Below are 41,128 nucleotides of genomic sequence, written 5' to 3' on the forward strand. Positions count from 1 at the left end.
GGGGTACAGCCAAGGTACGGCGGAAACCGGCAATAGGCGGTAACGCGCCTTGATGGGGTGAGCGCCAAGGTGCGGCCGTAAGGGGCGGTAACCTGCGCTCTGCTTATGGTTTCCGCTGTTCAGATGGCTTCGGCGGGCAGCTTGGCCAGGTGACGGTAGATGGTGGGCCGGGTGACGCCGAACTCGGCGGCGATCTGCTCGACGGTGTGTACCCGGCGTCCGTCGGGTCCGGTCTCCTCATACATCTGCTGGGCGATTTTTGCCTGACGCGGGGTCAGTTTGGGTTTCTGCCCGCCGGTGCGACCGCGGGCCCGGGCGGCGGCCAAGCCGTCGAGGGTGCGTTCGGACATCAGCGCGTGCTCGAACTCGGCTATCGAGCCGAGGATTTGGAAGAACATCCGGCCCATCGCGGTGGACGTGTCGATGTTCTGGTCGAGCACGACCAGGTCGACGTTGCGATCCTGCAACTGGGCGGACAGGTCGATGAGGTTCTCCAGCGAGCGGCCGAGCCGGTCCAGCTTGGTGACCACGAGTTGGTCGCCGGGTCGGTGGGCGACCAGCAGCGCCTTGTCGAGCTCGGGGCGGCGGGCGAGTTTGCCGGACGCCTTGTCGACGTAAATCTGTTCGCAGCCGGCCGCGGTGAGCGCGTCGTGTTGGGCGTTGGGGTTCTGGTCGCGGGTGGAGACCCGCCCGTAGCCGATCCGCATGACCCTGACTGTGACGCGAACCTCTGAAAGCGTTACGAAGGCGCGGACACGGGTTGTGTTACAAGGCCGGCCTGGGCGAACGTCCATGCCGCCAGGGTGTATCGCGAACGAACGTTAGCGTTCACCGTCAGGAGCGACTATGAAAGGCTGACATGTCCCGTCAGGTTTTTCTGTCAAGGTCTCCGTCATGGATCTTGATTTGGCAGGCAAGGTTGCTGTGGTAGCTGGGGCGACTCGCGGTGCGGGGCGCCAGATTGCCGTGCAGCTTGGTGCCCGCGGGGCGACGGTGTATGCCACCGGCCGCAGTACCCGCGCGCATCGATCGGAGATGGACCGGTCGGAGACGATCGAGGAGACTGCTGAGCTGGTGACTGCGGCCGGTGGTAGGGGGATCGCTGTCCAGATCGATCACCTCGTCGCGGAGCAGGTGCGTGCGCTGGTGGAGCGCGTCGATGCTGAGCAGGGGTGCCTGGACATCCTGGTCAACAACATCTGGGGTGCGGAGCTGTTGTTCAGCTGGGACCAGAAGCTGTGGGAACACCCCCTGGAAACCGGCCTGCACATCTTGCGGCTGGCGGTCGATACCCACGTCATCACCAGCCACTTCGCGCTGCCATTGCTGATCCGCCGACCGGGTGGCTTGGTAGTCGAGATGACCGACGGCACCGCGGAGTACAACCGTACGAACTACCGGGTGTCGTTCTTCTACGACCTGGCCAAGACCTCGGTGCTGCGCATGGCGTTCGCCCAGGCTCAGGAGCTGGCCTCGTTCGGTGCCACCGCGGTGGCCCTGACGCCGGGCTGGATGCGTTCGGAGATCATGCTGGAGCACTTCGGGGTCACCGAGGCCAACTGGTACGACGCCACGGCCACCGAACCTCACTTCGCGATTTCGGAGAGCCCCGCCTTCGTCGGCCGGGCGGTCGCCGCGCTCGCGGCCGACCCGGACATCGCCCGGTGGAACGGGCAGTCGCTGTCCAGCGGGCAGCTGGCTCAGGTCTACGGCTTCACTGATCTCGACGGTAGTCGCCCGGACTGCTGGCGGTACCTGGTCGAGGTCCAGGACGCCGGCAAGCCGGCGGACGTCACCGGCTACCGCTGATACAAGTCGGCCAGCCGCTGTGCCGCAACCCGCATCTGCTCGCGCAACGGCTGAGGCGCCAGCACCTCCACTTCCGGGCCCAGGCGTAGCAGCTGGTCGTAGGCGACCTCGGCGGACTCGACGGGCAGGCGAGTGACCACCCAGCCCTGTTCGTCGGGTCCGCCCGCCGCGGCGGTGGCCGCCTGCACCGCGGGCGGCTCGACGGCGAACCGTAACGCCCGCAGCCCGGCCTGACTCAGTCGTACCGTCACCTGCTCGGCGAGCATCCCGCGGACGAACTGCGCCGCCCGTTCAGCCCACACTGCCGGCAGGTCAAAAGACTCCTCGCGGACGAACCGCTGATCAGTGACCTCGACGCCTACGACTCGGTCGACGCGGTATACCCGCAGGTCCGCGCCGACCCGCGCGACGAGGTACCAGATCCCCGCCTTGAGGACCACGCCGTAGGGCTGCACGGTGCGCGTCACCTCGTCATGTCGATGGTAACGAAGGATCACCGTCAGGTCCTGCCACACCGCGCGGACCAAGACGCTCAGCGCAGGCGGCGGGTCGCTGTCGTGAAACCACCCCGGCACATCGAGGTGGAAGCGTTGCGCCGCCTGCGCCGCCGCATCACGCAACTCGGCTGGCAGCGCCGCGCTGACCTTGAGCTGGGCGGTGGCCAGCACATCGCCGAGTCCCATGTCTCGCGCCGGGCCGTACAGACCGAGCAGAAACAATGCCTCAGCCTCAGCCCGGCTGAGTCCGGTTAGCCGGGTGCGGTAGCCATCGACCAGTCGGTAGCCGCCGTGTCGTCCCTGTTCGGCGTAGACCGGCACCCCCGCAGCGGCCAATGCGATGATGTCGCGGTAGACAGTCCGTTCTGAGACGCCTACTTCACCCGCCAACTCCGCTGCGGTCATAGCTCCCCGCGCCTGCAGCAGCAGCACCATCGAGAACAGCCGGGACATACGCACATCCGCCATCTTGGCCGTACAAGCCAGCACCCGACACCTCGCCCACCCAGCACGCCCAGACTTGAGGGCGACGAGCCATCAGGGGACCAGTCCTCCCCGCCCGCGTCAGGATCACGCAGCGGCCGCCGGGCACCACCGAGCTCATTCGGCGACCGTCACCGGGCGGGTGACGGTACGGGCTCCGGGATGGTGAGGTCGATGTCGGGTAGGTGCGCGTCGTACTGCTCGGGGGTGATGGTGATCTCGTCGGTGGCGTAGACGCCGAACCGGTTGATCCGCATCGTCTGGTACGGCGACAGCACGGCCAGGTCCTCCGGCTTGATCTCCCAGCCCTCACCGGCGAGTTGCCGGAGCACGCTCATCATGTCCAGGGTGGTGTGAAAGATGACCGCGTTGGTCAGCAGGGTGGAGAACTTGATGTGTTTCTCCTGCTCGGCGGGGTCGTTGTCGCGGACGCGGCCCTCGTTGCCGAATCGGCACCAGGCGGAGAAGTTGTTGTAGGACTCGACCTTGTTGGTCGCCGCGGTGGTCCGCCGGCGTAGCTGCGGGTCCGACAGGTAGCGCAGTAGCTGGATCGTGCGGATGACCCGGCCGACCTCGCGGAAGGCCTTGTAGAAGTTGTTGCGCCGGGAGTAGGTCGACAGCCGGCGCAGCAACGTCACGGATGAGATCTTCCCGGCCGCGACGGAAAGCACGATCCGCATCAGGTCGTCGTAGTGGCGTTCGATCAGGTCCCAGTCGATGACGTTGCGGCCGGGCTCGCCGAACAGGGCCTCGATGTGCCGGAACCGGGTGGCCGCCGACGTGCGGTAGAAGTTGAGATCCTTCCAGTTACGCACCCGCGGCATCAGCTCGAACCCGCACAAATGCGCGAGCGCGTAGACGGGCAGCGCCTGGCCCTGGGTGTCGGCGTGGATCGTGCCCGGCCGCACCTTGGACTGCTGGTCGAGCAGGCCCTGGATGATGTGCACGGCCTCCCACACCCCGACCGGGATGAACTTGGAGAACAACGCGATGTAGGTGTCCGACACGTAGTGGTACGCGATCCCGCCGGTGCCGCCGTACCGGATCGACGTCTCCGCCAGGAGGTTGTCGATGAACGTGTCCACCTGGGTACCGTCCGCGGCGACCACCGATCCGTCGCCCCACACCTTGATTAGGTCCAGCTCGGTGAACGCATCGACGACGTCGGCGATGGCCTTGTTCAGCTTGCCGATCGTGACGTGCCGCGCCGACGTGGTGGCCAGCTCGTGGGCGCTGACCCCGGCGATGTGCCGGGCGGCCTGCGCCGGCCCCAGGTTCGTGCCGTACGTGAACGTGGTCAGGATGTAGCGCACGAACGGGTCTTTGAGCTTCGGATCCGAACCCGACACGGGCGAGAACCGGCGCCACCAGTCCAGCCAGTGCCCGGTGCGGGCCAGGATCCCCATCAGCGTGCGCTCCGGCATCCGGTCCCGCACGGCGAGCGCGATGGCCTGCGCCGACGGTGTGGGCGGCGCCGCTCGCAGCTGCTTGAGCGATGGACGGCCGAGCTCGTCGATGGTGAAGTCGGCCAGGTCCGGATACGCGCTGTCGGTTGCCCGGCACTGCGCGTCGAGGCGCTCGTGCAGGTCCGCGCGGAACCCGGCGGCTGTCGCCGGGATACCGACCTCGGCACAGAAGCCCGGCAGCATCGCGGCGACTTCGTCCGGGGACAGCAGCTGATCAGCCCAGTTCGCGTACGCCTGCGCGCCGGTCACAGCGATGTCGCCGGTCCGCAGTTCCTCGGCCAGATACGTCAGCACGCACGCCTCCAAGTGCCGGCGTACGAACATGCCGGGCCGGCTGCGGTCCCGGATCGACCTGTTCCAGTTCTCCGACGCGAACGACGTGTCAAACACGTGGATCCGCTGCTCACCCGTCTCTGGGTAGGTCACCGGCCGGCCCTGCTCGTCTAACACCGAGATCCGGTCAGGGATGTGATCGCGGGTCAGCATCGTGTGCTCACGCATGTAGTCCAGCAGCTGCAACACACTGCGGTCCGCGCTGGTCGCCTCCAAGTCCAGGACGCCCACCATGGCCAGCATCGACGACCGGTCCTTGCGGAAATGCCGGGCCACCAGCGGCACATGGTTGTCGCCGTGGGTCGCCCGGACCGCATCGATGCGGGCCAGCTCCTCCGGGAAACCGCCCGCGGCCTCGACTGTCTTGCGGGCCATCTCCAGCGCCGCGGCGTGCTGGGCCGCGGCCGGACCGTACGGGTCGAGGTGCTCCAGGACCTGCCGGTAGTTGACGATCAGCGCCTCGGTGACCTTCTGCTGCTTCTTCTTCAGCTCCTCCAGCTCCAGCCGGGCCCGCTTGGTCAGGGTGCCGACCCGCCGGCAGAACATCTCCGCTGTGTCGTCGCGGGCCCGCTGCTGCGCGGCGTAAACCATCGCCGCCAGGATCGCGATACGCTTCGCGTCCCCGTAGTCGCCCAGCACCGCGGCGTCACCGGCCTCACCCTCCCCGGCAAAGTCGGCGATCTTCGATCGCGCGATGCCCTCCCACCAGGACCGCGAGTCACCAAGACTGTCGGCCCAGCGCAGATGCTCGATCTGCAGCCGGTAGTTCGTCCACGACGGCCGCGGCGCGGTCCGCTTCAACCGGTTGTAGTCGCTCTTGCTCCCCGGACCACCCGCCGTAATCAGCATCCGATCCAACCCGGCCACACCTGCCGGACCGATGCGCTCGACGACCAGCGCGAAGATCGCCGAGTTGACCTCCTCGCGGATCGCCGAGGCCATCTCGTCCAACGTCGTGTAACCCGGCAGCTCGAACGAGCCCTCGACCAGCTTCTCCAACGCCACATTGATCAGGTCGGCCGGATCGTTCTTACGCCCGGCAGCCTCCCGGATCGCCGCGGCGGCCACCGCCCGGGCCGCCGGCATGTCCGACACGACTTCACTACGTCGGCGGATCAGCAGCCGATGATGGCCCCGGGTCCGCTCCGAGTCGTACACCGCGGCGACGTCCTTACCCAGGCCCAGATCCCGCCGGATGTGGGCCACCACCGCCTCCGGGACCTCATCCAGCCGCGGGAAGTACCCCATCCGGTTGAAGCACTTCAGCTGCACCATGAACGCCAGCAGATGACTGTCCGAGCGCACCAGCCCGCTCGTCCACGCGATCTCCTCCGGCTGCGGCGTGTAGAACACGTGCAATTCCCGGGCCGACAGAAACCGCTTGAACCGCGGATACGCGGTCCGCTCGATCGACGTCACGTCACAACCCCAGACCCGTAAAGATCAACCCGGACGGATCGGGAACGTACCAAAAGATCAACAAAGTCGAAGACCGGCATCGATCAGCTCCGAGATACCGGCCCTCACCAGCGCAAAGCCAAAGGACCGCTCACCCTATTGCCGGTTTCCGCCGTACCTTGGCTGCACCCCTACGAGGCGGACATCAGCTACGTGCGCACCCACCGCGACACCCTGCGTGCCGCGTTCGACGTGGACTGAAGTCTTGATGTCCATGAGAAAGCGGACTGGTAGCAGCAGACTGCCCGACCGCCGACTGTCCACCCGACCCGGTCGTTTCAGGGGCGGGGGTGAAGGCCGTTGAGGGCGGCGGTGACGACGCTGTCGGCGTATTCGCTGGTGAGGGGGCCGCTACGTTGTAGCCAGCGGTTGAGCACTGGCCCCCAGATGATGTCCACTGCCACGTCGAGATCGAGGTCCGCGGCGAGTTGGCCGGCCTGCTGGGCGCTGCGCAGCCGATGTCGTTTGGCGTGCCGCATTGGCGTGTCCAGGCGTTCGGCGTAGGCGGCGGCCAGTTCGGGATCGTGCGTGATCTCGGTGGCCAGCGCGCGCAGTGGCTGGTCGTAGCGCGGGTCGTTGAGCTCGGCGACAGTGGCGCGCAGGACCGCGGTCAGGTCTGCGTGCAGGTCGCCGGTGTCAGGAAGGAGCACCGGCTCACCCGCATCACCCTCATTGAGCATGAGGAATGCGTCGAAAATAACGACGCCCTTGGAGGGCCACCAGCGATAGATGGTCTGCTTTCCCACTCCGGCGCGCGCGGCGATGCCCTCAATGGTGAGTTTGGCGTAGCCGACCTCCTGTAGCAGGTCGAACGCGGCCGTGAGTATGGCCCGCCGGGAGCTCTCCCGCCGGCGGCTGGGGTTGGGTGCCATCCCATCATCATAGCTAGCGAGACGAATCGTTCCGTCTTGTTGCAGGGGAACGAGGGGCGTAAGGTCGCAATCGAGACGTTACGTCTCGTCTTGTAGGTCACCCGTTGAAGATAGGAGAACCCCATGCGCGACCTATCCGACACCGCTGCCCGCACCTGGTTCATCACCGGCGCCAGCCGTGGCCTGGGCCGCGCCTTCACCACAGCCGCGCTCGAACGAGGGGACCGGGTGGTCGCCGCCGCCCGGACCATCACCGCCGAAGACTTCGATGAACGTCACAGCGAACGGCTGCTTGCGCTGCCGCTCGATCTGACCGACCGGACGGCGGTCTTCGCCGCCGTCGCCACCGCGATCGAACACTCTGGGCACCTCGACATCGTCGTCAACAACGCCGGCACCCTGTCCCTGGGCATGATCGAAGAATTCACCGAGGAGCAGGCACGGGCTCAGTTCGAAGTGAACCTCTTCGGCGCGCTCTGGGTCTCCCAGGCCGTCCTGCCGCAGCTGCGCACCCAACGGGCCGGCCACATCGTGCAGATCTCCAGCATCGCCGCCCTCGGCGGCTTCCCCAGCACCGGTCTGTACAGCGCGAGTAAATTCGCGCTCGAAGGCATGAGCGAAGCCCTTGCGCTGGAGGCGGCTGCCTTCAACATCAAAGTCAGCATCGTGCAGCCCGGTGGCTACTGGACCAACCTTTACCAGGACATGACCACCACCACGTCGGTGGATGCCTACGATCCGCTCCGTGCCCAGGTGCAGGCGCAGTGGGCGCAGGGGTCGGTCGACAGCGAGCCCCGCCTCGCCGCCGAAGCCCTACTCACACTCGTCGACAACGACGAACCACCACTGCGGCTGCTGCTCGGCGGCACGGTCTACGATCTGGCCTTCGACCTCTCCCGCCGCCGGATGGACACCTGGGCCAGCTGGGAACAGGTCAGCCGGGCCGCCGAGCACGCCGTACCAGCACCCGAAAGCGTTCGATAGCGACCTTCCACACCTGCCCGGGGAGGCTAGCTGTCGTCCCGTACGTGCAGGACGATCGCCGACACGTCCTGGCCACCCTCAGTAAGGGCGGAAGCAACCAACCGGTCCACCGCCTGCTGCGCAGTTGCTGCGGTCGCCAGGGTCGCATGCAGGTGCTCAGGTGACACGAAGGAGCTGAGCCCGTCCGAACAGAGCAGGATCCGATCGCCGCAAGTCAGGGGCAACACGATGATGTCAGGTGACCGGCCATCCGGGTGGCCATCCAGGAAACGCGTCAGCTTGTCCGAAAGGTTGGGCACCTCGCCGGCGCCAGCGACCAGGTGCCGGTACAGGTGATCCTCAGTGATCTGGATGGTGCGACCCCGCTGCGGGCCCGTTGCCGGCAGGAGGTAGGCCCGAGAGTCACCGATATTGGCCAGGGCTGCCGCCGAACCGGCACTGAGCAACGCAACCAGAGTGGTACCCATACCCGCAAGGCCCGGTTCGGCGGCAACACGGTGCCGCACCGCCCTGTTCGCGGCCTGCACCGCCTCTCCCAACACCACCGGCAGCGCACCGGGCTCCACTTCCCGGTCGTATCGCCGCACTGCCTCGATCACAGTGGCACTGGCGACATCACCGGCACCATGGTTGCCGAGACCATCAGCGACCGCGAACAGACACCGCCCCACGTGAATGGCGTCCTCGTTACGTCGTCGACCGAGCCCCAGGTGACAGCTCCCCGCAACATCGATGCGCAGACTCACCGTTCCGGGTCATCCTCCGCGCGCACGTTGATCACTTCAGGCCACGGCTCCCGCGCTGACTCATCACGATGCAGGATGTGGATGGTCTCGACCCGGTCACTGGCGACAACGCACTCGGTCACCTCGACCGGCTCACCGTCGTCCCCAGAAGTACCCACCCGAATGATCTCCAACACCGGAAGGCTCACCGCGACCTCCAACAGGGCGGCCTCCCGCGTACTGGGCATCCGCGCGCGGTGGATCTCCATCCAGGTGATCGGCCAGTGACCTCCGACCTCCAGCCGGTGCTGCCAACCGCCCGGCCCGGCGGCAGGGGAGTCCAGCCCGGGCACGGCGGCTGCCCGCGGATGGATCCAGGAGGTACTGACCTGGACGGGCGACTCCCCCTCGGGACCACTGACCAGAAACCGGCGCAACACCCGGGTACCGGGCTCAACCTTGAGCAACTCGGCGATGCGCGGATCGTTGAGGGGTTCAACAGCAGCCACCGGCACGGTGTGCTGCCGCCACACCTCCTGACGGGTAGCCGGTGGGAAGGAGTAGCCGGTGGCAGCGGCATTCCGTTTCACCAGATCCCCCCGGGGCCGGCGTGGGCGGGCCGTTCCGTACCGCACGATGACCCCCGCTCCGGGACCCCCAAAACCTAGCCGTTGCCTACTTTCTTACACCCAGCGGCCGGCCGAGGTGACCGAACGCGGATTATCCGATGGCCTGACGGAACCGGTCAGCCAGGCTCGAAAGACGGTCGACCGGTTCGTTGGCGAACACGATCCGCAGGTAGCGCGCGCCGCTGGGTCCCCAGCCATCCATCGCCGTGGCCGCCACCTTCGCCCGGTCGAACAACAGCCCCGCCAGCTCGGCAGGCGTCAACCCCAGGGGCTGGGTATCCACGAGCAGCGACCATCCGCCGTGTGGCCGAACGATTGGATAGCCCGAGAGCTGCTGCAGGACCGTGTCGCAGCGCCGCTGCCAATGTTGGGTAGCGGCGGTGACATCAGCATCAGCATCGGGTGCGTCGAGCGCGGCGGCCACCGCCCCCTGAGCCAACCCAACCTGGCAGACCACATTGGTCAGACCAACCAGCTTGATGTCGGCAAGAATCGCGGCGGGTGCCACGACCCACCCGACCCGCCAGCCGATCAGCCGCAGTTCCTTCGACGCTGAACCGACAGTGATGGTGCGCCCGGCGAGGCCATCATGGGCTGCTGGATGGCTGGGGCGAAGGCCGTCGAAACGGATCCGCTCCATCGCCGCGTCATAGATCAGCCAAGCATTGTGCCGCGCGCAGGCAGCAGACAACGCAGACCAGTGCTCCGCGTTCAGGACCAGCCCGGAGGGCATGGCCGGGCCCATCATCAGCACCGCGGCGGTGTTGGGTCCAACAGCGCTGGCGAGATGTTCCGGATCGACCACCCAGCCCTCCGGCGTGGGCTTGGCGGGCACGAAACACGGCACCCCACCGGCGAGCCGGACCCGATTGACCAGGCCGGCGTAGATGAGGTCCACCAGCACCACCTCCTGACCCGGCTCCACGGTGGCCAGCAGCGTGTTCAGGATGCCGTTCAATCCACCGGCGACGCTGACGCACTCGGTGTCGGGGTCGTACCGTCGGCCAGCGATGCGCGACACGTGAGCCGCGGCGGCCGCGCGAAGGGAACGCTGCCCCTGGAAGGGCAGGTAGCTGTTGGCCGCGTCGTCGTCGATGGCGGCCCGGGTCGCGGTGACCGCCACGGCCGGTGGCTTCAGATCGGTGTCCAGATTCTCCAGACGAAGAAAGTCCGGGTCGGCTATCGCGTCCGCGGCGTCGCCGACCAGGTCAACGCCGATGCCAGGAATGTCGCGTAGGCGGCTGACGGTCATGTGACACTCCTCAACGTTCCACTCTGTTCGCTTCACTGGAACGAACGTAACACCAAAATGGTATGCATGGATCTGGCGCGAACGGTCGGCTCGAATGTGCACCGGCTACGAAGCACTGCTGGCATGTCCCTGGCCGACCTCGCCACAGCCGGCGACATCAGCAAGACCACCCTGCACAGCATCGAGCAGGGGCACGGCAACCCAACCCTCAGCACCCTGTGGGCCCTGGCCACGGCGCTGAGGGTGCCGCTCGGCGCACTACTGGAAACACCCACCCCCAACACCGACGTCGTACGCGCCGACGACCAGCAGCCACGCATCAGCGGAGACGCGGTCAGCGCCCGCCTCCTGCACCGCATCCAACTGCGCGGCACGGTGGAGGTCTACGACATCGAGGTGGCCCAGACCGCCCAACACTCACCCGCTCACCTGCCCGGCGTGCAGGAGTGCCTCATCCTCACTCACGGAAGCATCACCACCGGACCCGCCGACGCCACCGCCACCCTGGCCGAACACGACTCCATCCGGTTCGACGCCAACCGCCCACACCAGTACCAGGGCAATGGGCAGCGCAACCGCGCGATCCTACTCATGTTGCACCCCGAAACCTGACGGTCGCCGATCGCGTGAATGGCTGGTAGCAAACATCCCGCGAGTTCCCTCAAACACCCACGAAGCAATCACAGGGCCCAGAGTTCACTGTTTACTGAATACACAATACGATGTACTGTCTTGGCGGTGGAGACGCTGACGCACGGGCAAGTGCTCGCCCGCTTCGGCCATGCCCTGTCCGACCCGATTCGTGCCAGGCTCCTGCTGGCCCTGCGAGACGGACCCAGCTACCCAGCCAAACTCGCCGCCCTGCTGGGTACCACCCGGCAGAACCTGTCCAACCACCTGGCCTGCCTACGCGGCTGCGGCCTGGTCGTCGCCGCCCCCGAAGGTCGGCGCACCCGCTACGAGCTGTCCGATGCCCGGCTCGCACACGCCCTGGGCGACCTACTCGGCCTGGTCCTCGCCGTCGACCCGGCCGCCTGCCCCACCACCGACACCGACGGGTGCTGCTGATGGCCACACTCGCCCTGGGACTGTATGTGCTCGGACTACTACTGGCCTTCGGATGGCGCACCCTCGCCCAGTGGCGAGCCACCGGCGACACCGGACTGCGGCTGGACGCCGGACTAGCCGGATCAATCCGCTGGTGGGCCAAGCTAGCCTTCCTCGCCGCACTGCCGCTCGGCGCCGCCGGCCCCGCCGCCGCCCTGGCCGGCCTGCCGCCGATCACCACCCTCGACGCCGGCTGGCTACGCACCACCGGCGTGGTACTCGCCGTAACCGGGATCGCGGCCACGCTCGCGGCGCAACTGAACATGGGCACCTCCTGGCGTATCGGCGTCAACCCGGCCGAGCACACCGCCCTGATCACCGCCGGCGCATTCGCCGTGGCCCGCAACCCCGTCTTCACAGCGATGACCATCACCAGTCTCGGCCTCGCCGCGATGGTGCCCAACCTAATCTCCCTCACAGCGACCGTCGTGCTCATCGCGTCGGTCCAACTTCAGGTACGAGCGGTAGAAGAGCCCTACCTCATCCGTACCCACGGCCCGGCCTACACCACCTACGCCGCGCGAGTCGGACGCTTCCTCCCCGGCGTCGGCCGCAGCGCCAAAGCTAGATCAACCCCTTAGCGACGTAGCGCTCACAAGGCGCCATGGCCCATTGCTTTCGGGACAGACTGCCGGGAACCCGTCGAGTGAATACGCGATAGATCGTTCACCTGACCCTGCCAGTTGGGCGGGCCGATAGTGGACGTCCACGACGCGCCAATACCCAACGAGATCTCTCAATCATGTCACTACTTCGTAAGATGTGCATGAATCAATAAGAGTAGTGTCAGCGAGAGGATCGACAAGGGAGGTTGCAATGCGGCGGTACGCGACTGAACTCATCGGAACATACTTCCTGCTACTGACGATCGGCCTGACAGTCATCACGATGAACGCCCTGGCGCCAGTGGCAATAGGTGGAATTCTCATGGTCATGATTTACGCCGGAGGGCACATATCCGGAGCCCACTTCAACCCCGCCGTAACACTGGCCGTTCTTATCCGCGGCCGCATCAAACGAGCCGACGCCGGAGGGTACATCCTGGCCCAACTCCTCGGCGGTCTAGCCGGCGCGGCGACCAGCCAACTGATCCTCAACAACGCAAAGCCGACAGCACTGTCACCGGCAGGGCGCGAGATCTGGATGGCATTGGCGGTGGAAGCCCTGTTCACCTTCGCCCTCGCCTACGTGGTGCTCAACGTCGCCACCAGCCGCAGCCACCCGGACAACTCCTTCTACGGCCTGGCCATCGGGGGCACCGTCATGGTGGGGGTGGTCACGGTCGGTGGAATCTCCGGCGCGGCATTCAATCCCGCCGTCGCGTTCGGCGCTGCCGCCATTGGTCTCATCGCCTGGTCGACGATCTGGATCCACCTACTAGCCCAAGCCGTCGGAGCGACGCTCGCGGCGATGGCATTCCTTGCCCTCAGCGAGGAAGACCGCGAGCCCGTCTGACACCGGCAGCGGCTGACCCCCGACAGCGGCGGGGGCCAGCCGCTGCCTCACGTCGACAACAACTCCGCCAGCACCCGATGAGTGCGATTCGAACGCACCGCCGCCCGCTGCTGACCCGCAGTCACCTCAATGTATGCCTGCGAAGACGCCAACGACACATGCCCCAGCAACCGCATGATCTCCGCCGCGCTCGCACCGTCCTCCGCCAGCCGCGTCGCGAACGTATGCCGCAACGCGTGCAGCCGCGCCCCCTGCGGCACCCGGTCACCAATCCCCGCCCGCCGAAAGCAGGAGTCCACCAAATACTGCAACCCACCCCGGCGCAGCGGCCCACCCCGCCGATCCAACAACAGCGGCGCGTCCGGACCCACGCTGCGGGAACCAAATCGGCGACGACAACTCTCCAGATAGTCCGCCAACACCTGGTCCAACTCCGGCTCCACCGGCACCACCCGCGGCCGCCCACCCTTACCGGCCACATCAAGCCGCCGCTCGCCGGCCCGCCCGGCCAGGGATGCCACCCGAAGCGCCAGCATCTCGGCCATCCGCAACCCGCCGCACAACGCCAGCGCCAACACTGCCAGGTCTCGCTGCGGCCAGGGGTCTCGCTGCCGGCCGTTGACCCGGGCCACGGCCGTCAACAACTGCTCAGGGGTGTCCGCTCCGCGCAGTGGCTTGGGCCGGGGAAGGGGCGCTCGGGGCCGCCCCACCGCTGGCATCGGGTTACCGGCGACGACCCCGTCCGCCACCAGGAAGACAAAGAAGCTGTTCCAGGTGGACCAGGCGCGATGCACCGACGCGGCGGAGCGGGTGGCGGCAAAGTGAGCGAACGCCGACCGCAGCGTGCGGGAGTGGAGCGCCGTCAACGGCAGGTCAGCCAGGGGGAGGGGAGGGGTGCATGCGCTGGCGGCGATGCTCGCCACGGTGCGCAGGTCCCGCCGGTACGCCGCCACGGTGTGCGGCGAGGGTTTGCGGGTAGCGCGATCAGTCAGGAACTCCTCAATCAGCTGTACTACCGGTTCACCCGACCTATCCTGCATAAGGAACATTATGCATGAAACTCGCGTTTTGGACAGGGGGTTGCCGGGGAGGCACCCCGACAGGGGGCGGGAGTGCGCCGACCCGAGGGTCGGTTCGCCAGTAACGCGAGGGCCGGGCGCCGCGACGGAAGAACGACGGGCCGTACAGCGCGAGCAGGAGTGTTGCGTGCGGGGGTAGCCGCTCGGTGGCTGCCTGGACGATGGCGGTGGCCGTTCCAAGACCGCGAGGCCGTGTGGTGCAGCACCAAGGGGCAGAGGACCGCACACCCTGTCGCCGGGCTCCGCCGGGGCTACTCACGACCGGACCGGAGGTGAATGCGTTCGGGCAGGGTGTGCGTGTCCGGCGAGGCCCCCGATCGTCGGAGGGGAGCCGTCAAACCGCTCTACTTGACATAATGTGCATTATCGAATGTCGGCTGATAGGGTCGAAGTAGACGAGAAACCTCGCCATGAGCCCCACGAGCGTTCAGCCGCCTCTATCCGGATCTCCCACTGGTGGCTCGCCGCAGCTTCGGGAGTTCCCGCCCGCATCTCGATCAACGGGGCATGGACCGTGAATGATCCGCAGCAAGTGCCACCAGCAGCCGAGCGTTCCCCCGAACACCAAAGTCCACCAGGGCCGACGGAAGCATCCCTGGGATCGAGTTTCAGGGGGTTCATCCAGCGCGGAGACGACGCCGCCACCCCGCTCGACAAGAACCAGGGCAGTCGCGGTAGACCCCTCCAGCAACGACCTCAGGATCAGGTGAGTCGAGGCGCAGTACCGACGCACGAGCGCGTTCACGAACTCCCCGAACACCTCGAGGTCGACTTCGTACTCGTCGTTGATCATAGGACCGAGACCTGATGGCTGGTTCACGACCGGGACCAACGCCTCAGCCGAGCGCACGAACAGCTCGGCGACGCCGTTCGACGGGTTCCACAGGGTGTGCCCGCCCGCCTCAAAGTACCTACGTCGCCTACTCCCCCAGAATGACCAACTCGAATTCCTCGTGCCACAACACGACGGGCTACCAGTTGGCCGGTGGGGCGTGGGCCATCAGCCCCTGACGAACTGGCGCCCGAGCGCCGGCGGGTGCTCAGGGGCTGACGTAGGCGGCGAGATGCTCGCCGGTACGGGTACTCCGACTGGCGACCAGGTCGGCCGGCATACCGTTGAAAACGATCTGGCCACCGTCGTGGCCGGCTCCGGGTCCGAGGTCGATGATCCAGTCGGCGTGGGCCATCACCGCCTGGTGGTGCTCGATGACGATGACCGACCGGCCGGCGTCAACCAGCCGGTCGAGTAGGCCGAGGAGTTGTTCGACGTCGGCGAGGTGCAGACCGGAGGTCGGCTCGTCGAGGATGTAGACATCGCCCTTGTCGCCCATCTGGGTGGCGAGCTTCAGCCGCTGTCGTTCGCCACCGGAGAGGGTGGTGAGCGGTTGGCCGAGGCTGAGATAGCCGAGCCCGACATCGGCGAGTCGATCGAGTATTCGGTGGGCGGCCGGGGTCCGCGCCTCACCTGCGCCGAAGAACTCTCGGGCCTCGGCGACCGGCATCGCGAGCACTTCGGCGATGTTGCGGCCGCCGAGTGAGTATGCCAGTACCGAGGTCTGGAAGCGTTTGCCGTGGCACTCCTCGCAGGTGGACTCCACGGAGGCCATGACGCCCAGTTCCGTGTAGATGCTGCCGGCGCCGTTGCAGGTGGGGCAGGCGCCCTCGGAGTTGGCGCTGAACAGGGCCGGTTTGACGCCGTTGGCCTTGGCGAATGCCTTACGGATCGGGTCGAGTAGGCCGGTGTAGGTGGCCGGGTTGCTGCGTCGGGAGCCGCGGATGGCGCCTTGGTCGATCATGATTACGCCGTCACGGCCGGCGACGGATCCGTGGATCAGGGAGCTCTTGCCGGAGCCGGCGACGCCGGTGAGGACGCAGAGCACGCCGAGTGGGAGGTCAACGTCAACGTTGCGGAGGTTGTGCGTTGTCGCGCCGCGGATTGGCAGGGTGCCGCTGGGTGTGCGTACCGCCTGTTTCAGGACGGCACGGTCGTCCAGGTGTCGGCCGGTGGCGGTGGCGCTGTGGCGTAGGCCGTCCAGGGTGCCTTCGAAGCAGACGGTGCCGCCGGCGGCGCCGGCACCGGGGCCGAGGTCGACGATGTGGTCGGCGATGGCGATGGTCTCTGGTTTGTGTTCGACGACGAGGACGGTGTTGCCCTTGTCCCGTAGGCGTAGCAGCAGGTCGTTCATGCGGCGGATGTCGTGCGGGTGTAGGCCGATCGTGGGTTCGTCGAAGACGTAGGTGACGTCGGTGAGTGCGGAGCCGAGGTGGCGGATCATTTTGGTGCGTTGGGCCTCTCCCCCGGACAGGGTGCCGGTGGGCCGGTCGAGGGAGAGGTAGCCGAGGCCGATCTCGGTGAAGGAGTCGAGGAGGTGGCGTATTCCGGTCAGGAGTGGGGCCACGGTCGGTTCGTCGAGGTCTCGTAGCCAGCTGGCCAGGTCGCTGATCTGCATGTGGCACAGATCGGCGATACTCCTGCCGTTGATCTTGGAGGAGCGGGCTTCGATGCCCAGTCGTGTGCCGTCGCACTCGGGGCAGGTGGTGAAGGTGACGGCGCGTTGCACGAAGGCGCGTAGGTGTGGTTGGAGCGAGTCGACGTCCTTGGCGAGCATGGATTTCTGGATGCTTGGGATCAGGCCGGTGTAGGTCAGGTTGATGCCGTCGATCTTGACTTTGGTGGGTTCCCGGTGGAGTAGGTCGTGTAGCTCCTGTTGGGTGTACTTGCCGATGGGTTTGTCGGGGTCGAAGAAGCCGCAGCCGCGCAGGATGCGGCCGTACCAGCCCTCCATGCTGTAGCCGGGGATGGTCAGCGCGCCTTCGTTGAGGGTGCGGGTGTCATCGTAGAGCGCGGTCAGGTTGAAGTCGGTGACTGCGCCCATGCCCTCGCAGCGGGGGCACATGCCGCCGACTCGGGTGAAGGTGACCTTTTCGGTTTTCGTGCGGGCCGCGCCGCGCTCGAGGGTGACCGCGCCGCTGGCGGTCACCGAGGGCACGTTGAAGGAGTAGGCGTTGGGTGAGCCGAGGTGTGGTTGGCCGAGTCGGCTGAACAGGATGCGCAGCATGGCGTTGGCGTCGGTGGCGGTGCCGACGGTGGATCGTGGGTTGGCGCCCATTCGTTCTTGGTCGACGACGATGGCGGTGGTCAGGCCTTCGAGGAGGTCGACCTCGGGTCGGGACAGCGATGGCATGAACCCTTGCACGAACGCGCTGTAGGTTTCGTTGATCATCCGTTGGGACTCGGCGGCGATGGTGGCGAAGACCAGGGAGCTTTTGCCGGAGCCGGAGACACCGGTGAAGACCGTGAGTCGGCGTTTGGGTATGTCGACGCTGATGTCTTTGAGGTTGTTCTCGCGGGCGCCGTGTACGCGGATCAGGTCGTGGGTGTCGGCGATGTGCGGCCCGGGTGGCTGGTGTGCCGGGCTGGTGGCCGTGCTCATCGGGTCTCCTGGGTCGGGTGTGCCGGCTGGGTCTGGGTGGTGGCTCCGGTTGTTGCTGGTCGGGTTGGTGGTGGGTCAGAGGCCGCCGGCGACGCGGAGGATGGTGCCGGTGGTGTAGCTGGCGTCGGGTCCGAGGAGCCAGGCGATGGCGGCGGCGACTTCGTCGGGTTCGCCGGCGCGCCCGAGTGGGATGCGGGTGGCGGCTTGGTCGGGTCGGTCGGGCTGGCCGGAGCGGGTGTGGATGTCGGTGCGGATGATGCCGGGGGCGACGGCGTTGACGCGGATGTCGCGGGGGGCGAGTTCTTTGGCCAGGCCGATGGTGAGGGCGTCGGTGCCGGCTTTGACGGCGGCGTAGTGGACGTATTCGCCGGGTGAGCCGAGGGTGGCGGCGGCGGAGGAGACGTTGACGATGGCGCCACCGGCGGGCATCCGTCGGGCGGCCTGTTGGGCGGCGAGGGTGTAGCCGATGAGGTTGACGTCGACGACGTGGCGTAGGTCGGTGGGGTCGAGGTCGACGAAGGGGCCGATGGGGCTGGTGACGCCGGCGTTGTTGACCAGGCCGGTGAGCTCGCCAAGGTCGGCGGCGGCGGTGAACAGGGTGGCGAGTTGGTCGGGGTCGCGGGTGTCGGCGGGTACGGCGATGGCGGTGGTTCCGGTGGCGCGTAGCTCGGCGAGGACGGTGTTGGCAGCGGTGTGGTCGCGTTGGTAGGAGAAGGCGATGTGGTGGCCGGCGCGGGCGAGGCGGCGGGCGGTGGCGGCGCCGATTCCACGGCTGCCACCGGTGATGACGGTGACCGGACTCAACGGGGTCTCTCCTGCTCTGGTGGGTGTGGGGCGAGGCTACCCCGGCGGTCTGATGGGGTGGCGCATCTTGGTTGGGTGGGCGGCTGGTATCAAGTACTGCTGTCGGACAGGTGTACGGAAGAGGGGGTGTGATGTCGGGGCAGGGTTTGTCCACCGAGGAGGTGGCGGGTATCCGGGAGGCGGTTGCCGCGGGCCGGAAGCCGAAGGTGGTGTTTACAGCGTCGGCGGGGCAGATTGCGGGGCAGGTCGGTCAGATCGTGGCGTTGACCGACCCGGAGGTCTCCGACGAGTTCGTGGTGGTGCGGTTCGGGCGGGACGAGTTGCCCTTCTCCCCCGTTGATGTGGCGGTGGCGCCGCGGGGGGCGGGGCGGAAGGTGCCGGCCGGGGAGCCGCCGGCGGCTCCGGAGCCGGAGTTCGTGTTGGACACGCCGCCGCCGGTGGCCGGGGAGGATTCGTCGGCGCGGCCGGCGGAGTCGGTGAAGCCGGCGCGGCGGGCGGCGAAGCCGATGAAGGCCACGAAGGCGAAGGGGCCGGCGGGGCTGACGGTGACGTTGGCGTACGCCGAGGGTGAGTGGACGGTGGCGGCGCAGCAGGGGGCGAAGGTGCTCGCCAAGCCGTATGTGGTGAAGCCGGCGGAGGCGCTGCGGATGGTCGGGCTGGTGGATGTGTCGGGTGTGCAGGAGGCGGTGGAGCAGATCCTCGCCGCGGAGCGGACCCAGGCGGAGCAGCAGGCGGAGAAGCTGCGTTCGGAGTTGGCGGAGGTGGAGGCGCGGCTGGCGGAGCTGCGGGAGGCGGGCTGAGTGGCACGATGACGGTCGCCCGTCGCCCGGGCTTCCGGGGGACGGGCGACCGTCGTTTTCGGGGGTGTGGTGGGGTCAGTGTGGCGGGATGTGGGCCACGCCAATGCGCTTGCGGAAGACCCAGTAGGTCCAGCCCTGGTAGGCCAGCACGATCGGGGTGAAGATCACCGCCACCCAGGTCATGATTTTCAGGGTGTAGGGGGTGGAGGCGGCGTTGGTGGCGGTGAGGGTGCCGGCGGCGTCCAGGGTGGAGGGCAGCACGTTCGGGAACAGGGCGGTGAACAGGGTTGCCACGGCCAGGCCGATGGCGGCGGCGGTGCCGATGAAGGCCCACCCCTCGCGGCGGGCGTAGGCGGCGGCGAGGCCGCCGAGCAGGGCCACGGCGGCGGCGACGGCGAGGGCGATGGCGGCCGTGTTGGCGCGGATGGTCAGGCTCCAGGTGAGGAACGCGACGGCGAGTACGGCGGTGGCGACGCCGACGCGGACGGCGAGGGCGGCGGCGCGGTCTCGGATGTCGCCGACGGTTTTGAGGGCGATGAACACGGCGCCGTGGGTGAGGAACAGGGCGGCGGTGGTGGCGCCGCCGAGGAGTGCGTAGGGGTTGAGGAGGTTGAAGAATCCGCCGGCGTACTCGTGGTCGGCGGTGAGGGGTACGCCGCGCAGGATGTTGGCGAAGGCGACTCCCCACAGGATGGCGGGGAGTAGGGATCCGAAGAAGATGGCGTGGTCCCAGCGGCGTTTCCAGGATGCTTCGGGGCGCTTGTGGCGGTACTCGAAGGCGACGCCGCGGGCGATCAGGGCGAGCAGGATGAGCAGTAGCGGTAGGTAGAAGCCGGAGAAGAGGGTGGCGTACCACTCGGGGAAGGCGGCGAACATGGCGCCGCCGGCGGTGATTAGCCAGACCTCGTTGCCGTCCCAGACCGGGCCGATGGTGTTGATCAGGACGCGGCGTTCGCGGTCGTCGCGGCCGAGGACCGGTAGGAGCATGCCGACGCCGAAGTCGAAGCCCTCGAGGATGAAGTAGCCGGTGAACAGCACGGCGACGAGGAGAAACCAGATGGTGGTGAGTTCCATGTGGGGGCTCCGCAGATCAGTAGGCGAAGGCGAGCGGGCGCTCGGCGTCGTCGGTGTCGTCGGGGTCGGGTTCCGGGGTCAGGTCGGGTACGCCGGCCTTGGCGTAGCGGATGAGGAGTTTGCATTCGATGACGGCGAGGGCGGCGTAGATGAGGGTGAAGGCGGTGAACGAGGTGAGGACTTCGGCCATCGACACGCTGCGGGAGACACCGTCGCGGGTGAGCATTTCGCCGAAGACGATCCAGGGTTGGCGGCCCATCTCGGTGAAGATCCAGCCGAAGGAGTTCGCGGCGAGTGGTAGTAGGGGCATGACCAGGCCGGCGCGGAGTAGCCAGCGGCTGGTGGGGGTGCGGCCCTTGCGTTGGCTCCAGAGCACCAGGAGGGCGATTGCGGCGGCGGCCAGCCCGAAGCCGATCATGAGGCGGAAGCTCCAGTAGGTGACCGGGATGATCGGGGTGTAGCTGCCGGCGCCGTACTGGGCGGTGTATTGGGCTTGGAGGTCGTTGATGCCGCTCACGGTGCCGTTGGGGTCGCCGGTGCTGAGGTAGGACAGCAGGTAGGGGATCTTCAGGGCGAAGAGTTCGCGGCTGCCGTCGAGGCTGCCGACGGTGAGTACGGAGAACGAGGCGGGGCTCTCGGTGTCGTAGAGGCCTTCGGCGGCGGCCATCTTCATGGGCTGCACCTGGGTCATGATCTTGCCTTGGATGTCGCCGGTGATCATGACGGCGGTGGCGGAGATCAGGGTGACCCAGGATCCGAACTTGGCGGCGAACCGGTAGGCCGGGGTGTCTGTGGAGTCCGGCCGGCGGATCAGGTGCCACAGGGCGACGGCGACGAGGAGGGAGCCGGCGACGAGGAAGGCGCCGGCGATGGTGTGCGGGAAGGTGATCAGGGCGACCTTGTTGGTTAGGACGGCGACGAAGTCGGTCAGTTCGGCGCGGCCGGTGTCGGGGTTGATCTGGTAGCCGACGGGGTTTTGCATGAACGAGTTCGCGGCGAGGATGAAGTAGGCCGACAGGTTGGTGCCGATGGCGGCGGCCCAGATGGTGGCTAGGTGTAGGCGTTTGGGTAGCCGGTCCCAGCCGAAGATCCAGAGGCCGATGAAGGTGGATTCGAGGAAGAAGGCGACCAGGGCTTCGATGGCCAGGGGGGCCCCGAAAATGTCGCCGACGAAGCGGGAGTAGTCGCTCCAGTTCATGCCGAACTGGAATTCCTGCACGATTCCGGTGACCACACCCATCGCGAAGTTGATCAGGAAGAGTTTGCCGTAGAACTTGGTGAGTTTGAGGTATTTCTCGTTGCCGGTGCGGTGCCAGAGCGTTTGCAGGATGGCGACCAGGATGGACAGGCCGATGGTCAGTGGCACGAACAGGAAGTGGTAGACGGTGGTGACACCGAACTGCCAACGGGCGACGTCTAACGCGTCCACCTGTGACCCCCAGATCTACAGACTTACTACGAAGCGTAGTAGATACTACAGTCGGTCGTAGAAGAATTCTCAGGGGGCGGGGGGCCTGAGGTCCCGGGACCAACGGCCTCGGTCATGGGGGGTCGACGGCCCGCTGGGTGCGCACCCGTGCGATCATGAAGCGCTGATGGAGACTGGGCACCCCGAATGGCGAGCGCCGCTAATCTGGCGTACCGCACAACCACTCGCCCGCGTCGTGGTCGGCGCCCTGGCCCGGCTGGAGGTGGCCGACGAGATTCCGGGGCACCTACGCCCCGGGCCCCTGCTACTGGCCGCCAACCACATCAGCCCGTTCGACCCCATCGTGCTCGCCGCCGCCTGCCACTCGGTGGGGATCGCGCCGCGGATCATGGCCACCGGTGGGCTGTTCCGCGCCCCGCTGGTCGGTGCCGCCATGCGGCACGCCGGGCACATCCGGGTCGACCGGGGTGCCAGCACCGTGGCTGAGGCGATGACGGTGGCCGCCGACGCCCTGGCCGACGGCGCGGCCATCCTGGTCTACCCGGAAGGCCGCATCGGTCTGGATCCGGGGCTCTGGCCCGAGCGGGGCAAGACCGGCGCCGCCCGGCTCGCCCTGAGCTGTGGTGTGCCCGTGATCCCGGTCGCGCAGTGGGGCGCGCACGAGGTGCTCCCCTACCGGACCCCGAAAGGGCTGGTGCGCGCGCTCGCCCGCACCGTCACCCACCGGCGGGTGGTCCGGGTACGCTTCGGCGCCCCGGTCGACCTCACCGACCTGGCGCCCGGCGCACCCGGCGTGGCCCGCCGGGCCACCGACCGGATCATCGATGCGATCACGGACACGCTGGCCTCACTTCGGCCCGACGAACCCGACCGGCCTCGCCATGTTGATCCCGGGCGGCCGGTCGACACCAGCCGCTCCCACCGTCGGAGCTGACACCCGCCACTTTCGGGCTCTCGCCCACTACCTGACGACCCGATTGGCCGGCATACTTCTCGGCGTGCTGACCGGCCCGTGCCCCTATCTCGACACACCAGCGCCGCTGGCATTCGCCCACCGTGGTGGCGCCGCCCAGGGTGACGAGAACACGGCCGCGGCATTTGCCCGGGCCGTCGGCCTGGGCTACCGGTACGTCGAGACCGATGTGCACGCCACCGCCGACGGCGTCGCGGTGGTCTTCCACGACCCCACGCTGCACCGGGTGACCGGCTCCCCCGGTCGAATCGCCGAGCTGCGGTGGGCCGACCTGGCGACGGTGCGCGTCGGTGGGGCGTCCGTCGTGCCCCGCCTGGACGAGGTGCTGCACGCCTGGCCGCAGGTTCGGTTCAACGTAGACGTCAAGGCCGGCTCCGGCGTCGAACCGGCGGTGGCCGCCGTCGAGCGCGCCGGCTCCGGCGATCGGGTGCTGTTGGCCTCGTTCAGTGACGCGCGGTTGTCCCGGATGCGGGCGCTGACCCAGGGCCGGATCGCCACCAGTCTCGGGGTGCGAGGTGTGGCGCGACTGCGGGTGGCGTCGTTGGCCGGCCGGCGGGTTCGGCTGCCGGAGTCGGTGGTCGCCGCGCAGGTGCCGGTGCGGTATGGGCGGCTGCGGGTCACCGACCGCCGGTTTCTGGCCTACTGTCACCGTCTCGGGCTGCAGGTGCATGTCTGGACCATTGACGAACCCGCCGAGATGCACGAGTTACTGGACCTCGGGGTGGATGGCATCATGACCGATCACGTGGGTGTGCTGCGCGAGGTCTACCGCAGCCGCGGCCACTGGGCCGCCTGATTTCAAGGGTAGAACCGGACATGTCCGCCACCGCCGCCCCCGCCGTTGACGACACTCCCCCCACCCCGCGCAGCAGCCGCCGGGAACGCACCGGGTGGTATTTCTACGACTGGGCGAACTCGGCGTTCCAGACCACCGTCATCACCGTGTTTCTCGGCCCGTTCCTCACCACGGTGGCGGAGCAGGCGGCCGGCTGCGAGCTCGGTGCGGACAGCTGCCTCGGGTACGTGTACCCGCTGGGGATTAAGGTCGCCGTTGGGTCGTACTACCCGTATCTGATTTCGCTGTCGGTGCTGCTCACCGTCTTCGTGTTGCCGGTTGTCGGCGCGATCGCCGACCGGACGCGGCACAAGAAGCGGCTACTCGCCGCCGCGGCCTACGTCGGTGCCGGTGCGACTGTCGCGATGGCCTTCGTCACCGGGGAGCGGTACCTGCTCGGCGGGGCACTGTTCCTGGTCGCCAATATCGCCTTCGGCGCCGCGATCGTGGTCTACAACTCCTTCTTGCCGCAGCTGGGTGGGCCGGACGACCGGGACGGCATCTCGAGCCGGGGATGGGCGTTGGGGTACCTCGGCGGGGGTCTGCTGCTGGCGCTCAACCTGGCCGTGGTCACCGCGTTGACCGAGGAGGGCAACCCGCAGCGCACCCTGGATCTGGCCCGCTGGTCGATCGTCTCGGCGGGCGCGTGGTGGGCCGCGTTCACCCTGGTGCCGCTGCGCTGGCTCCGCGAGCATCCCACCGCCGCGGCGCTGACCAGCGGCGGTAACGTGCTCACCGATGGCTTCCGGCAGCTCGGGAGCACCCTACGGCAGCTGCGGGCGTATCCGTTGACGCTGTTCTTCCTGCTGGCGTTCCTGGTCTACAACGACGGCATCGCGACGGTCATCACCCTGTCCTCCCAGTACGGCACCGAAGAGCTGCGGCTGACCCAGAGCACCCTGATCGTCACCATCTTGTTGGTGCAGTTCCTCGCCTTTGGTGGCGCGCTGCTGCTCGGCGCGCTCGCCCGGCGGATCGGCGCGTGGAAGACCGTCCTGTTCAGCCTGGTGCTGTGGATCGCGGTGGTGATCGCCGCGTTCCGGCTACCCGCCGAGGCGCCGCTGCCGTTCATGGCGCTCGGCGCGGCCATCGGGCTGGTGCTCGGTGGTAGCCAGGCGTTGAGCCGGTCGTTGTTCAGCCAGCTCATCCCCGCCGGTAAGGAGGGTGAGTACTACGGCTTCTACGAGATCAGTGACCGGGGTACCAGCTGGCTTGGTCCGCTGGCCTTCGGGCTGGTGTTCCAGCTGACCAACTCCTACCGGGTGGGCCTGGTCTCGCTGTTGATCTTCTTCGTGGTCGGGTTCGTGCTGCTGCTGGCGGTCCCGATGCGGCGGGCGATCGTGGCCGCGGGGAACCGACCGCCGCGGGTGCTGTGAGCCGATCGATCGCCGCCGCCGCTGCGGTGGGTTGATGGGCTAGGCTGCCGGACCGTGACCGACCACGCCCCCACCGATTCGGCCTGCCCGACCCCCGTGCCCCGATCGCCCGTCCGCGCCGGTGGGGACGGGCGTCCGCTGCACGCCGCGGCGCTGCGGTTCTACTGGGGCCCGATGGACTGCGGCAAGTCCACCATGGCGCTACAGATGAACTACAACCACGCCCGGCAAGGGCGGCGGGGCCTGGTCACCACCCGTATCGACCGGTCGTTGGGCCCGCGGGTGACCACCCGCGTCGGGTTGGCGCACGAGGCGATTGAGGTCACTGATGAGCTGGACCTGCGTGCCCTGGTCCGCAGCCGGCGGGCTGAGGGGAGCCAGGTCAACTACCTGATCTGCGACGAGGCCAGCTTCTACCAGGTCGAGCAGGTCGAGCAGCTGGCCGAGTTGGTTGACGCCGACGACGTTGACGTCTATGCGTTCGGTCTGGCGACCGACTTTCGGTCCCGAATGTTCCCGGCCGCGCGGCGGCTGTTCGAGTTGGCGGACTCGGTGGCCCGGATCCAGGTGGAGGTGCTCTGCTGGTGCGGGCGGGAGGGGCTGCTCAACGCCCGCGTGATCAACGGGCGGGTGGCGCGGGAGGGCGCGCAGGTGGTTGTCGGCGACACGGCCGAGACCGCCCAGGTGCGCTACCAGGTGCTCTGCCGGCGCCACCACCGCGCCGGCGAGCTGGGGCCGGCCACGTCCGGCTGACCGGATCATGCCCGGTCCGGGTGAATCAGTACGGGTCGCCGCAGACCCGCCAGCCGCCGTCCTCGGTGACGATGGATAGCTCCCGCTGTTCGGTGCTGCCGCTGTCGCGGGTCAGCCGTACGGTGACGGTGCCCTGTGGTCGGCCGCGGCGGCTGGTGACGGCGACATCGACGATCTCGTAATCCTGCACGGTCGGCGGGGTTCGTACCCAGCTGGTGAAGCCGATTTTGCTCCACCGGCTGCGGGAGTCGGCGCAGAGCTGTTCGTAGGCGCCGGCGGTGTCCCCGGTGGTGAGCTGGCGTAGGAAGCTGTCGGCGGTGAGCCGTACCGGCGCGGCGGCGCGGGTCACCGCCTGCAGGTTCCACGCGGCCAGCCCGGCGACACCCACGCAGCAGAACAGGGCCATGGCGCCTGCGACGACCAGGCCGGTGCGGACCGGCCGTCGTGGCTGCGACGGCCGAATCCACGGCGGCTCGGCGTTCACACCCTTCGACGGTAGAGACTTGGCCTCGGGCGATGGTGCGGAATACCGCGACGCACGGCGGAAATATTTCCATAATCACGGTATGCGTGTTGCCGTTGTCGGCGTGGGTCGGATGGGTGCCATCCACGCCGCTAATCTCCACCGCCACGCCGATGTCACCTCGTTGGTGGTGGCCGACACAGACCGGCAGCGCGCCCAGGAGGTGGCCCGCCACTTCGATGTCAGCGCGGCGGATTCGGTTGACGAGGTGTTTACCTCTTCGACCGACGCGGTCGTCATCGCGGCCAACACCGCCGCGCACGCCGGGCTGATCCGGCAGGCCGTACGGGCGGGTCTGCCGGCGTTCTGCGAAAAGCCCGTCGCGACGGACCTGTCCGAGTCGATACAGACCATGCACGAGGTGCAGGCTGAGGGTGCGACATTGCAGATCGGCCTCATGCGTCGGTTCGACGCGGGCTACCGGGCCGGCCGGGAGCTGGTGCGCTCCGGTCGACTCGGTCGGTTGCACACTATTCGTTCGGTTGGCGCGGACCCCGCTCCCCCGCCTGCCTCGTACCTGTCGGCCTCCGGCGGGATCTTCTGGGACGCGCTGATCCACGACTTCGACCTGCTGCGGTGGATCACCGGCCGGGAGGTCGCCGAGGTGTATGCGTGCGGCTCGGACGCCGGGCCGCAGATCTTCGCCGAACTGGGGGAACTCGACACGGCGATGGCGTTGCTGACGATGGACGACGGGATGCTCGCCGTCACCACGGCCACTCGGTGCAACGGGGCCGGCTACGACGTACGCATGGAGGTGTGCGGGGACACGGACACCATCGCGGTTGGGCTGGACCGGCGCACCCCGCTGACCTCCGTCGAGCCGGATGCCACGTGCCCGTCGTCGGATCCCATCCAAGGCTTCCTGGAGCGCTTCGCGCCGGCGTTCGAGGCGGAGATCGACACCTTCCTTCAGCTGGCCCGGGGCGACCTGGAGAACCCGTGTGACGGGCGGGAGGCGGTGGCGGCACTTCGGGTGGCGGAGGCGTGCCGGCGGTCGCAGCGGGAGCGGCGGCCGGTCCGGATGACGGAGATCGCCGGGCTCTGACGGCGGACTACCCGCTGGTGCGCCGCGTCCGGTGGCGGCATGGTTTCGGGCGCGGCGGGAACCCAAGCGGCATGGCCCGGTCCTGGAAGTGGGAGGCGCAGGTTACCCGGCCCGTCCGGTGGAGCACCGCGCTCTACGACGGGTTGCTGGAGCTCACGCCCCGCAGCGAGCCGACGCTCTTCGGTGACCTGGACCGCTCCCGGCGGCGTTTCGTCACCATAGACGAGAGTGTCTGGCGGCTGTACCAGAAGGAGATCACCGGGCTGCTGGACCGCTACCGACTCGAGTGGAACAACCCGCCTTGTCTGCTGCCAGGCGGGGAGGACGCCAAAACCCGCGACGAAGCGGATCGGATCTACGACGAGATGGATGCCTTCGGCGTTCCCCGGTTCGGGGAACCGCCGATCGCAATCGGCGGCGGCGTGCTGCACGACGTGTTCGGTCTGGTGGCCGGCGAACACCGGCGGGGTGTGTCGTGGGACTTCATCGGCACCACCCTCGTGGCGGCCATTGACTCGATGTTCGCCCTGAAGTGCGGCGTGAACACCGGGTGGAAGAACCGGGCCGGGCTCTACCATCCGGCACGGTCGTCGATGACCGACGCCCGCTTCTTCAGGACGTTGCAGGAACACGCCATCAGGGACGGCTTCGCGGAGATCATCAAGGTCGCCGTCGCCGGAGACGCTGCCCTGTTCCGGATTCTCGAGGAGCACGGACCGCGGGTCGCCGAGGAGCGCTTCCGGGCCACCGACGACGCCTCCGAGGAGATCCTCAGCCGATCGATCTCGTGGATGATGCGGGAACTGAAACGCAACCCGTTCGAACACGAGACGGCCCGGGCCAGCTACCTGGGGCACAACATCTCGCCGGGCATCGAACCCATCGAAACGCACGGCCATGCGGTGGCGTTGGACATCGCCTGGACCAGCATGATCGCCTGGCGGCGGGGGTTGATCGGGCGTTTCGTCCGCGACCGGATCCTGCGCCTGATCCGCTCCCTCGGCCTGGACGTGTGGCACCCCGCGATGGCGGACACGCAACGGCTGGCAGCTGCCCTGTCCGACACCGCCCGACACCGGGGCGGCCAGCAGCGCATCCCGACGCCGACTCGGGTGGGTCGGGTGACATACCTGGGGGATGTCACCACCGACGAACTGCGGCGCGCCGTCGAGGACCAGCACCAGTGGGACTCGGGCGACCTGCGGTCGGATACCGCGAAGGAAGGTGGTCGGCGATGAGTCCGCCGCACGGTCCGGACCACCGGATCCAGGTTGGTTCGTCCCCGGACTCCTGGGGGGTGTGGTACGCCAACGATCCACGGCAGGTTCCGTGGCCACGTTTCCTCGACGAGGTAGCCCGGGCCGGCTTCGAGTGGATCGAACTCGGCCCGTACGGGTATCTGCCGACCGACCCGACCCGGCTCGCCGGCGAAACCGCCCTGCGCGGCCTGCGGGTCGCCGCAGCGACGATCTCGACGTCCCTGCACCGGGGTCACAGCGGCTGGCAGGAGAGCTGGCCCCGGGTGGCGATGACGGCGGCGCTCGTACGGGCAGTGGGTGGCTCCTGCGTCGTGATCATGCCGGGCCTCTGGCGCGACCCGTGGACTGGCGCGTTCGTCGAGGAGCCGCACCTCACGGCGGCGCAGTGGCATGACCTGACCGTGTTGACCAACCGGCTCGCACGACAGGTCCGCGACTCCTTCGGGCTACGCGTCATGCTCCACCCGCACGCCTACACCCATATCAACAACGAGCAGGCAGTCACCCGCTTCCTCGACGCGACGGACCCGGAACTGGTCTCCCTCTGCCTGGACGTCGGGCACTACGCCTTTTGGGGCGGGGACAGCGTGCGGCTGCTCGACCGCTGTGGCGAGCGCATCGGCCACCTGCACCTCAAGCAGGTCGACCCCGTGGTGCTCGCCGATGTTGTCGCCAAGGACGAGCCGTTCGCCACCGCGGTGGCCCGGGGGGTGTGGTGTGAGCCCCCGAGCGGGTTCCCTGAGCTGGAACCGGTGCTGGCCGCCGCGCGACGACTCGACACCGACATGTTCGCCATCGTCGAGCAGGACCTCTACCCCTGCCCCGCCGACAAGCCCTTCCCGATCGCGGAACGGACCCGCCGACTCCTGCGCTCCTACGGGGTGTGACCCACCTGTCGGGGGCAGGAACCCTGATGTTGGTTGTTGCGCCGACAGGTGGACCGGTTCGCCGGAAACTGGGCACATGCAGTGCCATGTGTTCACGAACCCCCAGCAGGGGGCGAGCTACGAGCAGGTCGCCTCCACCGCCAGGGCAGTGGAGGAGTTCGGGCTCGACGGCTTCTTCCGCTCGGATCACTTCCTGGCCATGGCCGGTGCCGCGGGGCTGCCCGGCCCCACCGACACCTGGGTGACCCTCGGCGCGCTGGCCCGGGAAACCCGACGCATCCGACTCGGTTCGTTGATGACCTCGGCGACGTTTCGGCACCCGGGCCTGTTGGCGGTCACGGTCGCCCAGGTCGACCAGATGAGCAACGGGCGGGTCGACTTCGGGTTCGGCACCGGATGGCACAAGCCGGAACACCGCGCCTACGGTGTCCCCTACCCCGCCCTCGGCGAACGGTTCGACCGCTTCGAGGAGCAACTGGACATCGTCACCGGCCTGTGGAACACCCCGCCGGGCGAGCTGTTCACCTATCCCGGGCGGCACTACCAGTTGACCGACGCGCCGGGGCTACCGAAACCCGCCCAGCGGCGTCCGCCGATCATCATCGGCGGCAAAGGACCGACCAGGACACCCTGCCTGGCGGGTCGCTACGCCGACGAGTTCAACTACGCCTTCCCGACCCTGACGGAGATCGCGGAGCAGGGCGCGCGGGTGGACGCGGCCTGCGAGAAGGCCGGCCGGGTGCCGTCGAGTCTGCGCCGCTCGGCTGTTGTCCTGCTCGTCTGTGGCCGGGACTCCGCCGAGGTGGCCCAGCGGGCGGAACCGGTCGGTGGGCTCTTCACCACGCAGATGATGGAGCACGGGCTGGTCGGCTCCCCAGCTCAGGTGGTCGACCGGATCGGGGAGTTGGCCGAGGCGGGCATCAGCCGGCTCTATCTGCAGACACCCCACCAGTTCGACGTCGATCACCTGGCGTACTTCAGCCAGCACGTGCTGCCGCAGCTGGACTGACAGGTGCCGGCGGGCGCGGTTGCGCCGTGGCGGCGGGTCAGCCGCGGCGGCGGGACCGGGCCGCCCAGATCGCGTACGCCGGGTCCCGGTCGAGGTTGTGCCGGTCGCGGTCATAGCGGCGGGTGGTACGCGGGTCGGCGTGCCCCATCGCGTCCTGCACGTCCTCCAACGGCACGCCCTCGGCGCGGGCGGTGGTGGCGAAGGAGTGCCGCAGCGAGTGCGGTGACAGCCGCGCCCACCCCGGGATGCCGGCCTCTCGGGCCAGCCGGCGGACCAGCCGAAACACAGAGTGCCGGTCCAGCCGGGCTCCGGTCGAGGTCACCAGCAGCGGACCGGTCAGCCGGTGCACCGGCACACCCGCGACGCCGGCCCGCAGCGCCAGATAGGCGTGCACCGCCGCCACGGAGCTCGGGGTGAGGGCCCGTCGCCGGGCCCGGCCGCCCTTACCCGTGAAGCGGACACTGTGGTGGCCGCGCTCGGTGCCCAGGTCGCCGACGTCCAACGACACCAGTTCCCCGACCCGCAGCCCGAGATCGACCAGGAGCGCCACGGCGGCCCGGTTCCGGGCGGCGGTCGGGCCGGTGGCGCTGTCGGCGACGGTGAGCAGTGCGTTGACCTCCTCCGGGGTGAGCCCGATGGTCGCCGAGTGGTCGCGGTCAACGTGGGGGCGATCCGCGCCGGTCGCCGGGTTGGTCTCGACGGCTCGCAGCTTGACCAGAAAGTCGTACCAGCTGGACAGGGCGGAGAGCTTACGGGCAACCGTGGCGGGCGTGAGTGGCTTGCCGCTGCGGGCGTTCGGCATCGACTCCAACCACCGGGCGTACGCGTTGACGTGCAGGAATGTCGCCTGCAAGGGGTCGGCGTCGGCGTCGGCGCACCAGCTGAGCCAGCCGGCGACGTCCCGCCGGTAGGCGGCTCGGGTGTGTGCGCTGAGCCGGCGGTTGGCCAGCCACGCCTCGGTGAAGTCAGCCGCGCCGGCGGGCAGTACCGGTGTTGGTGTCGAGCGGCGCCGCACCGGCACCTGAGAGGAGAGCATGTGCGAAAGGTTCTCAGGATGGGGTGGGCAACGGTCGGAGGCGCGCCCGCCGGAGCGCACCGGTCACCGCCGCGAGGGTGAGCGCGGCGACCGCGGTGAACGCGGTCATGCTCGCCAGGTCGGGGTGCAGGACTGACTGGCCTCGGCCGGCCTGCCAGCTGAGCACCACGAACAGCCCGGTAGCGCCGAGGGCGGCGGCGCCGACGAGGTCGGCGCGGGTCCGCTCGTCGCGCAGCCAGGGCCGCCGGGCCGAGGCGGCGCCCAGGGCCACGGTGAGCAGCAGCAGCCCCTGGATGGCGTGCATTCCCACGAAGTGCGGAACCCGCAGGTCCCCACCGGTCGTGCTCCACCCGGTGACCGCCATTCCGTTGCCGTCGGGGTCGCCGATGCCGTGCGCGCCGATCAGGGACACCTGCTGGCCGTTGGCGTCGGCCACCACCCGCGGCGTCTCCTCCGCGACGCTCAGCCACAGGGCCACGACCATGCTGGCGACCGCCAGGCCCAGCCCGGCGCGCAGCGCCCGGGTCAGCGCGCGGTCACCGACGCGCTGGATCAGCAGCAGGATCGCCACGAAGAAGGTGGTGAGCAGTAGCGGCATGATGCCGACGGAGAACAACGCCTGTACGGTGCGGGCCACCGGGTCGCTGTTGTCGTTGAAGTGGCTGAAGGTGCCGTTGGCGGCGGCGTAGGCGACGGCTCCGACATCCAGCACCCCGGCGAACGCGAAGACCGTGCCGAGCCACCAGCCGACGCGTCGGCCCCGGTGGAGCTTGCCGAGCAGCCACGCCAGCACGAGGGCGTGCACGCCCATGGCGAACCCGAACTTCAACGGTTTCAGCCAGACCGGCTCGCCGACGAGGTGCCGGTCGTCAAGCAGCAGGCCCCCGACGGACACCAGGGCAACGGTGAACATGAAGACCGCGTTCGCGAGCAGCGGCCGATGCCACTCGGTCTGCACGCGGTGAGGTGCGGTGATGGTACTCATGCCTCGCTCCGTCCGCTGGCGCGCACCCGGCCCGATGCCGGGTGCGCTTTGAGCGTCTTCGAACGCGCAGCGCAGCACCATCCCGCAGGCCACCGGCCGGGCCGGGGGTTACCCCCCCCCTTCTGCAGACCCGGTCCCGGCGCGGTCACCGCGGCTGGGGTGACCGGGGTCGGCGGGTGCGGTGGAGCAGGGTGGCGCCAGCGAGGATGAGCAGGGCGGCGGCACCGAGCAGACGGGGCAGGCTGGCCCCGGTGATGGGTAGGTCGGGGTCGGCGGGGTCGGCGATGGTGATGGTGGTGGCCGCGGACTGGCTGTGGGGGCAGGTGGTGGTGCTGGTGTAGTCGGCGGTGGCTGCAGGAACCGCTCCAACCAGCACGTCGCCCGGTAGCCGGGCCGGCCGTCACCGGTGGCGGGCACCGGCCAACACGCGGACCAGGATGAGCATCGCGGCGGCCTGCGCGGCGGCGACCGCAGCGAAGAGCCCGGCCCGGGAGGAGTCATACAGAGCGCCGGCGGCGACACCGCCGACGAGCGCACCGGTGGCCTGGACAGCGGCGAAAACGCCGTACGCGGTGCCCCGGCGCGCCCGGGGCACAAGGTCGGCCACGAAGGCCTTGACAGTGGAGTCCTGCACCCCCAGCGCGGCACCCCACACCAGGACCCCGCCGGCGGCCACCGCCAACCCGTTGGTGAACGCCAGTGGCGGCACCACTGCTACCAGCACGGGCAGTACCAGCAGGACCCGAGCTCCGATGCGGTCGTAGGCCGCACCGGTGGCGAGGGCGGCCACCGCCGCCGCCACCATCGCCACCGCGTACAGCAGCGGCACCCCCGCCGCCGGCACCAGACCGGTCTGTGCCAGGTGGAAACCGATCAACCCGAAGGTCATCAGCCCCGCGGTGCACAGGGCGCAGGCCACCGCGAACCATCCGAAGGACGCCGGCAGCGAGGCCCGCCGGGCAGGGTCATCGCGCCTGTCTCGGTTGTCGACGGCAACGTCACGCGGGTGCGCGATGCCGGCGCGGCGGCGCAGGAGCAGAAGCAGGACCATCGCCAGCGCCCCCGGCACCGCCAGCCCGGCCAGCCCCGGCCACAGGAGCCCACCGGCTGCGGCGGTGAGTGCTGCCAGCAGCAGCGGGCCGGCGAACGCCCCGACCTGGTCCAGGGCCTTGTGGACGCCCATCCCGCGGCCCATCCCCACCGCGCCGGCCGCATCCGCCAACAGCACCGACTTCGCCGGTGACCGCACGGCCTTACCCAGCCGTTCAATCACGATCAACACCGCGGCCGCCACCAGTCCCGCAGCACCCAAGCGCGGGGTCACCGCCAGCAGCGGCACGCACACCGCCGTCAACGCGTACCCGACGGTCGTCAACGTCCAGTAGCGGCGGGTTCGATCGGCCAGCGGCCCCGACACCAGCCGCAGCGCCAACGCGGCCGCCTCACCAGCGCCGGTGATCAAGCCGACGATCAGTGCGGAGGCACCCAACGACGCCAGGAGCGGACCGTACACCGACCGGGCGCCCTCGTACACCATGTCGGCGGCCAGGCTCACCACACCGAAGCCGATCACCGTCCGCCACGGCGACCATCCCAACGCCCGTCGATCGTCGGGGTCTGCCGGAGCGCGCAGCGCCGGCGTGGAACCAGTAGTTAGCACAGCCTCACCTAATCGGAGTTCGGGCTATGCGGTCAAACCGAGATCGCATGGACGCCTGGATGGGGCTACCGACCGATTGTCACGTCGCCGGGCCGATCTTCGCCGACTCCGGGCTCTTCCAGCCTGCGGGCGATCTGTTCGATGGCGAGGAGGTCTGCGGGGGTGAGCCGGTCGATGAAGTGGCGTCGTACCGACTCGACGTGGGCCGGTGCGGCGTCTTCGAGCGCAGTCAGACCCGGTGCGGTGAGCACCAGGAAGCAGCCCCGGCCGTCGTTCGGGTCGGGTGTGCGTTTCAGGAGACCACGCGCCGCCATCCGGGTGGCGTGCCGGGACAGCCGGCTGCGTGACCAGCCCATCTTGTCGGCCTGCTCCCCCAGGGTGCTGGTGTGGCCGGGTCGTTCCGACAAGGTGCTCAGTACTTCGTAGTCGGGTTCGGAGAGCCCGATCGCGGCCAGGTCGCGCGCCGTGCCGGCCTGGACGGCGACCGTGATGCGCAGGAACGCCCGCCATGCGCGCTCCTGGTCCGGGTTCAACCAGCGTACGGCTCCGGTCGACGGTTTAGTTGACATGTAATCAATCTAGCACCTACACTTCGTTTCCATGTCAACTAAGCCGGTTCGCGTTCTTCTGCTGATCTGCAGCACCCGCCCAGGCGCTTTCGGTCCCCACGTGAGCCAGTGGTTGGTCGAAGCGATCTCCCCACGCGCCGCGGAGCTCGGCGTCGAGCTGATGCCGGTGACCCTCGGCGATGTGAACCTGCCGTTTCTTGACGAGGAGGAACACCCGTCGTCGGGCATTTACCAGCATGAGCACACACGGCGCTGGAGCTCGATCGTTGACCCGGCGGATGGTTTCATCGCAATCACCCCGGAGTACAACTACGGGATGCCAGCGACCCTGAAAAACGCGCTGGACTATCTCCGCCGCGAATGGGCGTGGAAGCCGATCGGTTTCGTCAGCTACGGCAACACGTCGGCGGGCACCCGATCGGTTCAGCACGCCAAGCAGGTGGTGACCACGCTGCGCCTGGTTCCGTTGGGTGCCACGGTCGCGATCCGTCTCACGGACGCAACGACGGAGGGACGACTACTACCCGACGCGGCTCGCGACCGGGCGGGCCTCGACCTGCTGGACGAACTGGTACGGGTCGCAAACGCCCTGCGGCCACTGCGTGAGAACGCACGGGTCAGCAGCCGATCCGGACCGCTGCCAGGGTCTTACGTCAGGCGGCTGAGCGGCGACGACGCACCCGAGGTGACGGTACTGCAGCGGTGCTGCTGGGTGGATGAGGCCCTCGTCAACGAGACCATGGACATACCCGCCCTACACGAGTCGCCAGAACAGGTACGCGAATGGCTCACGACGTGGCACGCCACAGGTCTGTGGCGTGACGGCCGGCTCCTAGGGATGGTCCGCGCCCGCCGCGTCGACACCGACTGGCACGTAGGTCGGCTCGCCGTCGTGCCCGACCTACGCGGCCAAGGTCTGGGCCGGTGGCTGCTGCGCACCGCCGAGGCCGACGCCACCTCCGATTGCGATCGGATTCTCCTGGCGACCGGCGTCAAGAGCCTGCGGAACCTCGACTTCTATCACAGCGAGGGATACCAGTCGGACTCGCTCGCCAGCCCAGACGGAACCACCTGCCTCAGCAAGGACGTGACCCATCCGCTCGCCCGCCGCAGCTGAGGTCAGGGCGGGGTTCCCGCGCTGGTCAACCCGGGAGATGCCACCCCACCTTCACCGGCGGAGTCGGGGCGAGGCAGGGTGTGCTGGCCGGCCCTACTCCGCCTGGCCGGGCGCCTGGTAGGTGACCGGGAGTTTCGCTGCCTCGTCAATCTCCTCCGGAGTCAACAGCGGCACCATGATTGTTTCCCCTCCACCGGCCGCGCGGACGGCGATGCTGAGCGCGGCCGCGACCACGTTGTCCCGCAGGTCACACAAGACGTACACGTCATGCTCGCCGAAGGAGAAGTACAGCGACTCCACCTGTCCGCCGGAGTTCTCGATGAGCGCCCGGACCATCTCGGCCCGCCGCGTCCCGCCCTCCTTGCCCAGTCCACTGACCCCCTGGGTGGTGTAGGTCGCTATCGCCAGGAACTTCACTACGCTGGCACCACCTTTCACCGTCGCTGGTGCTCGCCCTGTACCCGCAATCCGTCCCGCCACGCCTCGCCGAATCGCGGCGGTACGGGCAGGGGGCGTGGGCCGGCGGCGCCAGGGCGTGGCGAGGTCGACCGGGGTGCGTAGCACCCGGGTTGTTACGGTGGTGAACATGTATGTACCCGAGGATCGCACCGCCAGGGCGATCATTCGGGATGTCGCCCTGGAGCTGTTCGGCGAGCAGTGGCCGGCGGCGGCATCACTCAAACAGGTGGCGGAGCGGGCGCAGGTCTCACAGTCGCTGATCATCAAACACTACGGGTCCCGTGACGGTCTGGTCGCCGCGGTGGACACCCACGTGCTGGGCCTGTTGGGCAACGCGTTGGAGGCGCTCGCCGACACCGACGGAGTCGGTCCACCCAACCGCTTTCTCGCCTCGGCCGACGCGCTCCGGGCGCCGGCCACCACCCGCTACCTCGCGCACTTGCTCATCGGCGACTCCGCACGCTCGGTCGAGGCGTACCGCCGGCTGCAGGAGTTCACCGACTCACTGGTGCGTCGGATGGCCGAGGGCGGTGCGGTTGCCGAAGACACGGACCGGGCGCAGCTCTCGGTCGTGCTCCTGGCCCACGAGCTGTCGATCATTTTGTTGCGGGATCGCATCGCCGACGTGCTCGGCACCGACCCGGTGGGCCGCGACGGCCTCCGCCACTGGTGGGACACGATCGACCAGCTCTACTCGGGTACGGCGATCCGGAAGCCGTCCGGCGCACCCGGGCCGTAACGCCACCCGGGCTCACCGCGTGCGGCACTTCGCCGGGACAGCCATCCGGCGAGCAGGACCAGCCCGGCGAGCGCGATCAGCACGTACAGGTTGCTGTACACCAGGCCGAGGCCGGTGAAGTGCAGGTCCCAGCCGCCCGGCGCGGCCAGCACCCAGCTGGCACTGGCCACCAGCGTGAGCCAGACCGCGCCGATAAGCTCACAGATATCGACAAGTCGAGCAAGGCGGGCATAGCGCCCACTCCTGCGTGTCGAGGTCCGGTGTCATCAGGCCGGCGTTCTGCCCCTCGCTGGCCAAGCATGAATCAGTCGGTGGCGCGGTCTGGGCGCTGCTTCCCGCGGTCGCGTTCGCCGGCTACCTGCGCCTCGACTGGCCGATGTACCGGTTCGTCGCCGCCCGCCGCGGCCCGGTGTTCGTCGCCTACTTCGTCGCCATGCACTTCCTGCTCAACCTGGTGATCGCCGTCGCGGCCGGCGTCGGTGTCTTCGGCCTGCTGTCCTCGAGGACGTTCCGGCGGCTGTACGACAAGCCCGCGGAGGCGCTGTGAACTCCACCCCGCTGGTCTCGGTCATCGTGCCGAGCTACAACTACGCCGCGTCACTCGAGGTCTGCCTGCGCGCCGTGCTCGACCAGACGTACCCGGCCATCGAGGTGCTCGTCGTGGACGACCACAGCACCGACGACTCGGCCGCCGTGGCCCGTTCCCTCGGCGTACGCGTGATCGCCCTGCCGGACAACGGTCCCGGTGCGTCGTAGACCACCCTCGACAGGTGCATATCTGTCTACTAAAGTGAACGAAATTGCACCGCTCGAGTGAAGGATGGAGATGCCCATGACAGCTCCCATGCCCCTGCCGCGACGCGCCACCTCGCGGCTCAACGACCTGCTCATCGCCCCCGGCGCCACCCGAGTGGAGCGGTGGCTCAGCTACCTCACCGCGGTCGTCGGCGCCGGCGTCGCCGCAGCCATCGGCGCCGCAGCGGGCTATCCACCCCCGATCGTCGTGGTGCTGGCGATCCTCGGTTTCGACATCTTCGGCGGGGCCGTGGTCAACGCCACCGCCTCGGTGTCGCGCCGGTTCCACACCGGCGCGACCGCCGCCCGCCGACAGGTGATCTTCGTGGCGGCCCACGTCCACCTGCCCGTCCTGGCGCTGATCCTGCCCGCGTACCCGTGGTCGACCGCGATCACGCTCTACGCCGGTACCCTCGCCGCCGCCGTGTTGGTCGCCACCGCCGCTCCGATGTTGAAACGCCCGTTGGCGTTCGCCGCCGCAGCCGGGCTACTGGTTGCGGCGGTCACACTTCTGCCCACCCCGCCAGCGCTCGCCTGGTTGGCGCCGCTACTGATCCTCAAACTCCTCCTCGGGCACCTGCTGCCCGGCCCCCGGGTGATGTGAGCAACGCGAGCCCAACACCACGCCAGCGCCGCCGGTCAACCGAGGTCCACCACGAGGGGTCGGTGATCGGAGATAACCGACAGTGGGGTTTGCACGGCCATCACCGGTGGGAGTCGATGAAGGTCCTGCCGGTCGGCGAGGATGTGATCGAGTTGGATGCGGGGTTGTCCAGCCGGATACGTGGATCGGCGGCCGAGGGTACGCCATCCGGTCAGGAGTCGGGCCGCCCCGGCGGGCAGGTTGAGGTCACCGAGCAGGATCCGTGGAGCGGGCAGGGCCCGCAGCGCGCGGACGCTCTGGCGTAGCTGGCGGGCGTTCCAACCGGGAACGAACGACAGGTGGGTGGTGGCGACGGTCAAGGGACCGTGCGGGGTGCGCAGAACCGCCGCGAGCACGACGCGGGGTTCGTCCCGGAGCAGCACGAGGCCACCGCGGGGTCCGGGTACGTAGATCGGCGTGCGCACCGGTGCCGGCCTCAGCCGGATGACCTGCCAGGAGAGGACCGGGTGGCGGCTGACCAGGCCAACGCCGTAGCGGGGTTCGTCCTGGCCGTCGTCGTCGTGGGTCAGCGGGCGGACCTGCCCGCCGGGCTCACCGACGACGGCGGCGGCGAAGCGGTGTTCACCGGCGGCGAGGGCATGGGCGGCGAGAGCCGTCTGGTCCAGGTAGCCGCTGCGGCACTGCCCCCGGTCGACCTCTTGGAGGGCAAGGACATCGGCGTCAAGGGCAGCGACGGCGGCCGTAAGCCGTTGCGACTCGACCAGCCCGTCGGTGAGCGACCGCCCGTGCAACAGGTTGAAGGTGGCCAGGCGCACCGGGTCAGCCTAGAGCCGTGGCATGGTGGCCCGGTGGTGAAGGTGTTCGTGTGCTCAGTGCTGGTATTCGTGGCGGTCGGGTCGCTCGGCCTGTGGCTGCGGCAACGTCGGGGACGATGAGGTGAGCGCGGCCAATCGGTAGGTGCCCCGGCGAGGCGGCGGTCACCGGCTACGCGGCGCGTAGCGGCCGGCGCGGATCTCCCGCAGGGCCCGGCGGCGGGTCTCCCCGCGCAGCGTGTCCACGTAGAGACGACCGGCGAGGTGGTCCGTCTCGTGTTGCAGAGCGCGGGCGAGGAAGCCGGTGCCGGTGATGGTCAACGGTTGCCCGTACTGGTCTACACCGTGTGCGGTGGCGCGCATGGCGCGTGGGGTCGGGAAGTACAGGCCAGGAATCGACAGGCAGCCCTCGTCGTCGTCCTGGCGGTCGTCGCCGAGTTCCAGCGTGGGGTTGATGAGGTGGCCGCGGTGGCCGTCGGCATCGTAGACGAACACCTGGACGGAGACGCCGATCTGTGGGGCGGCCACCCCGGCTCGGCCGGGGGCGCCGAGCAGCGTGTCCATCAGGTCGGCGACCAGCGCGCGCAGCTCGGCGTCGAAGCTGGTGACCGGTGCGGCGGGTGTGCGAAGCACCGGGTCGCCGATGATCCGGATTGGGCGCATCGTCATGGCCAGAGACTATCGCCCTGCTTCCGGCGGGGACGGCGGGCCGGCGCGAGCAGGGAGGCGCCCCGGCGGTCACCGCCGGGGCGCCTCGAGTAGGTCGGTCAGCCGAAGCAGGTTGGTACGGGGTTGGGGCTGCCGGTGCAGTTGGTGGGTCGGTTGTTGATGATGGTGATATCACCGAAGACGTTGATCACGCCGTTGTTGTAGACGCCGCCGGGTTCGTTTTGGGCGATGTTGTCGGTGACGCGGACGTCGGTGAGGGTGAGGACGGTGGTGGGGTCGCTCGGGTCGAAGAAGATGCCGCCGGCGACTCCGGCTGCTTGGTTGCCGGAGACGGTGGTGCGGCGCAGGGCCACCACGGGTTCGCCGACGATGGCGATGCCGCCGCCGTCGGTGGTGGTGGCAGTGTTGTACACGATCTTGCTGTCCTCCACGGTGGCACCGAGATCGGTGGTGAGGTAGAGCCCCCCACCGGAGGTGGCGCTGTTCTCGGCGACCTTGACGTGCTGGAGCAGGAGCGACTCTTCGCCGTTGTCGTAGATGCCGCCGCCGAGTCCGCTGGCGGTGTTGCGGGTGATGGTGCTGTGGACGATCTCGGAGATGTCACCGTCGTTGTCCACACCCCCACCGTCAGTAGCGGTGTTGTCGCTGATCAGAGTGTGGCGGATAGTGGCGGAACCATTGTCGTTGGAGAACCCGCCGCCGGTGGTGCCGGCGGTGTTGTTGGTCAGCTTCGACTTGCTGATCGTAAAGGTGCTCTGGTCGCTGGAGACGCCACCGCCCTCGTCGCCGGCGGTGTTGCGGGTGATGGTGCTCTTGGTGATCGTGACCTTGCTCCGGTCACCCCAGACGCCGCCGCCGTCGCCGTTGCCGCCGAGGGTCATGTTGTCCCGGACGGTGACGCGTTCGAGGGTGAGTCGGGTGCCTTCGCCAGCGCGGATGCCGCCGCCGTCGTCGTTGTTGCCCTCGAGCCTTCCGCCGGCGACGGTGAGGTCTTTGAGGGTGAGGTCGCCGCCGGTGATGACCTCGAAGATGCGGAAGTCGTCGGCGGCGGCGGCCCGGATGATGGTGGCGCCCTGGCCGTAGATGGTGATGGGTTGGAAGACCTGGGGTAGTCCGTTGTCGTCCTGGTTGATGGTGAGGGTGTAGACGCACTTCTCGGCCAGGCGTAGGGTGCCGCCGCCGGCCTGGTTCGCCGCGGTGATCGCGGCGATCAGCGCGTTGGGGTCGCAGGGCACCGGGGTGCCCTTGTCCTTGGTGCCCTTGTCCTTCCTGTCACCATGGCCATCGCTCTTCCAGCCCGAGTGGCCGGCCTTTCCCCAGTCGCCACCCC

General features: G+C 68.6%; 42 protein-coding genes and 2 pseudogenes. 20 read left to right on the forward strand and 24 right to left on the reverse strand.

What is annotated here, in order from left to right; genetic code table 11:
* Window positions 1-119: 119 nt before the first annotated feature.
* Window positions 120-707, reverse strand: a complete 588-nt coding sequence (locus tag K228_RS0117930) for a recombinase family protein (protein ID WP_018256037.1) — start codon at window positions 705-707, stop codon at window positions 120-122.
* A gap of 187 nt (window positions 708-894) precedes the next feature.
* Between K228_RS0117930 and K228_RS0117935 the strand changes: the two genes are divergently transcribed.
* Window positions 895-1,809, forward strand: a complete 915-nt coding sequence (locus K228_RS0117935; RefSeq protein ID WP_012015331.1) for an SDR family oxidoreductase — start codon at window positions 895-897, stop codon at window positions 1,807-1,809.
* On the opposite strand, the gene K228_RS0117940 is transcribed toward K228_RS0117935, so the two are convergent.
* From K228_RS0117940 to K228_RS0117950, 3 genes are all read right to left on the reverse strand, one after another.
* Entirely contained in the window at window positions 1,800-2,759 is a 960-nt protein-coding gene (locus tag K228_RS0117940) for a helix-turn-helix transcriptional regulator (RefSeq protein WP_019033892.1), read from the reverse strand. The genes K228_RS0117935 and K228_RS0117940 overlap by 10 nt on opposite strands.
* A 161-nt stretch (window positions 2,760-2,920) precedes the next feature.
* The gene (locus tag K228_RS0117945) at window positions 2,921-6,007 is read right to left on the reverse strand and encodes a Tn3 family transposase (RefSeq protein WP_025619680.1); all 3,087 of its coding nucleotides are present in this window, start codon (window positions 6,005-6,007) and stop codon (window positions 2,921-2,923) included.
* A 317-nt stretch (window positions 6,008-6,324) separates the two neighbouring features.
* A complete protein-coding gene (locus tag K228_RS0117950) occupies window positions 6,325-6,918 on the reverse strand; it encodes a TetR/AcrR family transcriptional regulator (protein WP_025619681.1) in 594 nt (197 codons plus the stop codon).
* Window positions 6,919-7,041: 123 nt separating this feature from the next.
* On the opposite strand from K228_RS0117950, the gene K228_RS0117955 reads away from it, so the two are divergent.
* The gene (locus tag K228_RS0117955) at window positions 7,042-7,902 is read left to right on the forward strand and encodes an SDR family NAD(P)-dependent oxidoreductase (protein ID WP_025619682.1); all 861 of its coding nucleotides are present in this window, start codon (window positions 7,042-7,044) and stop codon (window positions 7,900-7,902) included.
* 26 nt (window positions 7,903-7,928) lie between these two features.
* On the opposite strand, the gene K228_RS0117960 is transcribed toward K228_RS0117955, so the two are convergent.
* The 3 genes from K228_RS0117960 to K228_RS0117970 all read right to left on the reverse strand — a co-directional run bounded on the left by K228_RS0117960 (window position 7,929) and on the right by K228_RS0117970 (window position 10,508).
* Complete coding sequence (locus K228_RS0117960) at window positions 7,929-8,648, reverse strand: PP2C family protein-serine/threonine phosphatase (protein WP_025619683.1); 720 nt, start codon at window positions 8,646-8,648, stop codon at window positions 7,929-7,931.
* A complete protein-coding gene (locus K228_RS0117965; protein ID WP_025619684.1) occupies window positions 8,645-9,217 on the reverse strand; it encodes a UTRA domain-containing protein in 573 nt (190 codons plus the stop codon). The genes K228_RS0117960 and K228_RS0117965 overlap by 4 nt, the downstream gene beginning before the upstream one ends.
* Before the next feature lie 130 nt (window positions 9,218-9,347).
* A complete protein-coding gene (locus tag K228_RS0117970) occupies window positions 9,348-10,508 on the reverse strand; it encodes a pyridoxal phosphate-dependent aminotransferase (RefSeq protein WP_025619685.1) in 1,161 nt (386 codons plus the stop codon).
* A gap of 66 nt (window positions 10,509-10,574) precedes the next feature.
* Here K228_RS0117970 and K228_RS0117975 point away from each other — a divergent pair, with 66 nt between their 5' ends.
* The 4 genes from K228_RS0117975 to K228_RS0117990 all read left to right on the forward strand — a co-directional run bounded on the left by K228_RS0117975 (window position 10,575) and on the right by K228_RS0117990 (window position 13,070).
* Window positions 10,575-11,120 carry a helix-turn-helix domain-containing protein gene (locus K228_RS0117975; RefSeq protein WP_188116214.1) on the forward strand — a complete coding sequence of 182 codons (546 nt, stop codon included), beginning with the start codon at window positions 10,575-10,577 and terminating at the stop codon, window positions 11,118-11,120.
* A gap of 120 nt (window positions 11,121-11,240) precedes the next feature.
* On the forward strand, window positions 11,241-11,576 hold the full coding sequence (locus tag K228_RS0117980) for an ArsR/SmtB family transcription factor (RefSeq protein WP_025619687.1): 336 nt from the start codon (window positions 11,241-11,243) through the stop codon (window positions 11,574-11,576).
* Window positions 11,576-12,196 (forward strand): methyltransferase family protein, encoded by a 621-nt coding sequence (locus tag K228_RS0117985; protein ID WP_033777069.1) that lies wholly within the window; start codon window positions 11,576-11,578, stop codon window positions 12,194-12,196. Before K228_RS0117980 ends, K228_RS0117985 begins: the two co-directional genes overlap by 1 nt.
* A gap of 235 nt (window positions 12,197-12,431) precedes the next feature.
* Window positions 12,432-13,070, forward strand: coding sequence for an MIP/aquaporin family protein (locus K228_RS0117990; protein WP_025619689.1), 639 nt, complete (start codon window positions 12,432-12,434; stop codon window positions 13,068-13,070).
* 47 nt (window positions 13,071-13,117) lie between these two features.
* Here K228_RS0117990 and K228_RS0117995 read toward each other — a convergent pair whose 3' ends face one another.
* From K228_RS0117995 to K228_RS0118005, 4 genes and pseudogenes are all read right to left on the reverse strand, one after another.
* Entirely contained in the window at window positions 13,118-14,110 is a 993-nt protein-coding gene (locus tag K228_RS0117995; RefSeq protein ID WP_025619690.1) for a tyrosine-type recombinase/integrase, read from the reverse strand.
* 466 nt (window positions 14,111-14,576) lie between these two features.
* Window positions 14,577-15,047 (reverse strand): annotated as a pseudogene (locus K228_RS30435) (DUF6086 family protein); the annotation flags it as partial.
* 142 nt (window positions 15,048-15,189) lie between these two features.
* Window positions 15,190-17,583 carry an ATP-binding cassette domain-containing protein gene (locus K228_RS0118000; RefSeq protein WP_025619691.1) on the reverse strand — a complete coding sequence of 798 codons (2,394 nt, stop codon included), beginning with the start codon at window positions 17,581-17,583 and terminating at the stop codon, window positions 15,190-15,192.
* A 75-nt stretch (window positions 17,584-17,658) separates the two neighbouring features.
* Entirely contained in the window at window positions 17,659-18,387 is a 729-nt protein-coding gene (locus K228_RS0118005) for an SDR family oxidoreductase (protein ID WP_025619692.1), read from the reverse strand.
* A 131-nt stretch (window positions 18,388-18,518) separates the two neighbouring features.
* Here K228_RS0118005 and K228_RS0118010 point away from each other — a divergent pair, with 131 nt between their 5' ends.
* The gene (locus K228_RS0118010) at window positions 18,519-19,187 is read left to right on the forward strand and encodes a hypothetical protein (RefSeq protein WP_025619693.1); all 669 of its coding nucleotides are present in this window, start codon (window positions 18,519-18,521) and stop codon (window positions 19,185-19,187) included.
* Between the two features lie 75 nt (window positions 19,188-19,262).
* Here K228_RS0118010 and cydB read toward each other — a convergent pair whose 3' ends face one another.
* Together cydB and K228_RS0118020 are read right to left on the reverse strand one after the other, a co-directional pair.
* Window positions 19,263-20,261, reverse strand: coding sequence for a cytochrome d ubiquinol oxidase subunit II (gene cydB / locus K228_RS0118015; protein WP_025619694.1), 999 nt, complete (start codon window positions 20,259-20,261; stop codon window positions 19,263-19,265).
* Between the two features lie 16 nt (window positions 20,262-20,277).
* Window positions 20,278-21,690, reverse strand: a complete 1,413-nt coding sequence (locus K228_RS0118020) for a cytochrome ubiquinol oxidase subunit I (protein WP_025619695.1) — start codon at window positions 21,688-21,690, stop codon at window positions 20,278-20,280.
* Window positions 21,691-21,856: 166 nt separating this feature from the next.
* On the opposite strand from K228_RS0118020, the gene K228_RS0118025 reads away from it, so the two are divergent.
* From K228_RS0118025 to K228_RS0118040, 4 genes are all read left to right on the forward strand, one after another.
* Window positions 21,857-22,624 (forward strand): lysophospholipid acyltransferase family protein, encoded by a 768-nt coding sequence (locus K228_RS0118025; protein WP_025619696.1) that lies wholly within the window; start codon window positions 21,857-21,859, stop codon window positions 22,622-22,624.
* 64 nt (window positions 22,625-22,688) lie between these two features.
* Window positions 22,689-23,459 (forward strand): glycerophosphodiester phosphodiesterase family protein, encoded by a 771-nt coding sequence (locus K228_RS0118030; RefSeq protein WP_025619697.1) that lies wholly within the window; start codon window positions 22,689-22,691, stop codon window positions 23,457-23,459.
* Window positions 23,460-23,479: 20 nt separating this feature from the next.
* Entirely contained in the window at window positions 23,480-24,874 is a 1,395-nt protein-coding gene (locus tag K228_RS0118035; protein WP_025619698.1) for an MFS transporter, read from the forward strand.
* Between the two features lie 54 nt (window positions 24,875-24,928).
* A complete protein-coding gene (locus tag K228_RS0118040; protein ID WP_025619699.1) occupies window positions 24,929-25,627 on the forward strand; it encodes a thymidine kinase in 699 nt (232 codons plus the stop codon).
* 25 nt (window positions 25,628-25,652) lie between these two features.
* Here K228_RS0118040 and K228_RS0118045 read toward each other — a convergent pair whose 3' ends face one another.
* Window positions 25,653-26,111, reverse strand: coding sequence for an Rv0361 family membrane protein (locus K228_RS0118045; RefSeq protein WP_025619700.1), 459 nt, complete (start codon window positions 26,109-26,111; stop codon window positions 25,653-25,655).
* A gap of 82 nt (window positions 26,112-26,193) precedes the next feature.
* Here K228_RS0118045 and K228_RS0118050 point away from each other — a divergent pair, with 82 nt between their 5' ends.
* The 4 genes from K228_RS0118050 (at window position 26,194) to K228_RS0118065 (ending at window position 30,353) form a co-directional block, all read left to right on the forward strand.
* Window positions 26,194-27,198 (forward strand): Gfo/Idh/MocA family protein, encoded by a 1,005-nt coding sequence (locus K228_RS0118050; RefSeq protein ID WP_025619701.1) that lies wholly within the window; start codon window positions 26,194-26,196, stop codon window positions 27,196-27,198.
* Between the two features lie 71 nt (window positions 27,199-27,269).
* Complete coding sequence (locus K228_RS0118055; RefSeq protein WP_025619702.1) at window positions 27,270-28,436, forward strand: 3-dehydroquinate synthase family protein; 1,167 nt, start codon at window positions 27,270-27,272, stop codon at window positions 28,434-28,436.
* Window positions 28,433-29,344, forward strand: a complete 912-nt coding sequence (locus K228_RS0118060) for a sugar phosphate isomerase/epimerase family protein (RefSeq protein WP_025619703.1) — start codon at window positions 28,433-28,435, stop codon at window positions 29,342-29,344. The genes K228_RS0118055 and K228_RS0118060 overlap by 4 nt, the downstream gene beginning before the upstream one ends.
* 76 nt (window positions 29,345-29,420) lie before the next feature.
* A complete protein-coding gene (locus K228_RS0118065) occupies window positions 29,421-30,353 on the forward strand; it encodes an LLM class F420-dependent oxidoreductase (RefSeq protein WP_025619704.1) in 933 nt (310 codons plus the stop codon).
* Window positions 30,354-30,390: 37 nt separating this feature from the next.
* On the opposite strand, the gene K228_RS0118070 is transcribed toward K228_RS0118065, so the two are convergent.
* The 5 genes from K228_RS0118070 to K228_RS0118090 form a co-directional block, all read right to left on the reverse strand.
* The gene (locus K228_RS0118070; RefSeq protein WP_025619705.1) at window positions 30,391-31,389 is read right to left on the reverse strand and encodes a tyrosine-type recombinase/integrase; all 999 of its coding nucleotides are present in this window, start codon (window positions 31,387-31,389) and stop codon (window positions 30,391-30,393) included.
* 13 nt (window positions 31,390-31,402) lie between these two features.
* Complete coding sequence (locus tag K228_RS0118075) at window positions 31,403-32,374, reverse strand: hypothetical protein (RefSeq protein ID WP_025619706.1); 972 nt, start codon at window positions 32,372-32,374, stop codon at window positions 31,403-31,405.
* A gap of 145 nt (window positions 32,375-32,519) precedes the next feature.
* On the reverse strand, window positions 32,520-32,750 hold the full coding sequence (locus K228_RS0118080; protein ID WP_025619707.1) for a hypothetical protein: 231 nt from the start codon (window positions 32,748-32,750) through the stop codon (window positions 32,520-32,522).
* A gap of 24 nt (window positions 32,751-32,774) precedes the next feature.
* Complete coding sequence (locus K228_RS0118085; RefSeq protein WP_025619708.1) at window positions 32,775-34,034, reverse strand: MFS transporter; 1,260 nt, start codon at window positions 34,032-34,034, stop codon at window positions 32,775-32,777.
* A gap of 65 nt (window positions 34,035-34,099) precedes the next feature.
* Window positions 34,100-34,603, reverse strand: a complete 504-nt coding sequence (locus K228_RS0118090) for a MarR family winged helix-turn-helix transcriptional regulator (protein ID WP_025619709.1) — start codon at window positions 34,601-34,603, stop codon at window positions 34,100-34,102.
* Between the two features lie 64 nt (window positions 34,604-34,667).
* Between K228_RS0118090 and K228_RS0118095 the strand changes: the two genes are divergently transcribed.
* On the forward strand, window positions 34,668-35,720 hold the full coding sequence (locus K228_RS0118095) for a bifunctional NAD(P)H-dependent oxidoreductase/GNAT family N-acetyltransferase (protein WP_025619710.1): 1,053 nt from the start codon (window positions 34,668-34,670) through the stop codon (window positions 35,718-35,720).
* A gap of 93 nt (window positions 35,721-35,813) precedes the next feature.
* On the opposite strand, the gene K228_RS0118100 is transcribed toward K228_RS0118095, so the two are convergent.
* Window positions 35,814-36,137: a GYD domain-containing protein gene (locus tag K228_RS0118100; protein ID WP_025619711.1), complete on the reverse strand. Its 324-nt coding sequence runs from the start codon at window positions 36,135-36,137 to the stop codon at window positions 35,814-35,816.
* Window positions 36,138-36,306: 169 nt separating this feature from the next.
* On the opposite strand from K228_RS0118100, the gene K228_RS0118105 reads away from it, so the two are divergent.
* Window positions 36,307-36,918, forward strand: a complete 612-nt coding sequence (locus K228_RS0118105) for a TetR/AcrR family transcriptional regulator (protein ID WP_029723728.1) — start codon at window positions 36,307-36,309, stop codon at window positions 36,916-36,918.
* Here K228_RS0118105 and K228_RS0118110 read toward each other — a convergent pair.
* Window positions 36,870-37,112: pseudogene (locus K228_RS0118110) on the reverse strand (glycosyltransferase 87 family protein); the annotation flags it as partial. The gene K228_RS0118105 and the pseudogene K228_RS0118110 sit on opposite strands and share 49 nt — an antisense overlap.
* A 53-nt stretch (window positions 37,113-37,165) precedes the next feature.
* Between K228_RS0118110 and K228_RS0118115 the strand changes: the two are divergent.
* The 3 genes from K228_RS0118115 to K228_RS0118125 all read left to right on the forward strand — a co-directional run bounded on the left by K228_RS0118115 (window position 37,166) and on the right by K228_RS0118125 (window position 38,317).
* On the forward strand, window positions 37,166-37,465 hold the full coding sequence (locus tag K228_RS0118115; protein WP_025619714.1) for a hypothetical protein: 300 nt from the start codon (window positions 37,166-37,168) through the stop codon (window positions 37,463-37,465).
* Entirely contained in the window at window positions 37,462-37,674 is a 213-nt protein-coding gene (locus K228_RS0118120) for a glycosyltransferase family 2 protein (RefSeq protein WP_025619715.1), read from the forward strand. The genes K228_RS0118115 and K228_RS0118120 overlap by 4 nt, the downstream gene beginning before the upstream one ends.
* Before the next feature lie 76 nt (window positions 37,675-37,750).
* Window positions 37,751-38,317: a hypothetical protein gene (locus K228_RS0118125; RefSeq protein WP_025619716.1), complete on the forward strand. Its 567-nt coding sequence runs from the start codon at window positions 37,751-37,753 to the stop codon at window positions 38,315-38,317.
* A 35-nt stretch (window positions 38,318-38,352) separates the two neighbouring features.
* Here the strand turns inward: K228_RS0118125 and K228_RS0118130 are convergent, their stop codons facing one another.
* The 3 genes from K228_RS0118130 to K228_RS0118140 form a co-directional block, all read right to left on the reverse strand.
* Complete coding sequence (locus K228_RS0118130; RefSeq protein ID WP_025619717.1) at window positions 38,353-39,132, reverse strand: endonuclease/exonuclease/phosphatase family protein; 780 nt, start codon at window positions 39,130-39,132, stop codon at window positions 38,353-38,355.
* Window positions 39,133-39,294: 162 nt separating this feature from the next.
* Window positions 39,295-39,798, reverse strand: coding sequence for a peptide deformylase (locus K228_RS0118135; RefSeq protein ID WP_025619718.1), 504 nt, complete (start codon window positions 39,796-39,798; stop codon window positions 39,295-39,297).
* A 98-nt stretch (window positions 39,799-39,896) separates the two neighbouring features.
* Window positions 39,897-41,128, reverse strand: a 1,232-nt coding sequence (locus K228_RS0118140; RefSeq protein WP_029723730.1) for a hypothetical protein, incomplete at its 5' end; no start/stop codon positions are given.

The sequence above is a fragment of the Salinispora cortesiana genome, from assembly GCF_000484695.1.
Taxonomy (GTDB): Bacteria; Actinomycetota; Actinomycetes; order Mycobacteriales; family Micromonosporaceae; genus Micromonospora; species Micromonospora cortesiana.

What these genes read in the sequence shown, in the direction of transcription:
- K228_RS0117990 (WP_025619689.1), top strand. Translation starts at nt 12,432, where the DNA reads ATGCGGCGGTACGCGACTGAACTCATCGGAACATACTTCCTGCTACTG.
- K228_RS0117970 (WP_025619685.1), bottom strand. Translation starts at nt 10,508, where the DNA reads ATGACCGTCAGCCGCCTACGCGACATTCCTGGCATCGGCGTTGACCTG.
- K228_RS0118135 (WP_025619718.1), bottom strand. Translation starts at nt 39,798, where the DNA reads ATGACGATGCGCCCAATCCGGATCATCGGCGACCCGGTGCTTCGCACA.
- K228_RS0117950 (WP_025619681.1), bottom strand. Translation starts at nt 6,918, where the DNA reads ATGGCACCCAACCCCAGCCGCCGGCGGGAGAGCTCCCGGCGGGCCATA.
- K228_RS0118010 (WP_025619693.1), top strand. Translation starts at nt 18,519, where the DNA reads ATGTCGGGGCAGGGTTTGTCCACCGAGGAGGTGGCGGGTATCCGGGAG.
- K228_RS0117955 (WP_025619682.1), top strand. Translation starts at nt 7,042, where the DNA reads ATGCGCGACCTATCCGACACCGCTGCCCGCACCTGGTTCATCACCGGC.
- K228_RS0118065 (WP_025619704.1), top strand. Translation starts at nt 29,421, where the DNA reads ATGCAGTGCCATGTGTTCACGAACCCCCAGCAGGGGGCGAGCTACGAG.
- K228_RS0118075 (WP_025619706.1), bottom strand. Translation starts at nt 32,374, where the DNA reads ATGAGTACCATCACCGCACCTCACCGCGTGCAGACCGAGTGGCATCGG.
- K228_RS0118070 (WP_025619705.1), bottom strand. Translation starts at nt 31,389, where the DNA reads ATGCTCTCCTCTCAGGTGCCGGTGCGGCGCCGCTCGACACCAACACCG.
- K228_RS0118050 (WP_025619701.1), top strand. Translation starts at nt 26,194, where the DNA reads ATGCGTGTTGCCGTTGTCGGCGTGGGTCGGATGGGTGCCATCCACGCC.
- K228_RS0118105 (WP_029723728.1), top strand. Translation starts at nt 36,307, where the DNA reads ATGTATGTACCCGAGGATCGCACCGCCAGGGCGATCATTCGGGATGTC.
- K228_RS0117985 (WP_033777069.1), top strand. Translation starts at nt 11,576, where the DNA reads ATGGCCACACTCGCCCTGGGACTGTATGTGCTCGGACTACTACTGGCC.
- cydB (WP_025619694.1), bottom strand. Translation starts at nt 20,261, where the DNA reads ATGGAACTCACCACCATCTGGTTTCTCCTCGTCGCCGTGCTGTTCACC.
- K228_RS0117935 (WP_012015331.1), top strand. Translation starts at nt 895, where the DNA reads ATGGATCTTGATTTGGCAGGCAAGGTTGCTGTGGTAGCTGGGGCGACT.
- K228_RS0118035 (WP_025619698.1), top strand. Translation starts at nt 23,480, where the DNA reads ATGTCCGCCACCGCCGCCCCCGCCGTTGACGACACTCCCCCCACCCCG.
- K228_RS0118090 (WP_025619709.1), bottom strand. Translation starts at nt 34,603, where the DNA reads ATGTCAACTAAACCGTCGACCGGAGCCGTACGCTGGTTGAACCCGGAC.
- K228_RS0118000 (WP_025619691.1), bottom strand. Translation starts at nt 17,583, where the DNA reads ATGAGCACGGCCACCAGCCCGGCACACCAGCCACCCGGGCCGCACATC.
- K228_RS0118125 (WP_025619716.1), top strand. Translation starts at nt 37,751, where the DNA reads ATGACAGCTCCCATGCCCCTGCCGCGACGCGCCACCTCGCGGCTCAAC.
- K228_RS0118060 (WP_025619703.1), top strand. Translation starts at nt 28,433, where the DNA reads ATGAGTCCGCCGCACGGTCCGGACCACCGGATCCAGGTTGGTTCGTCC.
- K228_RS0118055 (WP_025619702.1), top strand. Translation starts at nt 27,270, where the DNA reads ATGGCCCGGTCCTGGAAGTGGGAGGCGCAGGTTACCCGGCCCGTCCGG.
- K228_RS0117940 (WP_019033892.1), bottom strand. Translation starts at nt 2,759, where the DNA reads ATGTCCCGGCTGTTCTCGATGGTGCTGCTGCTGCAGGCGCGGGGAGCT.
- K228_RS0118025 (WP_025619696.1), top strand. Translation starts at nt 21,857, where the DNA reads ATGGAGACTGGGCACCCCGAATGGCGAGCGCCGCTAATCTGGCGTACC.
- K228_RS0117930 (WP_018256037.1), bottom strand. Translation starts at nt 707, where the DNA reads ATGCGGATCGGCTACGGGCGGGTCTCCACCCGCGACCAGAACCCCAAC.
- K228_RS0117995 (WP_025619690.1), bottom strand. Translation starts at nt 14,110, where the DNA reads ATGCAGGATAGGTCGGGTGAACCGGTAGTACAGCTGATTGAGGAGTTC.
- K228_RS0117975 (WP_188116214.1), top strand. Translation starts at nt 10,575, where the DNA reads ATGGATCTGGCGCGAACGGTCGGCTCGAATGTGCACCGGCTACGAAGC.